The 57,671-nt window shown below is 38.8% G+C and carries 54 protein-coding genes (1 of these 54 running past the window's edge); 2 read left to right on the top strand and 52 right to left on the bottom strand.

Annotated elements, in window-relative coordinates:
- The 20 genes from CVS95_RS07460 to lpxB all read right to left on the bottom strand — a co-directional run.
- Positions 1-624, bottom strand: partial view of a CHAD domain-containing protein gene (locus CVS95_RS07460; RefSeq protein ID WP_234400046.1) — the beginning only. Its footprint begins 783 nt before the window's first position; 624 of the gene's 1,407 nt are visible here — the first part of the coding sequence; it begins with the start codon at positions 622-624; the stop codon falls past the left edge of the window.
- Positions 625-762: 138 nt separating this feature from the next.
- Positions 763-1,173: a Fur family transcriptional regulator gene (locus CVS95_RS07455; RefSeq protein ID WP_054197019.1), complete on the bottom strand. Its 411-nt coding sequence runs from the start codon at positions 1,171-1,173 to the stop codon at positions 763-765.
- A gap of 72 nt (positions 1,174-1,245) precedes the next feature.
- A complete protein-coding gene (gene dxs, locus CVS95_RS07450; RefSeq protein WP_107696141.1) occupies positions 1,246-3,072 on the bottom strand; it encodes a 1-deoxy-D-xylulose-5-phosphate synthase in 1,827 nt (608 codons plus the stop codon).
- Positions 3,065-3,928, bottom strand: a complete 864-nt coding sequence (fliH, locus tag CVS95_RS07445) for a flagellar assembly protein FliH (protein WP_107696140.1) — start codon at positions 3,926-3,928, stop codon at positions 3,065-3,067. The genes dxs and fliH overlap by 8 nt, the downstream gene beginning before the upstream one ends.
- Positions 3,925-4,956 (bottom strand): flagellar motor switch protein FliG, encoded by a 1,032-nt coding sequence (fliG, locus tag CVS95_RS07440; protein WP_021091747.1) that lies wholly within the window; start codon positions 4,954-4,956, stop codon positions 3,925-3,927. Before fliG ends, fliH begins: the two co-directional genes overlap by 4 nt.
- Positions 4,956-6,653 carry a flagellar basal-body MS-ring/collar protein FliF gene (gene fliF, locus CVS95_RS07435; protein ID WP_107696139.1) on the bottom strand — a complete coding sequence of 566 codons (1,698 nt, stop codon included), beginning with the start codon at positions 6,651-6,653 and terminating at the stop codon, positions 4,956-4,958. Before fliF ends, fliG begins: the two co-directional genes overlap by 1 nt.
- A gap of 4 nt (positions 6,654-6,657) precedes the next feature.
- Positions 6,658-7,755: a histidinol-phosphate transaminase gene (gene hisC / locus CVS95_RS07430; RefSeq protein ID WP_107696138.1), complete on the bottom strand. Its 1,098-nt coding sequence runs from the start codon at positions 7,753-7,755 to the stop codon at positions 6,658-6,660.
- Complete coding sequence (gene pheA / locus CVS95_RS07425; protein ID WP_107696137.1) at positions 7,755-8,834, bottom strand: prephenate dehydratase; 1,080 nt, start codon at positions 8,832-8,834, stop codon at positions 7,755-7,757. The genes hisC and pheA overlap by 1 nt, the downstream gene beginning before the upstream one ends.
- Positions 8,818-10,041, bottom strand: a complete 1,224-nt coding sequence (gene lysA / locus CVS95_RS07420) for a diaminopimelate decarboxylase (RefSeq protein ID WP_107696136.1) — start codon at positions 10,039-10,041, stop codon at positions 8,818-8,820. The genes pheA and lysA overlap by 17 nt, the downstream gene beginning before the upstream one ends.
- A 55-nt stretch (positions 10,042-10,096) precedes the next feature.
- A complete protein-coding gene (locus tag CVS95_RS07415) occupies positions 10,097-11,161 on the bottom strand; it encodes an LptF/LptG family permease (RefSeq protein ID WP_107696135.1) in 1,065 nt (354 codons plus the stop codon).
- Complete coding sequence (pth, locus tag CVS95_RS07410) at positions 11,158-11,706, bottom strand: aminoacyl-tRNA hydrolase (protein ID WP_107696134.1); 549 nt, start codon at positions 11,704-11,706, stop codon at positions 11,158-11,160. Before pth ends, CVS95_RS07415 begins: the two co-directional genes overlap by 4 nt.
- An 11-nt stretch (positions 11,707-11,717) precedes the next feature.
- Positions 11,718-12,254, bottom strand: coding sequence for a 50S ribosomal protein L25/general stress protein Ctc (locus CVS95_RS07405; RefSeq protein ID WP_021091684.1), 537 nt, complete (start codon positions 12,252-12,254; stop codon positions 11,718-11,720).
- A 118-nt stretch (positions 12,255-12,372) separates the two neighbouring features.
- Positions 12,373-13,365 carry a transaldolase gene (locus CVS95_RS07400; protein WP_107696133.1) on the bottom strand — a complete coding sequence of 331 codons (993 nt, stop codon included), beginning with the start codon at positions 13,363-13,365 and terminating at the stop codon, positions 12,373-12,375.
- 6 nt (positions 13,366-13,371) lie between these two features.
- Positions 13,372-13,998 carry a phosphoserine phosphatase SerB gene (gene serB, locus CVS95_RS07395; protein WP_107696132.1) on the bottom strand — a complete coding sequence of 209 codons (627 nt, stop codon included), beginning with the start codon at positions 13,996-13,998 and terminating at the stop codon, positions 13,372-13,374.
- Positions 13,999-14,006: 8 nt separating this feature from the next.
- A complete protein-coding gene (locus CVS95_RS07390) occupies positions 14,007-14,504 on the bottom strand; it encodes a chemotaxis protein CheW (protein WP_085658145.1) in 498 nt (165 codons plus the stop codon).
- A 9-nt stretch (positions 14,505-14,513) separates the two neighbouring features.
- Complete coding sequence (locus CVS95_RS07385) at positions 14,514-16,868, bottom strand: chemotaxis protein CheW (protein WP_107696131.1); 2,355 nt, start codon at positions 16,866-16,868, stop codon at positions 14,514-14,516.
- 8 nt (positions 16,869-16,876) lie between these two features.
- On the bottom strand, positions 16,877-17,830 hold the full coding sequence (locus CVS95_RS07380; RefSeq protein ID WP_021091802.1) for a chemotaxis protein: 954 nt from the start codon (positions 17,828-17,830) through the stop codon (positions 16,877-16,879).
- Positions 17,830-18,621, bottom strand: a complete 792-nt coding sequence (locus CVS95_RS07375; protein ID WP_107696130.1) for a UDP-2,3-diacylglucosamine diphosphatase — start codon at positions 18,619-18,621, stop codon at positions 17,830-17,832. Before CVS95_RS07375 ends, CVS95_RS07380 begins: the two co-directional genes overlap by 1 nt.
- A 63-nt stretch (positions 18,622-18,684) precedes the next feature.
- Positions 18,685-19,170: a transcription elongation factor GreA gene (greA, locus tag CVS95_RS07370; protein WP_072594430.1), complete on the bottom strand. Its 486-nt coding sequence runs from the start codon at positions 19,168-19,170 to the stop codon at positions 18,685-18,687.
- A 3-nt stretch (positions 19,171-19,173) separates the two neighbouring features.
- On the bottom strand, positions 19,174-20,208 hold the full coding sequence (gene lpxB, locus CVS95_RS07365; RefSeq protein WP_107696129.1) for a lipid-A-disaccharide synthase: 1,035 nt from the start codon (positions 20,206-20,208) through the stop codon (positions 19,174-19,176).
- A gap of 102 nt (positions 20,209-20,310) precedes the next feature.
- Here lpxB and surE point away from each other — a divergent pair, with 102 nt between their 5' ends.
- Complete coding sequence (gene surE, locus CVS95_RS07360) at positions 20,311-21,087, top strand: 5'/3'-nucleotidase SurE (RefSeq protein ID WP_107696128.1); 777 nt, start codon at positions 20,311-20,313, stop codon at positions 21,085-21,087.
- On the top strand, positions 21,077-21,727 hold the full coding sequence (locus tag CVS95_RS07355; RefSeq protein ID WP_107696127.1) for a ThiF family adenylyltransferase: 651 nt from the start codon (positions 21,077-21,079) through the stop codon (positions 21,725-21,727). Before surE ends, CVS95_RS07355 begins: the two co-directional genes overlap by 11 nt.
- Before the next feature lie 757 nt (positions 21,728-22,484).
- Here the strand turns inward: CVS95_RS07355 and CVS95_RS07350 are convergent.
- The 32 genes from CVS95_RS07350 to CVS95_RS07195 form a co-directional block, all read right to left on the bottom strand.
- Entirely contained in the window at positions 22,485-23,999 is a 1,515-nt protein-coding gene (locus tag CVS95_RS07350; protein WP_107696126.1) for a 2-isopropylmalate synthase, read from the bottom strand.
- 144 nt (positions 24,000-24,143) lie between these two features.
- Entirely contained in the window at positions 24,144-24,875 is a 732-nt protein-coding gene (gene pssA, locus CVS95_RS07345) for a CDP-diacylglycerol--serine O-phosphatidyltransferase (RefSeq protein WP_072594435.1), read from the bottom strand.
- Positions 24,868-25,494 (bottom strand): phosphatidylserine decarboxylase, encoded by a 627-nt coding sequence (locus tag CVS95_RS07340; protein ID WP_103624653.1) that lies wholly within the window; start codon positions 25,492-25,494, stop codon positions 24,868-24,870. The genes pssA and CVS95_RS07340 overlap by 8 nt, the downstream gene beginning before the upstream one ends.
- Before the next feature lie 2 nt (positions 25,495-25,496).
- Entirely contained in the window at positions 25,497-27,422 is a 1,926-nt protein-coding gene (gene ftsH, locus CVS95_RS07335) for an ATP-dependent zinc metalloprotease FtsH (protein WP_021091790.1), read from the bottom strand.
- Positions 27,415-28,248 carry a 50S ribosomal protein L11 methyltransferase gene (locus CVS95_RS07330; protein WP_103648339.1) on the bottom strand — a complete coding sequence of 278 codons (834 nt, stop codon included), beginning with the start codon at positions 28,246-28,248 and terminating at the stop codon, positions 27,415-27,417. Before CVS95_RS07330 ends, ftsH begins: the two co-directional genes overlap by 8 nt.
- Complete coding sequence (locus CVS95_RS07325) at positions 28,248-28,613, bottom strand: chemotaxis response regulator CheY (RefSeq protein WP_002939933.1); 366 nt, start codon at positions 28,611-28,613, stop codon at positions 28,248-28,250. The genes CVS95_RS07330 and CVS95_RS07325 overlap by 1 nt, the downstream gene beginning before the upstream one ends.
- A 63-nt stretch (positions 28,614-28,676) precedes the next feature.
- Positions 28,677-29,387: a 1-(5-phosphoribosyl)-5-[(5-phosphoribosylamino)methylideneamino]imidazole-4-carboxamide isomerase gene (gene hisA / locus CVS95_RS07320; RefSeq protein ID WP_087577559.1), complete on the bottom strand. Its 711-nt coding sequence runs from the start codon at positions 29,385-29,387 to the stop codon at positions 28,677-28,679.
- On the bottom strand, positions 29,387-29,998 hold the full coding sequence (gene hisH, locus CVS95_RS07315) for an imidazole glycerol phosphate synthase subunit HisH (RefSeq protein ID WP_103648340.1): 612 nt from the start codon (positions 29,996-29,998) through the stop codon (positions 29,387-29,389). Before hisH ends, hisA begins: the two co-directional genes overlap by 1 nt.
- Positions 29,995-30,891 carry a PDC sensor domain-containing protein gene (locus CVS95_RS07310; RefSeq protein ID WP_103560684.1) on the bottom strand — a complete coding sequence of 299 codons (897 nt, stop codon included), beginning with the start codon at positions 30,889-30,891 and terminating at the stop codon, positions 29,995-29,997. The genes hisH and CVS95_RS07310 overlap by 4 nt, the downstream gene beginning before the upstream one ends.
- A gap of 2 nt (positions 30,892-30,893) precedes the next feature.
- Complete coding sequence (gene pglF, locus CVS95_RS07305) at positions 30,894-32,678, bottom strand: UDP-N-acetylglucosamine 4,6-dehydratase (configuration-retaining) (RefSeq protein WP_107696125.1); 1,785 nt, start codon at positions 32,676-32,678, stop codon at positions 30,894-30,896.
- On the bottom strand, positions 32,679-33,770 hold the full coding sequence (gene pglE / locus CVS95_RS07300; RefSeq protein WP_107696124.1) for a UDP-N-acetylbacillosamine transaminase: 1,092 nt from the start codon (positions 33,768-33,770) through the stop codon (positions 32,679-32,681). It abuts the gene before it with no gap.
- 48 nt (positions 33,771-33,818) lie between these two features.
- Complete coding sequence (pglD, locus tag CVS95_RS07295; protein ID WP_107696123.1) at positions 33,819-34,409, bottom strand: UDP-N-acetylbacillosamine N-acetyltransferase; 591 nt, start codon at positions 34,407-34,409, stop codon at positions 33,819-33,821.
- Complete coding sequence (gene pglC / locus CVS95_RS07290) at positions 34,396-35,001, bottom strand: undecaprenyl phosphate N,N'-diacetylbacillosamine 1-phosphate transferase (RefSeq protein ID WP_107696122.1); 606 nt, start codon at positions 34,999-35,001, stop codon at positions 34,396-34,398. Before pglC ends, pglD begins: the two co-directional genes overlap by 14 nt.
- A complete protein-coding gene (gene pglA, locus CVS95_RS07285; protein ID WP_107696121.1) occupies positions 34,994-36,109 on the bottom strand; it encodes a N,N'-diacetylbacillosaminyl-diphospho-undecaprenol alpha-1,3-N-acetylgalactosaminyltransferase in 1,116 nt (371 codons plus the stop codon). Before pglA ends, pglC begins: the two co-directional genes overlap by 8 nt.
- Positions 36,110-36,111: 2 nt before the next feature.
- Positions 36,112-38,211, bottom strand: a complete 2,100-nt coding sequence (locus CVS95_RS07280; RefSeq protein WP_107696120.1) for an STT3 domain-containing protein — start codon at positions 38,209-38,211, stop codon at positions 36,112-36,114.
- Positions 38,204-39,328: a glycosyltransferase gene (locus CVS95_RS07275; RefSeq protein ID WP_107696119.1), complete on the bottom strand. Its 1,125-nt coding sequence runs from the start codon at positions 39,326-39,328 to the stop codon at positions 38,204-38,206. Before CVS95_RS07275 ends, CVS95_RS07280 begins: the two co-directional genes overlap by 8 nt.
- Entirely contained in the window at positions 39,325-40,368 is a 1,044-nt protein-coding gene (locus tag CVS95_RS07270; protein ID WP_107696118.1) for a glycosyltransferase, read from the bottom strand. Before CVS95_RS07270 ends, CVS95_RS07275 begins: the two co-directional genes overlap by 4 nt.
- Positions 40,365-41,423: a glycosyltransferase gene (locus tag CVS95_RS07265; RefSeq protein WP_107696117.1), complete on the bottom strand. Its 1,059-nt coding sequence runs from the start codon at positions 41,421-41,423 to the stop codon at positions 40,365-40,367. Before CVS95_RS07265 ends, CVS95_RS07270 begins: the two co-directional genes overlap by 4 nt.
- On the bottom strand, positions 41,420-42,352 hold the full coding sequence (locus CVS95_RS07260; protein ID WP_107696116.1) for a glycosyltransferase family 2 protein: 933 nt from the start codon (positions 42,350-42,352) through the stop codon (positions 41,420-41,422). Before CVS95_RS07260 ends, CVS95_RS07265 begins: the two co-directional genes overlap by 4 nt.
- Entirely contained in the window at positions 42,353-43,114 is a 762-nt protein-coding gene (locus CVS95_RS07255) for a glycosyltransferase family 25 protein (protein WP_107696115.1), read from the bottom strand.
- A complete protein-coding gene (locus CVS95_RS07250; RefSeq protein WP_107696114.1) occupies positions 43,115-44,632 on the bottom strand; it encodes an MATE family efflux transporter in 1,518 nt (505 codons plus the stop codon).
- Entirely contained in the window at positions 44,632-46,758 is a 2,127-nt protein-coding gene (locus CVS95_RS07245; protein WP_107696113.1) for an STT3 domain-containing protein, read from the bottom strand. The genes CVS95_RS07250 and CVS95_RS07245 overlap by 1 nt, the downstream gene beginning before the upstream one ends.
- 8 nt (positions 46,759-46,766) lie before the next feature.
- Positions 46,767-47,999 (bottom strand): nucleotide sugar dehydrogenase, encoded by a 1,233-nt coding sequence (locus tag CVS95_RS07240; protein ID WP_087577543.1) that lies wholly within the window; start codon positions 47,997-47,999, stop codon positions 46,767-46,769.
- On the bottom strand, positions 47,996-48,436 hold the full coding sequence (locus tag CVS95_RS07235) for an ecotin family protein (RefSeq protein WP_107696112.1): 441 nt from the start codon (positions 48,434-48,436) through the stop codon (positions 47,996-47,998). Before CVS95_RS07235 ends, CVS95_RS07240 begins: the two co-directional genes overlap by 4 nt.
- Positions 48,433-49,755, bottom strand: coding sequence for a UDP-glucose dehydrogenase family protein (locus tag CVS95_RS07230; protein ID WP_107696111.1), 1,323 nt, complete (start codon positions 49,753-49,755; stop codon positions 48,433-48,435). The genes CVS95_RS07235 and CVS95_RS07230 overlap by 4 nt, the downstream gene beginning before the upstream one ends.
- Before the next feature lie 8 nt (positions 49,756-49,763).
- Entirely contained in the window at positions 49,764-50,747 is a 984-nt protein-coding gene (gene galE / locus CVS95_RS07225; RefSeq protein ID WP_107696110.1) for a UDP-glucose 4-epimerase GalE, read from the bottom strand.
- 80 nt (positions 50,748-50,827) lie between these two features.
- A complete protein-coding gene (locus tag CVS95_RS07220) occupies positions 50,828-51,676 on the bottom strand; it encodes a DNA ligase (protein ID WP_107696199.1) in 849 nt (282 codons plus the stop codon).
- Positions 51,676-52,254 carry a DNA-3-methyladenine glycosylase I gene (locus CVS95_RS07215; protein WP_107696109.1) on the bottom strand — a complete coding sequence of 193 codons (579 nt, stop codon included), beginning with the start codon at positions 52,252-52,254 and terminating at the stop codon, positions 51,676-51,678. The genes CVS95_RS07220 and CVS95_RS07215 overlap by 1 nt, the downstream gene beginning before the upstream one ends.
- 9 nt (positions 52,255-52,263) lie before the next feature.
- Complete coding sequence (locus CVS95_RS07210) at positions 52,264-53,322, bottom strand: NAD-dependent epimerase (protein WP_107696108.1); 1,059 nt, start codon at positions 53,320-53,322, stop codon at positions 52,264-52,266.
- Between the two features lie 45 nt (positions 53,323-53,367).
- Positions 53,368-54,045, bottom strand: a complete 678-nt coding sequence (locus tag CVS95_RS07205; protein ID WP_107696198.1) for a DUF4272 domain-containing protein — start codon at positions 54,043-54,045, stop codon at positions 53,368-53,370.
- A gap of 38 nt (positions 54,046-54,083) precedes the next feature.
- Complete coding sequence (locus tag CVS95_RS07200; RefSeq protein ID WP_107696107.1) at positions 54,084-55,430, bottom strand: FAD-dependent oxidoreductase; 1,347 nt, start codon at positions 55,428-55,430, stop codon at positions 54,084-54,086.
- A gap of 127 nt (positions 55,431-55,557) precedes the next feature.
- On the bottom strand, positions 55,558-57,567 hold the full coding sequence (locus CVS95_RS07195) for a TonB-dependent receptor domain-containing protein (RefSeq protein WP_107696106.1): 2,010 nt from the start codon (positions 57,565-57,567) through the stop codon (positions 55,558-55,560).
- Between the last annotated feature and the right edge of the window lie 104 nt (positions 57,568-57,671).

The following is a 57,671-nucleotide window of genomic DNA, read 5'->3' as shown; positions in this document are numbered from 1 at the left end:
CCTTTTTATTACTTTAAAAATACTAACAAAAAGGACTCTTAATGCCTCTCCGCTTTTTAGATTTACAGCAAAATTTGGCAGAATTTCTTTTTCTTTTATGATCTTATAGGCTCTTTTGTAGTCGATTTGTTCATTTTCATTAGCATGGATGGCAAGAAATTTGTTTTTATATCTTTTATCGCAAGTTACGTCACTTAGGCAAAAATTTTCTAAAAATGGTGGCAGCTTGAAAAAGACGGCTTCATTTTCATCGCTAAATTCGATCTCAAATGTACAAAGCCCGTTTAGTTCATTTTTAAAAATATCAATATTGCAAGGATTGTTATTTAGTTTAAAAGTGTATCTATCTTTTAAGATGACGCTACCGATGCGGTTTTTAAGAGCCTTTTTAAACTCCGCTTTTTCACAAAATTCTTCATTTTCTTCTCTGATTAGATCTTTGCCAATCTTTACAGTTTTTATAAATTTATCCTCTTCACTTCGAAAGCGGACCTCTTCATTTTGCGTTATCTTGGTATAAAATTGAGAAATTTCAAGATGCTTAAAGACTACTCTAGCTTCTTTTAAAAAATCTAGAATTTGAGAATTTTTGAGTAAAAATTTACGCTCTATCTCCAAACTCACATTTTTCTCCAAAATTTTTTGTTCATTTTAGCAAGTTAGTGCTTAAAACAATGAGAAGAATGCTAAATTTAGGCTTATTTTAAAAGTATTTTTATAAGAAAAAGATGGAATTTATGTTGCTAAATAGCAACATAAATTTTATTTACAGTGTTTACAGCTTTTTACACTAGCTACGATATTTAGACGCTCTATTATATTTCCGATCTTCTTTTCTAGTGCCTCTTGATATTTGCCAAGCTCAGCATCATCGTAGCTCACGTCCTCGACGCTTCCACAGCTTTCACAGACAACATGAATATGTGGATATTCGTAGATATCGTATCTAGCCTTTTGATTGACGATATTTACTTCAACTACGAGACCTTCGTCTTTTAAAGTATTTAAATTTTTATAAACCGTTGCTAGAGAAACCGATGGGCTCTCCTTTAAAATTTCATCATAAAGCTCATCAATCGTTGGATGCGTGTGGCGATCAAGAATTCTTAAAACGCTAAGGCGTTGTGGCGTGACTTTTAGCCCAGATTGCTTTAATAATGATACGTATTGCATAATGCTTTTCCTTGTTTTTATTTTGGCTTATGCTAGCAAAAATAATATTAAACGTTACTTTATTAAATGATATTAATTATTCTCTAGTAAATTTTTGGTAATCTGCTCAGCACTTATACCAAGATGCTTTTCAACCTCAGCAGTTGAACCATGGGGGATAAATTTATCTTCATACTCAAAGCTAATGACACTTATATTTGAAATTTTATTTTCTTGTAAAAATGCACTTACTATCTCACCAATACCGCCTCTTTTAGCACTATCGCTAAAGATGTACCACTTTTTAGTGCGTTTTGCAAGATCTAATAAAAGCCCACTATCAAGCGGCTTTGCAAAGACAAGATCAACCAATATCACATCAAGCTTGCCAGTTAGTAAATTTCTGACCAAATTTGCCTTGCCAACGCCGTTACCGTAGCCTAAAAATACAATATCACTATTTGCATCAGCTAAAATTTCACCCTTGCCAAACTCAAGTGGCTGAGCTTCAAACTCATCTCTTAAGATAAACGCTCCGCGCGGATATCTAAATGCGCTAACACCCTTGTAAGAGTAGGCAAATTCCATAACATTTTTCATACTCTCTTCGCATCTTGGGGCAAAAAGAACCATGTTTGGCACAGCGTTTAAAAAGCTAATATCAAACGCACCCTGATGCGTTTCGCCATCTTCGCCAACAATACCCGCTCTATCCATCGCAAAGGTGATGTTTAAATTTAAAATAGAAGCATCGTGAATGACTTGATCATAGGCTCTTTGCATAAATGTCGAGTATATCGCAACAAATGGCTTAAAACCCTCTTTTGCCATGGCTGACATAGAGGTAACTGCGTGCTGCTCAGCTATCGCTACGTCCCAAAAACGATCCGGGAATTCTTGTATAAGTGCGTCCATGCCAGTGCCTGTTGGCATCGCAGCCGTCACACCAACGATATCGCTATGCTCTCTTGCCATTTTTAAAAGCTGTTCACTAAAGATTGCAGTGGCTGACTTGTTTGACTGTCTTTTTATAAATTCGCCACTTTTTAGATCAAATGGCCCAACTCCGTGCCAATTCTCATAGCACCCCTCAGCAAATTCATATCCTTTGCCCTTTAGCGTCTGTACATGCACTATGACTGGTTTTTTCATATTTTTGGCAGTTTCAAATGTACTAAGAAGCGCTGAAAGGTCATGTCCATCAACTGGGCCTATATACTCGAGTCCAAGCTCTTCGAAAAACATGCCAGGAGTGATGAGTCTAATGCCCTCTTCGATACGTCTAGCCATGTATGCAGCTGAATCTGGCATATAGCTTAGAAATTTCTCAACCCTACCCTTAAATTTTTGATAAAACTGACCCGCCATCATCTGGCTTAGGTACTTGCTAAGCGCGCCTATAGGCTTGCTTATACTCATCTCGTTGTCGTTTAGGATGATGACGCAAGGATATTTTCTGTCCCCTAGCTCATTTAGCGCCTCGTACGCCATGCCACCACTTAGTGAGCCATCGCCTATGACAGCCACTGGGATACGATCTTCGTTTTTAAGTTTTATCGCCTTTGCAGCACCAACTGCTAGCGATATGGATGTCGAGCTATGCCCTGCTACAAAGTAGTCAAATTTACTCTCGCTTGGCTTTGTATAGCCGCTGATACCATTAAATTTTCTAAGCGTATCAAAGCTCTCCCAGCGTCCAGTTAGTAGTTTGTGTGCGTAGCTTTGGTGGCTTACATCGTAAATAAATGGGTCTTTTGTCACATCAAAAATTTTATGCATCGCTACAATGATCTCGACTGCACCGATGTTTGAGCTAAGATGACCGCCATTTTTGCTAACAGTGGCTAAAATTTTATCCCTGATGTCATGACAAAGTGCGTTTAGTTCATCAACATCTAAACTTTTAACGTCTTTATTCATTATTTACCAGCATTTTTAGTTTTTCTAGCCTTGTTTGCATAGTCGCATCGATATTGCCACCATCACTTATAATAACCACACCACCTTTACTTATAGCATCATCAGCGCTTATTTTGACGTGTTCATTCTTGCTAAATTGCTCTTTTATATATTCGCTATCCTCAGGATTTACGCGAATTTCTATATTTTTAACATTACTTAGCTCTTTTATAAGAGAGCTTGCTAGATGATGAGCGATCTGATTTGAAGAGGTTGAAATTTCTTTATCGATTACTTCTTTTGCGATTTTTATAGCAGTTTGCCCAAGCTCTTCTTCGATCTTCTTTAAAAACTCATCAAATTTAACGTACTGCTCATCTAGCTTTGCAGCCGAAGCGCTAAATCTAGCCTCAAGCTCATTTATCCTTGCTTCATTTGCCGCATTTGCTTGGGCGATACCTTCATTTTTACCATCCTCTTTTGCACGAGAAATTTCAACCTCAAGGCGCTTAGCAAATTCACTCTCTTGATTTTCTATTTGCATTTGAAGTTTGATGATGTTGCTGCTTAGCTCATCTGTTTTTTTAAGCAGTTCTTCGACAAAGCTCGACTCGCCTGCTTGCTGTATTTGTGGACTTTGAGCCTGAGGAGCAAAGTGGTTTTGTGAGTTTGTCTGCGTTTGGTGGCTAGCTTGAGGAATGAAATTTTCACCCTTTTGCCCAAAATTTTGCTCGCTTAGCTCTTCACTAAGATTATTTTCTTCTATCAATACAGGAGCACTATCTGTGGCTCGCTCTCCGACTCCAAGCACCTTAAATCTATAATTTTCTATAAAGTGAGCCGGAGAAGTCTCACTGGTTATTACGCTGCTTTTCATTCTATCATCTCATCTGCTTCGCCGACTTGGAATACACCTTGATCAGCTAGAGTTTGCACTGTCTCTACTATGCGTCTTTGAGCCTCTTCAACATCTTTTACACGCACCGCACCAAGATATTGCATCTCCTCTTTAAAAGCTTCTGCTGCACGCTGAGACATATTTGATAAAAATTTATCCTTTATGCCGTCGCTTGAGCCCTTAAATGCGACCATAAGGTCTTTTTTGTCGACATTTTTAAGAATTTCTCTAATCGCAGTTGCGTTAAGGTTGATAATATCTTCAAATGTAAACATAAGCTCTTTAATCGTTGTTGCAAGCTTATCATCGCTTTGCTCAATACGCTCAATCGTGCTTTTACTAGCTTTTTGCCCAAGTCTATTAAGCACTTCTGCCACAGCTCTTGGACCGCCAACTTCGACTTTATAAGATGTAAGACTTTCGAGTTTACCCTCAAGTACGGTTGAAACACGCTTAATTACCGATGGGCTAATATCACCAAGATTTGCCATTCTAATAACGACTTCGCTTCTTAACTCATCTGAGAAAAAGCTAAGCGTTTCAGCAGCACTTGTTGAGTCCATGTGAGCTAGTATTAGCGCTATGGTTTGAGGGTGCTCTTTTATGATAAAGTCTGCAAGCTGTTGTGGTTTTATCTTATCAAGATAGCCAAAGCTTTTTGAGTTTTCCATGCTTTTTGCAAGCTTGTCTAAAATTTTCTGAGCAGCCTCTGGACCAAATGTGCGGTAAAGAATTTCTTTTGCGTACTCTAAACCACCACTTCTCATATATTGATTTGACTGCATTAGCGCGTAAAATTCTTCTAGTACGGCACTTGCGACTTGTTTGTCTATGTTTTTTGCGGTTGCGATATAGCCTGAAATTTCAGTGATGACATCAACATCCATGTGAGAAAATATAAGAGCAGTTGCCTCTTCGCCAAGCTGGATCAGCAAAATAGCAATCTTTTCAGGCATCGATAGATCGTCATAAATCATTTTTTGCTTATCATTTAGCTTTATTGACATCAAATTTCCTTACGCATATTAAAGTCGCTGTCATTTTTTACCATATCTTGAAGTAGCATTGCTATCTCTTCATTTCTTTCTGTGATGACCGCTCTCATTTTCTCAAGTAAAACATCATATTTTAGTTCATCTTCATTAAACTCGCCACTAAGTCCTAGTTGCTCTTCGACCTTTTTGCGAGCAGCTTTAAATTTCTCAAGCGTATCTTCAGCATCTACCTCAATATCTTCAAGGCCATCTTGAACTTGCTCCTCTTCTTCTTTTGTCTCTTCAAGCATCTTTTGCATAAATGGCACAATGACTTTTTTGTAGAAGATGTAGAGCAACAATGCTGCAAAAATATATTTTAGTAGCGGCATAAATGGCACTACATAGTTATTCACAAAGCCATCCATCTTCTCGCTAGTGCTTATATCTTTACCGGTTTTAAACTCAAAGTTATCTAAGCTTACTTCATCGCCTCTATTTTGGTTATAGCCGATTGATTGTTTGATTAAATTTGTGATTGACTCTCTTTGCTCTTTGGTAAGTGGGGCAAATTCAAGCTCGCCAGTTGGCTTGCCGTCGCTATCTTTTTTACTCTGATAAAGCCCGTCTATAACGACAGCTGCACTCACTCTATTTATGCTAGCAAACTGTCCTTTAATGCTTGTTACTTTCTTTGAAATTTCATAGTTTGTCTGCTGTGAGCTTTTGTTGTACTGCTCTTTTAAAGTGCTATCATCAAGGCCTTGGACAGGGCCAATGTTGCTAACTGCACCTGGGACGCCACCAACTTCATTTGGTGCTGAGCCTTGGCGCTTTTCCTCGATATTGCTTTCGCTTCTTACGACGTTATTTGGGTCATAAACCTCGCTTTTTGTATCTTTTTTATCAAAGTCAAAGTCGATATTTACCTTTGCTACGACCTTGTCCGCACCGCCCACGATAGGAGCTAGCACATTTACGATCTTTTGCTCGTAATTATTTTCAAACTCGCGCTTATAGCGGATCTGCTGAGCTATAGCATCACTATCAAACTCACCGTCTTCATCGCCAAGTGCGACGCCATCTTGATTGACGATCCTTACATTTTCTGTGCTTAAGTTTGTAACAGAGGCAGCGACAAGGTTTTTAATACCAAAAATTTGCTTTGCGTTTAGGCTAACGCCTGGCTTTAGCTCAACAACGATAGACGCTGTTGGAAGTGCTTGACGCTCAGTAAAAACACTCTCTTTTGGTATGGCTATTCTTACGGTTGCTTTTTGGATAGAAGAGAGACTCTCGATCGTTCTAGCTAGCTCGCCCTCAAGCGCTCTTTGAAATTTTACTCTCTGCTCGGCATCAGTCGCACCAAATTCTTGCTTATCAAAAATTTCAAAGCCGATTTTGCTCTCTTTTGGTATTCCAAGCGTTGCAACAGCGATGCGCTCTTTATAAACATCACTCGTTGGTACAAGGATAGTGCCTTCGTTTGCTAATTTATATTTAATGCCATCTTTGTTTAGCTGATCAAGTATTAAGGCAGAATCATTTGGGCTAATATTTTCAAAAAGGACGCTGTAGCCTGCAAAATTTTCATTTTTGCTTTTATAAAGTGTTAAAAATACCAAAAATGCCACGACCAAGACGATCGAGCTAGCTGCGACGATCTTTTGTTTTAGTGAAAGCTTTTGATAAATTTGACTTATTTGATGAAGTAATGCCTTAAAATCCATATCCCTACTTTAAAATTTGCTTTAACTCTTCAAAAACTCTATCGTTTTGCCATGCCTGTCCGATGGTGATTCTCACCGCATTTAAGGCGTAGCTTTTTAAATCTCGTAAAATTATACCTTTTTTTAGCATCTTTTCGCATATCTGGCTTGATTTTGGCTCGCTAAATTTAAATGTGATGAAATTTGTGTAGCTTGGGATAAACTCAATGCCATTTTGCTTTGCAAATTCCTCATATCTCCTCATTTGCTCGAAGTTATTTTGCATGGTTTGCTGAACAAACTCATCATCTCCAAGTGCTACTATCGCAGCTCTTAGACTTGGAGTTGTGATATTAAATGGGGCTCTTAGTTTTGAGAGAGCGCCTATGATCTCTTCATTTGCCACGCCGTATCCAACGCGCATGCCACCAAGTGCGTAGGCTTTTGAGAAAGTGCCGAGATAGATGGCATTTTTAAATTTTACCACCTCGCTTGGCTTTATCTCTTTTTTGCTATCTTTAAATTTAGCAAATTCGTTGTAAGCACAATCAAGCACAACAAGCGTATTTTCATCAACGCTTTTTATAAATTTAAAGACCTCATCTGCGTCCAAACACTCGCCAAGTGGATTATTCGGCAAACAAAGAAAGATTATTGAAATTTCATCTTTATGTGCATTATAAATTTCTAAAAACTCACTCAAATTATGCTCCACACTCTTTGTGCGGTAAATTTTAGCCCCTGTTTGTTTTGCATAAATTTCATACATCGCAAACGTCACACCAGCCATCAAAACGCCACTTTGTTTGTTTGCCTTTGCGTGAAGTGCGTACTCTATGATCTGATCGCTTCCAGAGCCGATGATTAAATTTTTGCTAGTTACGCCAAAATTCTTAGCCAGTCCTTCTTTTAGCTCAAAGTAGCTATCGTCTGGATAGAGATGTGCGTTTTTAGCGACCTCTTTTAGTGCCTCTTCTACGCGTTTGCTCGTGCCAAAAGGATTTTCATTACTCGCTAGCTTTATCACATCTTTTGCCTCGATGCCAAACTCTCTAACTACAAGTTCGATCGGCTTTCCAGCCTCGTAATTAACTAAATCATCTAAAAAGTCATTAAATTTCATTACTCATCTCCGTTTAAATAACTTCCTAACCAGCTTATCTCAGCACCGCTCTCTTTTGCTAATTCAAAGGCATTTTGTACCTTCTCATCGTCGATATGCCCTTCAAAATCAAGATAAAACATTGACTTAAATTCGCGCTGTTTGATAGGACGTGACTCAAGTTTTGTGATATTGATATTTTCATTTTTAAATATAGAAAGCAGATCAGCAAGGCGTCCTGGACTGTGGTCAGTCTTTGCAAGGATCGAAGTTTTCGAGTTTTCAACTCTTGCGTTTTTAAAATCGCTTAAAATCAAAAATCTCGTTCTATTTGCCATATTGTCTTCAATCGTCTCATAAACGATCGGCACGTTATAAATTTTTGCTGCGATCTTTGAGCAAATGGCGGCTGAGTTTCTATCCATTGATGCCATATATGCAGCTGCTGCAGTTGATTTTGCTGGAACAAATTCAATTTCGTTTAGCATATGATCTTCTAAAAATTTACGACATTGATTATACCCTTGCGGATGTGAATAAATTCGCTTTATCTCTTTTAAATTTTCATTTATGCTAACAAAGCTATGATGGATATCCACATAAAGCTCAGCAACTATTTTTATATCACTGAATTTACTCAAACAATCAAGCGTAGCGCCAACAGCGCCTTCGGTGTTGTTTTCAATAGGCACAACGCCGTATTTTGCCTCTTTTTGAGCTAGCTTTGTAAAAACCGCCTCGATGGTCGCAAGTGGCAAATATGAACTCATCGCACCAAATCTACTTTGCGCCGCTTGATGCGTATAAGTGCCTTCAGGCCCTAGATATACGATCTTTTGAGGCATTTCTAAATTTCTACTTACAGCAAAAATTTCAAGATAAATGGCCTCGATCGCAGCTTTATTTAAAGCTTTATCTTTGCTAAGGCTAGTTAAGCGGTTTATGATAGCTCGCTCTCGCTCAGGACGATATATAGGCGTCCCAGTCGTTTGCTTTAGCTTGCCGATCTGCTCAACTAAAATCATCCTTTCATTTAGTTTATTTAAGATGAGATCATCGATCGCATCGATCTCTTTTCTAAGCTCATTTAGCTCTTGCATCAGCGCTCTCCAAAAATTCTCTCTCAAGTGCCACAACATCTTCAAAGCTCTCACGTCTTCTTATAAGTCTATCCTTGCCATCAAACACGCAAACTTCAGCGGCTCTATTTCTTGTGTTGTAGTTTGAACTCATGCTAAATCCATAAGCCCCAGCCCCTTTAACCACGATGATATCGCCACTATCGCACTCTGGTAGCTCTATATCTTTTGCTAAAAAATCGCCACTTTCACAAACTGGACCAACCACGTCGCATGGGCCTAAATTTTTATCCTTGCCACAAACAAAAATTTCATGATGAGCACCATAAAGGCTTGGTCTAATAAGATCATTCATCGCACCATCAGTTATGACAAATCTCTTTTTGCCATTAAATTTTTCATATAAAACGCTTGCGACAAAATAGCCAGCATTACCTACGATAAAGCGCCCTGGCTCACATACGACAGTCACATCTTGACCTTTTAGTGCAGCTAAAATTCCTTGAGCATAGTCGTATAAATTTATCTCTTTTTCATCGTTATAAATGATGCCAAGTCCGCCGCCAACGTCAAAAAATTTGATATCTATCTCAAGCGCTCTTAGCTCTCTTAAAAGCTCGCTAACGATATTTGCGGCATCGATTATCGGGCTAAGTGATGTTAGCTGAGAGCCGATGTGAAAATGTATACCAGTTGGCTCAAGAGAGCCTGAAGCTTTAGCGTGAATGTACATTCTTTTGGCTGTTTCGGCATCAACGCCAAATTTATTTTCATTTAGCCCTGTTGAGATATATGGGTGAGTTTTCGCATCAACACCAGGATTTACCCTAATGCTAATTCTTGCTTTTAAGTTTAGCCCTTTTGCGATCTCTTCAAGCCTTAAAAGTTCAGCGAAACTCTCGACATTTATGAGCAAAATTTCATTTTTCAAAGCCTCTTTTAACTCTTCATCGCTTTTGCCAACGCCACTAAAAATGATCTGATATCTCTTTGCACCTGCTAAAAGTGCTCTTTTTACTTCGCCAATACTAACACAATCAAATCCAGCTCCAAGATCAGCTAGAAATTTTAAAACACTTAAATTTGAGTTTGCTTTCACTGCATAACAAATGAGAGATTTTCTAGCAAAAAATGCATTCTTTAGTGCTTCATAGCGGTTTTTTATGTGGTTAAAATCATAAATGTAAAGTGGGGTTTTGTATCTACGTGCAAGCTCTTTAAAATCCATAAAATAGCCTTTATTAAAATGGCTTGATTTTACAAAAAGCTTGCCAAAATTTGGCTTAACGATGCGATTTTATGAGATAAATGGCGTATGCAAAAAGTAAAATAACTGGCAAAACTATGCCGATTTCTGGCAAGATCACAGAAGTTTGTGCAAATTTTGCAAGAATAAAGAGCAGTCCCCAAACGACAAGAGTTATCACAACAAAAATAAAAGTAGAAAGCGCAAGATTAAAAAACCTACCAGTTACAGGCAAATGATAGTAAAAAATGAGCAACAAAAATGGTGCAAAAAATGGTGCAATAGCAAGGTTGTAAAAAGCTGTTTTTGCGCTATCAAGGCCGATACCTTCATTCATAAATGTCTTTATAAAATTTATCGCATCTGGGATATTAAATTTTGAGTTTTCAACACTAGCAGCGCTTTCAATACTCTTTGGTTTAAAGCCCTTTAGTGCATCTAAACTCTCGCTTTGTATTTTATTAAAACCAGCCTCACCAAGCTCTAAAATTTGTGGCAAAAGAGTTTGATTAACATCTTTTAAAATCCACTCATTGTCTTTAAAATTAGCGTGATTTGCAAATGTAGTTGAGAGTAAATTTGTGCCATTTATCTCAAAAATTCTAACATCATTTGCTATTTGATTAACAGAATTTAGCTCCTTTATGTAGATAAATTTGCCTTCAAATTTTAAAAATGAATCATTTGTGCTTTTTGAGAAAGCCGTATTTTTAGCGATACTTTTTTGATAGTCGTGCGCATAGGCAAATGGAGTAAAATTTAAGCCAACATAAAAAATAGTTACAAAAAGTGCAATAAAAAATGGTGGAAAAATTAAGCTATTTTTACTAATACCAAGCGCATAAAAACTGATTAGCTCGTTTGATCTGACCATATTTACATGTAAAATAATGAGTGCAAAAATAAGCGAAAGTGGCAAAACATAACCAATAGCGCTAAGTGATGTAAGCCCAACATAAAGGAGCTGAAGGTTAGCAGATGGTGGCAGATCTTTTAAATTTGTAAGTAGATCAATGCCTACATAAAATAGTTCAAGTGCTAAAAATACGACAAGAAAAGATTTTATATAGACCCAGCCAACGTATCTGGCGTATAGTTTCATTTGATAAGACCTTTTTTTATCGTAAATTTTTGCGAAATTTCATTGATGTCACTCTTTAGTAGCTCACAAACTGCATTTTTTGTGTAGGCTAAAATTTCATCTAAAGCCTTTTTCTCCTCATCACTAAACTCTCCAAGAACAAAATTTTTAGCATCACCAAGGTGCCCAATGCCAACACGCACCCTTTCGTAGTCATTGCCGATTAGGGCGTCGATCGATTTTATGCCGTTATGGCCGCCGCTACTGCCGCCTTTTTTAAATTTAACTGCACCAAAACTAAGGTCAAGATCATCGTGTATTACGATTATTCTATCTGGTTTATAAAAGTCTTTTACTGCTTTTACACTTTGTCCCGAGAGGTTCATAAAAGTTGTTGGTTTTAGCAAGATAATGTCATTGAATTTAAAAACTTCGCCTTGAAATTTAGCTGAGCTAACATCTTTGTAATTTGAGTCTTTTAGGAGATCTATAAGCATAAAGCCTATATTATGTCTAGTATTTTCATATTTGGAGCCAGGATTTCCCAGCCCCGCTATTAGTGTCACAAAAGCCCTTTTTATTTAGCTTTAATAACTCCAAGTACCGCAACACGGTCAGCGTCTACAATAGTAACGCCTTTAGGAGCTGTGATGTCACGAACCAAAATAGTATCGTCGATGTCAAGTTTACTTACATCAACGTCAAATGAATTTGGTAAATTTTCAGCTGTACATTTTACGCAAAGACGTCTTTTTGATTGGATCAAAACGCCCTTATTTTTAAGACCAATAGGTGTTCCAACTGGCTTAACTGGGATCATATATTTTGATAAAACGCCTGGAAGTGCTACTTTTAGATCTACGTGTTTAAGATCACTTGTAACAACATCTCTTTGGTAATCAACAATAACGACATTATAAACTTTTCCGCCTACTTTTACATCAAAAGCAAGGCTCTCTTTTTTGCGTGCTTCTTTAATAAAATCATTTACTTTAAAAGCAGCTGCAACATTCTCTAATCCCTTGCCATAAATGTTGGCGATTAGATAACCATCTCTTCTCAAAGCCTTCGCAGACTTCTTACCGATACTCTCTCTAACGATTCCTTCTAACATCGTTTTCCTTTCATAAAAAAATAGGTGCTGATTTTATCCAATGCTTTATAAATTTCACATAAAGCTTATTTAAGAATGATCGCTTCTGCTGTTTGTGTATTAGCTTGGGCTTCTTTGTTTAAAGTGATTTCATAATATCATCAAATGCTGATACAAACTGCTTTAAACCATCGCTTAATAAATCTTTATAAACGACATTTATATCTATCTCGTTATTTTTTATAATCTGGAAAAAGCTTGAGATATTTTCTTTACTAGGCACATTTTTTGCCTCTGCTTTTTCTTTTATAAATTCTTTTATAGTTTCGATAGGTGCTGTATTTATAGAATTTTTATACATTAGCTCTCTAACGTAATAATCCCCTCTTAAACTACCGCCTTTTACGCCTGTGCTTGCAAAAAGCGTTCTTATATTTTCTAGTCCAAAATCTTCAATCAGGTGGTATATATTCGCAGCATTCATTATGCCGACTTGTCCAGTTGGCAAGCTCTTTACAGCCATAACTTCATCAAGCTTTCTATCAAATCTACTTACAAAAACACTTATCACACCTTTTGGCATAGTAGTATCTATAAAGCGACTTGCATAAGCCTTACTGCCTTCTTTAAATGCTTCAAGGCAGTTTTTAGCCTGATCTGGCGAGAATATAAGCGTAGCATTTACACTAATTCCCCTTGCCATAAGCGCGCTCATCGCCTCATAACCATCTTTTGTAGCTGGAATTTTTATCATAACATTTGGCATTGATATTAGATTATAAAGCCTGATACCTTCTTCTATCGTTGCGGCTGTATCGTCACTTAAATTTGGATCAACCTCAATGCTTACAAAGCCATCATCGCCATTTGCATAATTTTTTAACATTTTACATGCGGCGATTTTTATATCTTGAGTAGCCAAAATTTCATAAAGATCTTTTGGATGGCGTTTATTGCTAGTTTCTATGATCTTTTTATAAGCAGGTGAAGCAAACGCTGTTTTAAAAATAGCTGGGTTGCTTGTAGCACCGTTTATAATATTATTTTTCAATAAAGAGTTAAATTCGCTTTGTAAAAAATTTCTCTCTATAAAATCACACCAAAGAGAGAATTTAGCTTCGTTGTCATACATTAATTTCTACCTTATAAATTTTAAAATTTCACGCAAGTCTTTAACATCAACACAATGTGTCGCTTCTTTTTTTAAGATATCTTTTGCACAAAATGCAATGCTAAGGTCGCACTTTCTAAACATCGATATGTCATTGGCCCCGTCCCCAACACACATTATCTCGTCCTTGCCTAAATTTAATAGTCCACACAAGCGGTCAATCATATCTCCCTTTGAACTACTAAACATCATCTCTCCGCCGACTTCGCCTGTTAAAATTCCATCTTTGTGATGCAAGATATTTGCAAAACTTGCATCAAAATTAAGTTTTTTTTGCATTACATCGGTTGCATTGTGAAATCCACCGCTAAAAACCACGACTTTGATACCTTTTTGCTTTAAAGCTTCTATTAGCTCGCTAGCTCCTGGCATTATGGGTAAATTTTTGCAAATTTCATTTACTTTTAAAAGTGGCAATCCTTTTAAAAATTTTACTCTTTTTGTAAGACTTTCAAAAAAATCAAGCTCACCGTTCATCGAACGCTTAGTTATATTAGCTACTTCTTTGCTAGCATTATTAGCGGCGGCGAGAATATCTATTGTCTCGCCGTCCATTATTGTAGAGTCAAAATCAAAAACACAAAGTTTTATCAAGCTATACCCTAAAAATCACGTTTCAAAAGACTTTCGACCTTCAAGATCGTAAGGATATTTTGATCGCGCTTACCAATACCATAAATCATGCCTTTGTCTTTTACTAAAGTCTCTGGTGGCGGATCGATCCTATTACGGTCTATTCTGATAGCCTCCGTCAAGCGGTCTATCACAAAGCCAGCGATATTATCCGCATCTTTCATAACGATATATCTTGTGCTTGGGCTTTGCTTTGTGACATTTAGTGAAAAACGCTTACGCAAATCAATAAGCGGAATAACATTTCCACGTAGGTTAAATACGCCAAGAACATAATCAGGTACACTAGGAACACGTGTATATTCAATAGGTTTGATTATCTCTTGGATATTTAAAATAGGTATTGCGTACTCTTCCTCACCGACAACAAATCCTACTAGCTGAACTATATCCTCATTATTTTTTAACTCAGGACCATTTATTTGCTGTTTTTGTTTGCTTAAAACTTGATTTAGTTTATTGTTCATCCCTTACCCCTAAGCTAATTTTATATTCTTTCTAACAACATTTTCTAAGTACTCGGCTGAATATGGTTTTGTAATATACTCAGTCATTCCAACTTCTACGCCACGCAATCTATCTGTTTTTGAAGTCCTTGATGTAACAGCAATAAGTGGTAAATTTCTGTACTTAGAGTATTTTCTAATTTCGCCAGCTAGTGTATATCCATCCATTCTTGGCATCTCAATATCTATCAAAATCGCATCAAAAGAGTGCTCTCCGGATTTTACGATATTTAATGCCTCAACACCGTTTGTGGCTTCTATTATCGTTACCCCAGTTGGTTCAAGCGCTTTTTGCATGATAGTTCTATCCATTTTTGAGTCATCAACTATCAAGACTTTATAATCGCTTGGTTTTTCCTTTGCTTTTGTGCTATCTTCTATTTCGGCTCTAATATCTACCTTAATATCTTTTGCCATCTCCATCATAGCACCAACATCGATAATCAATGTCACACGGCCATCACCTCTAATAGTAGCACCAGCAATACCTGGGATATTTTGTAAATAATCACCCATTGATTTAATAACAATCTCTTCTTGCCCAACCAAAGTATCGACAATGATGCCTAGTTTTGCTTCAGCAACACCGATTATTACGACATAGGTTTGCTCTCCACCATCAAAAGCTTTTTCTACACCAAATACGTCAGAAAGTCTAACAAGAGATAAGACTTCATCTCTTAGCCTTAGTACATTTTTGCCATCGATCGTGTAGATATCATCAATCGGCACACGAACAGTTTCAAGAACACTAGCAAGTGGAATAGCGTAAAATTCTTCTTGTGTTCCAACAAGTAGTGACTGAATAATCGCAAGTGTAAGTGGAATTTTAAGCTTCATAACTGTACCTTTTCCAACTTCACTTTCAATATCAATGATACCATTTAGCTTTTCAATATTTGTCTTAACAACGTCCATACCAACACCGCGACCAGATACGTTTGTGACCTTTGCCGCAGTTGAAAAACCTGGTCTAAAGATAAGTCCAAATGCCTCTTTCTCACTCATCGCATCAGCTTCGCGCTCAGTGATGATGCCTTTTTCTATCGATTTAGATTTAAGCATGTCAGCATCTAAACCCTTACCATCATCAACTATCTCAACAACGATGTGATTGCCTTCATTGTAAGCTTTTAGCTGAACAAGGCCTTTCTCTGGCTTACCTGCTGCCTTTCTTGTCTCAGGATCCTCGATGCCGTGATCGCATGAATTTCTGATGATGTGAACTAGTGGATCGCCGATCTCTTCTACGATTGACTTATCAAGCTCAGTCTCCTCACCTGAAATTTCAAGATCGATTTGCTTACCAAGATCGCGGCTAAGATCGCGTATCATACGTGGGAATTTATTAAAGACTTTTGCTATTGGAAGCATTCTTGTCTTCATAACCGCAAGCTGAATATCAGTCGTAACTAGACTTAGGCTTGAAACCACCTGGTTTAGCTCTTCAAGGAATTTCTCACCCTCATATCTCTCTTCCACGTCATCATAAATTTTTAATAAGCGGTTTTTACCAAGAACAAGCTCACCAATTAGGTTCATTAAGTGGTCAAGTCTTTTTACCTCAACACGTATAGTTTGTTCCTGAGCCACTGCACCACTACTTGCCGCTGGGACCTTCTTATCTCCGTCTTTTTCTTTGCTCTCTGCTTTTGCAGCTGGAGCTGAAGTACTACTTGCAGCCGGGGCTATCTCACTAGGAGATTTTGGAGCTATACCTTTTGAAGCACGCCTTGCTTGGTCTTCTGCTTTTCTAACCTTTAAGAGTCTTTCTATCTCTGCTTCAACTTCTGAATCACTTAGCTTTGAAAGCTCAGCATCACTTATCTCTGGTGCTTCTTCGGCAGGCGCGGCTGGCTCTGGCTCTTTTACTGGTTCTGGTGTTGGCTCAGCTACTGGCGTGGCAGGAGCTTCAGGAGCTGCTGCTGGGGCCTCACCTTCAGAAATTTGAGTAAGTCTTGCGCAAATATTTTTAATATCAATACCAGCAGCTGTATCATTTCCATGATCTCTAATACTGCTTAACAAACCTTTCATCATATCAACTGACTCAAGAACTACGTCCATGATGTCTGGAGTGATCTTTAGTTCGCCTTTTCTAGCTTTATTTAAAACATCCTCCATATGGTGAGTAAGCTCTGTTAAAACATCAAAATTTAAAAAGCTTGAGCTACCTTTTACTGTGTGAGCAACACGGAAAATTCTATTTAATAATTCCAAATCTTCAGGGTTTGACTCAAGCTCAACAAGGTCGTGATCTATCTGCTCAATAAGTTCGAAAGCTTCTATTAAAAAGTCTTCCATTATTTCTTTCATATCATCCATGTTTCACCTCATTTTGCAGATTTAGAATGTGCTTCAATAACTTTTAGCACTTCTTGATAAAATATGCTCGCATCAAATTTTGTAAGATACGCCGCACCACCAGCTTCTTTGCTCTTGATTTCACTAAAATCATTACTCAATGAGGAGTTAAATACTATTGGTACTTCTTTAAATCTTTCATCATTTTTAAGAGTTGAAGCAAAGCGGTAGCCATCCATCTGTGGCATTTCGATATCACTTAAGATAACCCTAAGCTCTCTTGATAAGTTATCTCCGTATCTTTGATAAAGCTCTTCCATTCTCTCCAAGCCCTCAACGCCGTTTTTAGCCTCAACCACGCTAAGTCCCATCTTCTCAAGTGCGTCTTTTACTAGTTTTCTAGCAGTTGAACTATCATCTAAAACTAAAGCAGCACCTTTTAATTTTTGATCGTCTGTTACATCAAATTCGATCTTTGGCGAGTAAATTCCAAGCTCTTCAACAATGCTTTCAAGATCAAGAATAAGCAAAACTTCATCATTTTCTATTCTTGTTACGCCTGTTATTTTGCCTTTGTCTAAAGCGCCAGAACCTGAAGCAAAATTTGCAGGCTCGATATCTTTCCAGCTTATACGCCTGATCCTTTTTGCCTCATGGACGATAAAACCGATCAAAATACCACTAAACTCAGCAATAATAACACGTGGCTTTATAACTACGCCTTCAGTTGGCTCGATAATATTCATCCATCTTGCCAAATTTATGACAGGGATCACCACGCCCCTTAAATCAAAAATTCCCTCGATATACTCAGGAACGCCTGGAAGCTCTGTAAGATTTGGCATCTTAATGATCTCCCGCACCTTTGCGACATTGACTCCGTATATTCCTTCATATACTTTGTTTTCGGTCTTTTTAAAGATACGAAAATCAACAAGTTCCATCTCGTTTGAGTCCGTTTTTAGTACGTTATCTCCAAACATCAATGTCCTTTCAAACTCATTTTGAGCAAATTTAATTTTTGCTGGGCGTATTCTACAACAAAATAACTTTGCTCACATGCAAAACAAGGTAAATTTATATAAAACTTATCGTAAATGTTAAATTGCTCGCCTTGATGATAGTGTCCTTCTATCACAGTGCCGGCCTCATATCCTTGTAAATGCTTGCTCATTAGCTCCTTAAAATTAGGAATTTTATAGTCTAAATTTTTCTTGGTAAGCCTAGCTAGTATCGTTTTTGATATTTTAAAATTTAAAAATTTATCCAAAGTATTCATAAATTTTAAAAACCATTTTACACGTAAAAATCTAAGTGCGTATTTATCTATAAAAGGTAAAAATATATCACCATGTGCGATCTGGACGCGCTCTTCATTGATCGTCTTAAAATTTGCTGGCTGATCGTAAATATCATAAACCCTAACTCTTTTATAACGCAGCATCTCACGCCCATCCCAAATTTCTCTTGTTTTATTAAATAAATTTGAAAGTCTAAAGTCGTGGTTGCCCTCGAAGTAAAAAATTTCTACCTTTTGTGAAATTTTATTTATAAGGCTTAAGTGCTCGGCGTAAAATTCTCTTGTATATTCGCCTTCACCAGTTAAAAAATCAAACATATCGCCAAGCAAGAAAATCTGTGGCGGCTCTTTGATCTCCCCGCTATCAATGGCTCTTAAAAATTTTAAAAAGCCATTTCGGTTTACGTTTTCATGGGCATCTGCTAAAAAGATCGCACCTTCTTTTATAACGGGGGCATATAGATATTCACTCAAATTTTGCCTTAATTAAAAATTAGCAGAGCCAAAAAGCAATTTCTGGCTCTTTGCCTTATCTTTTTAGTCAAATTTTATAGGCTTATAGCAAATTTTTACAATCTCAACGTCGCTTCTACCTTTTGGTAAATTTAGCACCACTTCATCGCCCTCGGCCTTGCCCAAAAGCTGCTTTGCAAGAGGTGAGTTTATCGAGATATAGCCTTTATCAATGTCACTTTCACTAATGCCAACTATCGTATATGTATGCTCTATTTCGGTTTCCTCGTCCATTATCGTCACACTTGAGCCAAACCTAACTCTATCGTGCTCGTAGCTACTTGGATCGATCACTTCTGCGTTTGCTAGAAGCGCGCTAAGCTCAGCGATCCTAGCGTCTATAAAGGCTTGTTTCTCTTTTGCTGCGTGATACTCAGCATTTTCTTTTAGGTCACCGTGACTTCTTGCGATATCTATCTCAGTTACGATTTGAGGGCGTTGCACCAGCCTTAAATCCTTTAACTCAGCTTCTATCTTCTCATATCCATGCATTGTCATTGGTTCACTCATTTTTTACTCCATATTCTTTAAAATTTTTACTACGTTTTTGCTGCTGCCATGCCCTAAATAAGCCCTTAGCTCATCGCAACCTTTTAAAAATTTCTGCCTATCGCAGCTCTCATAAGCTTTAAATAAATTTTCAGCCGTTGAAAACTCTTGGATAAATTCCTCATGAAGTGGCTCTTTGCCCATGAAGTCAAACATTATATTTGCAAGTCCTGCGTGCTTGATCTTTACAAATTTTCTAGCGATGAAAACGTCTATCGCTTTTGCCTTATATGCTAGCACAAACGGCGTACCAATGAGCGCTGCTTCAAGCGTAGCAGTGCCAGAGCAAACAAAGGCAAAGTCACTCTCATACAAAGCTTCAGGCGTGTTTGAGACGATATCAAAATCGCTCACATCGCCATAAATTTCATCCACTTTATCAAGTAAAAATGGCGGCACGACAAGTAGCCTCTTGAGCTCTATCTTTTTAGCAAGCTCCCTATAAACTGGCATCAGTCTTGAAATCTCTGACCTTCTTGATCCCGGCAAAAACGCCACTTTGCCACTACTGCTTAAGCTAGTTTTTTTAAGCTTTATCTCATCCATCAAAGGATGTCCCACGTAGGTCGATCGGCTATAAAATTTCGCATCAAATGGCAAGATCGAAGCTAGGTTGTCACAATACCTCTCAACCACGCTCACTCTTTTTGGCTTCCACGCCCAAACTTGAGGCAAGATGTAGTATGTCACGGCTGCTTTTGTACCAGCCTCTTTTATCGCCTTTGCAAGTGGCAGATTAAAAGCTGGGCTGTCTATTAGTAGCACGGCATCAGCCTCTTTTGCCATCTGGCTCATCACTTTTATCGCCTTTTTTGCTTTGAAAATGAGCGGCAAAACCTCAACAAAGCCCATCGCTGAAAACTCGCTACTTTTCATATATGGTGTGCCAAGCTCTTCGCTAAAAATTCCCATAAGCTCAAATTCACCCTCGAAATTTTTCAAAATTTCTTTTAAATGCAAATTTGCCGATGGCTCAAGAGCGGAGACTAAAATTTTCATTTACACACTTTCATCAGGTCTTTTTTTAGGGGCATTATACGCAAAAATTCTTTAAAATTTTAAGAAAGCTGTGATAAAATTCAAGCCTTTAAAGGATAAAATTTGAAAGAAATTTTGATAACAAATGATGATGGATTTGAAGCGACTGGGCTGCTTGCCTTAAAAGAAGCTTTAAGCGAGCTAGATAGCGTAAATGTCACTATCGTAGCTCCAAGCTCTGAAAAATCAGCCTGCGCTCACTCTTTGACGCTCACAAGGCCACTTAGATTTATAAAACTTGATGATAACTTTTTTAAACTCGATGACGCAACGCCAAGTGATTGCGTCTATCTCGCACTTCACGCACTTTATAACAAAAAACCAGACCTTGTAATAAGCGGTATAAACCACGGAGCAAATTTAGGCGAGGATATCACCTACTCTGGCACGTGTGGAGCGGCGATGGAGGGGGTTTTGCAAGGCATTAGAAGCATCGCTTTTTCACAGTTTTATGCAAACAACTCACTAAATGAACTTGGCTTTGAGCTAGCAAGAGAGGTGGTGAAATTTATCGTACCAAAGGTGCTAGAGGGTGAAATTTCGCTAAATCAAAGAGAATTTCTAAATGTAAATATCCCGGCTGTAACTAGCAAAAATTTTAAAGGCTACTCCATCGTACCAGCTGGCAAACGCACCTATGCTACGCATGCTACGCTTAATCGCAACCCAAGAGGAATTGAGTACTACTGGCTTGGAAACGCAGCACTTGACTACGAGGGTGGCGAGCCAAGTGACATCAGCAAGGTAAATGAGGGCTTTGCCACGATAACGCCCATAAAACTAAATATGACTTCGTATGAAAGTTTGGAGGGCTTAAAAGGGAAATTTGATGCAAAATGATAGATTTACAAGGATAAGATGGCTCTTTGGCGAGGATGGTTTTAGCAAGCTTCAAAGCGCAAAAGTGCTAGTTTGTGGAGCTGGTGGTGTGGGCGGAATGTGCGTGGATGCGCTTGCTAGAAGCGGGGTTGGGCACATCACTTTAATCGATAAAGACATCTTTGATGTGACAAATCAAAACCGCCAAATTTATAGCGAAAACGTTGGCGGCATAAAGGTGGAGGAATTTGCCAAAATTTATCCTTGTATCACGCCTATTCAAGCACTGATCACGCCAGAATTTATTGCTGGATTTGACTTTAGTAAATTTGACGTAGTGATCGATGCGATCGATGATATCACTGCTAAGATCGCCCTTGCAAATGCGGTAGATCCTAGCAAATTTATAGCCTCGATGGGTGGGGCAAAAAGGGTTGATCCAACCAAGATAAAGGTGGCTAGCGTGTGGAAAACCTCGGTCGATCCGCTAGCTAGAAAATATAGATATGAGCTCAAAAAATCAGGCTTTAGCGGTAAATTTGATGTGGTCTTTTCGACAGAAGAGCCGCTTTGCAAGCCACTTGGAAGCTTCATGGGTGTTACTGCTTGCTTTGGACTAAATTTAGCTTCACTGGCTGTTAAAAAGATAGTTGGGCAGTAAGTCAAAAATTTATTCTCCAAGCAAAATTTCAAATTAGAGCTGACATTTTGTGGATATAAATTTAGTAGTCTGCCAAGGCGAGTATGTAATATTTTAAAATTTACAAAATGGTTTGATTAAATTTGCAATTTTTTTATTCAAAAGGGAGGTAAGGGGACTTAATTTTTACTTCTCAGGCTCACAACTGCGTGGCAGACACGAAGTCCATCCCCTTATCCCCCTCCTTTTTTTAAAAAATCCCCCAAACCCTTCGCACTGCATACAGTTAAAAACTCCATTAAATTTTAAAATTTATGAGCGAGCATATCACGGCTCTAAATTTAGTGGCGAATGTTTATGAGCCCTAAAATTAGTAAGTTACTAAGGTGAGTGAGTAAGATTTTAAAATTTGTAAAAATAGATTTTTTAGAAATTAAACGTTTTGTTTTTTGCCAAGGGGGGAAGAGGCTTAAATTACGACGTCGCCCCCTTCCCCTTAACAATCCCCTAACCCCGACAACGTTAGAAGTGGCAAGCAATTGTGCTAACGCACTGTATGCAGTTTATTTTAGAAATGTTTGTTAAATTTCAAATTTAGAGCTGGCATATCTCGCCTCTAAATTTAGTAAGTTGCTAAGGCGAGTGAGTAAGATTTTAAAATTTGCAAAGATAGTAAAAATTCTATTTTTTAAATAAAGGCTTTGAATTTTAAAAATTTATATATTTTTTGGATTAAATTTAAAATAGCCGGCTACAAATTTAGCAGCCAGCTAAAATTTTAGTTTTTATGTATGCGAAGGTAGCTATTTAGTGCGCCAACATAGGCTTTAGCGCTTGCCATCATAGTATCTATGTCAAGTCCATGGCCTATTACAGCCGTTTTGCCCTCAAACTCGACCTTTACATCAACCTTAGCAAGTGCGTCTTTACCTTGGGAAACAGATGCCACTTTATAGTCTTTTAGTGTGCCACTAATGCCGCTAATACGATCAACTACCTTAAATATCGCATCAGCGGTACCATTTCCTAGAGCTGAGTCACTGATGATCTCATCATTGTGTTTTATACTAATTGAAGCACTCGCAAGGCTTCCGCCGCTACTTTGAAGAAGAGCCGTGATCTCATAAGCTTGTGGAATTTTTGTAATCTCTTCAGCCACAAGAGCTCTAATATCATCATCAAATATCTCTTTTTTCTTATCAGCTAGCTCTTTAAATTTTTCAAAAGCCTTATTAAGAGCATCGCTATCAAGGTCAAATCCAAGGCTAGCAAGCTTATCTTTAAACGCATGGCGACCACTATGCTTACCTAAAACAAGAGAATTTTGCTCAAGGCCTATGCTCTCAGCGCTAATTATCTCATAGGTCTCTTTATGCTTTAGCACGCCGTCTTGATGTATACCGCTTTCATGAGCAAATGCATTTTTACCAACGATAGCTTTGTTTGGTTGAGGCTCAATGCCTATAATACTAGCAATCAGTCTTGAAGTTGGATAAATTTCTTTTGAGATAATGTCTGTATAAAGTGGGGCAAAGACGTCTTGGCGGGTTTTGATAGCCATCACGATCTCTTCAAGCGCAGCATTTCCAGCACGCTCACCTATGCCATTTATTGTACCTTCAACCTGCCTTGCACCAGCTTTTATAGCCGCTAACGAGTTTGCCGTAGCCATACCTAAGTCATTGTGATTATGCACAGAGATTATCGCTCTATCGCCTACAAATTTTACTATTTCACTAATGCGAGCAGTTATCTCTTCAGGATATAAATAACCAACTGTATCAGGGATATTTAAAGTTTTTGCACCCGCATTTATGGCAGCATCACAAATTTCTTTTAAAAAGCTCATTTCACTTCTACAAGCGTCCTCGCAGCTAAACTCCACATCATCGCAAAAGGTTTTTGCGTATTTTATAGACTCGACTGCACGTTTTATTACTTCATCTGGGCTCATTTTTAGCTTGTACTCCATATGAATTGGACTTGTCGCTATAAATGTATGAATTCTCTTATTTTTAGCTGGAGCCAATGCCTCGCCAGCTGCCTTGATATCACGTTCAACTGCACGTGCAAGAGAGCAAACCGTGATATTTGAGGCTTGCTTTGCTATTTGGTTTACCGCATCAAAATCCCCTGGGCTTGCTGCTGCAAATCCAGCCTCCATAACATCCACGCCAAGCCTTTCAAGCTGAAGTGCGATCTGTAGTTTTTCGGCTGTATTCATCGATGCACCAGGGCTTTGCTCGCCATCTCTTAAAGTTGTATCAAAGATTATAATTTTATTCTTATCCATTTTTATCCTTTTTTATTTTTATATTTAAATTTTAAATTTGATTAGTTAAGTAAAGAGAAATTTGCTACCTAAGTAGCAGCAGTAGAGAGTTTTTGATTTCGATTTTTGGTAAAAATTTACGTGATTTTATGACGCCATTTTCACTCATTCGCTCTCCTTTTTTTTGGAATTTTTACTAAACATTATAGTGGCCCTTACTATGCCATAAAGCATATAGACGCTCATAACCAAAGTCGCACTTTCAAATGGATATAGATAAAGCATCGAAAATGCAACTACAAGAGCTACTAAAATTCTTATCACATGGGTTTGTTTTAAATTTATTTTTTTAAAGCTCGGATAGCGAATGTTGCTAACCATTAAAGCTGCCAAAGTAGCTTCAAGTAGCATCAAGCACCACTCAAATCCTTCCAAAAAAGTATAGTCAATATAAATACCAACCCAAAGTACGCTCACAATAGCTGCTGATGGAATAGGAAGTCCGATAAAAACATTTGGCTCATATGTGCCAGTAGTGACATTGAAGCGAGCAAGCCTGATAGCTCCAAAAACCACAAACATAGCAGCTATAAGTGCCCCAAATCTACCAAAATTTTTACCAATAGTCAAATAAAATAAAATCGCTGGTGCTACACCAAAAGCAACAAGATCTGCAAGACTATCAAACTCTACTCCAAATTTACTAGTTGTCTTTGTAAGTCTAGCCACACGTCCATCAAGTCCATCTAAAATAAGCGATAAGATTATATAAATAATGGCTTTAAAATAGTTACCTTGAATAGATGAAATAATACTAATAACACCCAGAAAAGCACTAGCTGCTGTAAATAAATTTGGCAAGATATACATTAGTTGCATCTTTTGTATGTTATTCATCTCTTTTTCCCTCTTCAAAATATCCCAAAAGTGAAGCAGCCTTTACGCTTTCTCCGACGCTTACACATATTTTAGTATCTCTTGGTAGGTATAAAATCACCTCACCACTTCCTAAAAAACCAAATTTTCTAGATGCTTTCAGGCTAGTAACATTTGAAATTTCTAAACTTCGACTTAAAGCTCCAGCTATAATTTTCATAACAAATTTTATATTTTCTTTTTCAAAGCGAATAATAGCTCTTTCATTTAAAAATTCTGAAATTTTCATAGCCTGGCATAAGAATAAGCCATGTCTTTTGCGTATTTCAGCTACTTTTACATCACTTACAGCCCTTAATGTACCAACATCAAAAAAAGATTTTTTTATGACGATCTTAGCTACTTCATTATTATCAAAATTTGAAGCACTAATCTCTTTGATCTTGCCATCAATCGGCGATAGTAAAGCCAATTTATCATCAGAAAATGGCTCCCTCTCAGGATCTCTAAAAAAATAAAGTCCCAAAAAAAGTAAAATAGCAAAAAGTAGTGGCAATATCCCAAATAGCAAAGATAAAACAAATAAAATTAGAAAAAATAATATAAATTTATATCCTGCTTTAGCGATATAGCCACTCATTTTTATTCCTCTTTTTTACTCTTTTCGTCTTCTTCGGTCTCTACAAGTCTGCTCTCTAGACTATTTTCGATCTCATAGTTTTTAATGATCTCTCTAACTCTTTTTCCTTCGATTGTTTCTTCTTCATAAAGTGCTGATACCATATTTTCAATAGCACCTTTATAAATTTCAAGCAAACCAAGCACAGCTGTGTATCTTTCATGAAGAAGCGTTTTTACAAACTCATCAACCTTTTCAGCCATCTTATCACTGTAATCTTTGATACTTTGACCGCCATTTAAAAACGTAGCACGTTGTTTTTCAAGCACCATAAGACCAGCAACATCACTCATACCATACATACTAACCATAGCTTTTATGATATCAGTCGCACGCTCTAGGTCGTTGCTAGCTCCGGTTGAAATTTCTTTAATAAATACCTCTTCAGCTGCTCTACCAGCCAAAAGTACATCTACTTCTGCTATCAATTCATGCTTTTGCATCATAAATTTATTCTCTTCAGGCGTGTTTAGAGTATAGCCAAGTGCCGCAAGACCACGTGGCACGACTGAGACTTTTGTTACCCTTTTTGCACCTTTTGTTAGTTCAGCTATCAAGGCATGACCGCACTCATGATAAGTGACGATTCTTTTTTCTTTTGGATTTACGCGGCGAGACTTTTTCTCAAGTCCAGCGATCGATCTCTCGACAGCCTCCACAAGATCAGCCTGCTCGACAAAGGTCTTTGACTTACGCCCTGCAAGAAGTGCTGCCTCATTTATGATATTTTCAAGATCAGCACCTGCTAAACCAGTAGTAAGCCTTGCGATATCTTCGATATTTACATCTTTGCCAATCTTTACATCTTTCATGTGAACTTTTAAAATGTCGCAGCGTCCTTTAAAATCAGGCTTATCAACAAGCACTTGCCTATCAAATCTACCTGGCCTTAAAAGCGCAGCATCTAAAACTTCAGGTCTATTTGTAGCTGCTATAACGATGACTGGCGACTTATCCGCATCAAAGCCGTCCATCTCAGAAAGAAGCTGATTTAGCGTTTGCTCTCGCTCGTCGTTGCCACCCATCGGACCAGAATTTCTACTTTTACCGATCGCATCAATCTCATCTATAAAAACGATCGCTGGAGCCTCTTTTTTAGCATTTTCAAAAAGATCTCTAACTCTGCTTGCGCCAACACCGACAAACATCTCAATAAAGCTTGATGCTGACATAGAGAAAAATGGCACACTTGCCTCGCCTGCAACTGCTCTTGCAAGAAGTGTTTTACCTGTGCCTGGAGGGCCAACTAGCAAAATTCCTTTTGGAATTTTTGCCCCAAGTCTTAGATATTTATCAGGACTTTTTAGATAATCAACTATCTCTTGAACCTCTTCTTTTGCCTCTTCGACACCTGCAACATCATCAAATTTTACTTTTGGCTTTTCAGAATTTATAAGCTTTTTTGCACTTCCTATGCCAAGTATGCCACCGCCAATGTTCTTTTGCATACGACTAGCGATAAACATCCAAATAGCAAAAAATATAAATACCGGGATGATCCATGAAAATATAAGATCACCAAACCAGTTGTTTTCGCTATAAACGCTATAGGTTATGCCATTTTGCTCAAGTATGCCAATGAGCGTTGGATCATTTATGCGTTTTGCAAGATAGATAGTTTTGTCACTGCCTATGCCTTTTATGGTAGTTTCTGAGATAGCAACCTCATTTAGCTGCTTATTTTTTAACATATCTTTAAACTCAGAATAAGCTACCATTTTACTCTGGGCATTACTATTTAGCCCAAAAGAGCCGCCAAGTCCATCTCCACTAAAGCTTCTAAAAGCTAAAACTATAACTATTGCAAAAATGGCAAAAATGAAAATAGGATTTTTATTAAAAAAACCGTTATTGTTACCATTATTTTGGTTATTATTTTGGTTATTCATCTATTTCCTTATAAACAAAGCTACTCCAATCGTTACTTTGTTTTATCTCAATTAGCTCCGAATCCTTAAATGTATCTTTAATCCTATCTTCGTATTTGTTTAAAATTCCTGACAATACCAAGTAGCCGCCTTTTTTAAGCGATTTTTTTAAGTCATTTGAGAGCATAAAAATGACATCAGCGATGATATTTGCTACGACAATGTCATATTTTTGCTCTAAATTCGCGATAGAGCCTGTCCAAATTTTATTAAATTTAACCTCATTCAACTCGGCGTTGCTAAGTGAGCTTTGTGTGGCTTGCTCGTCTGTATCACAAGCATCGACCTTACAGCCAAGCTTTGCTAAGGCTATGCTTAATATCCCGCTTCCACAACCTACATCTAAAGCAGTATTGCCACTTTTTACATATTTTTGTAAAAGTTGCAAACAAGAATTTGTGCTTTCATGGTGCCCTGAGCCAAAGGCTAGAGCTGGGTCGATTATGATATTTGTTACGCCATTAAGTGGCTCTTCCCAGCTAGGTCTAACATAAATTTTATCAACCAAAATAGGCTTAACTGCCTTTTTATATTCACCTAGCCAGTCTTTATTTTCTTTTAAATTAAGAGAAATTTTTAAATCATTTGAAATTTTACGAACACTAGAGAGTCCTTTTGCATACTCTTCAATACCCCAAGCTATATCTTTTAGATCATACTCTTCCCTGATGATGATCTCGTGATCTAGCTCTTCAACACAGGTAACTCCAAAAGAGAAAACTAGCTCTAAAATTTCATCATAAAAATTTGATGTTTTTATGCTTAATTCGTAAAATTTATCTTTCATTAACCAAGAACGTCTTCAAGCTTCTCTTTTAAAACTTGTGGCGTAAAAGGTTTAACGATGTAGTTATTAACACCTGCTTTTAAAGCTGTTATAACTTCGGCTTTTCCGCCCTCTGTTGTTACCATTATGATAGGCATATCAACATACTTCTGCTCTGCTCTTACCTTTTTAACAAGCTCAAGACCGTTCATCTCAGGCATATTCCAGTCAGTAATAAGAACTTCAATACCTTCATTTTGAGTTAAGATATTCCAAGCCTCAAGACCGTGCTCAGCCTCAAGAATTTCTTGATGTCCTAACCTTTGTAAAGTATTTTTTATGATTCTTCTCATTGTTGAACTGTCATCTACAACCAAAATCTTCACATAATATCCTTTTAGTAAAAATTGCCCTATTCTAGCTAATTTAAATTTATAAAAGCTTTAACGCTATCTAAGTAGTTTAAAGGCCTCTTTTAGGTCAAGCAAGCCCTCATAGTAGGCTTTCCCAACTATTACGCCACTAATCTCATTTGTGGCTTTTAGCATCAAAATATCATTTATATCACTCACGCCACCACTTGCTATTGTCTCAAGCTTGCTATTTCTAGCTATTTGTAAGCTAAACTCAACATTGACTCCGCCAAGCATTCCATCCTTGTTAATATCGGTACAAATCACAGCTTCCACGCCAACATCTGCAAATTTTCTTGCAAGATCGACTGCTTTTATATTTGAGATCTCGCCCCAACCTTGCACGGCCACGTAGCCATCTTTTGCGTCAATGCCAACTACAACTCTATAAATTTCAGCCATTTTTGCTGTAAATTCTGGATCTCTAAGAGCAACTGAGCCAAGGATCACTCTGCTAACTCCTAAATCTAAATAGCGTTTTATTCGATCTTCATCTCTTATGCCACCACCCACTTGGACACTTAAATTTGTAGCCTTTGTAATTTTTTCAATTGTTTTAAAATTTATCGTCTCTCCAGCAAATGCACCGTCTAAATCAACCACATGAAGCCATTTTGCGCCATAATCTTCAAATTTCTTAGCAAGTTCACTTGGCTCGTTGCTATAAATTTTTGCACTTTGCATAAGACCTTTGCTAAGTCTAACTGCTTGCCCCTCTTTTAAATCAATCGCTGGAAAAATTTCCATCACAACCTCGCAAAATTCTCTAAAATTTTAAGTCCAGCTTCATGACTTTTTTCTGGATGAGGCTGAAAGCCAAAGACATTTTCATACCAAACCGCACTTGTAAATTCATATCCATAAGTTGTCTTTGCCAGTGCAAATTTATCATCACAAACCACATGATAGCTATGTACAAAATATAAATACTCAAGCCTTTTTAGTCCTAAATTTAATGGGCTATTTTGCTTAAATTCCAAAGCATTCCAACCAATGTGGGGTATCTTTAATGGTTTATCGAAATTAGCTTCATTAAATTTTACGACCTCACCAGGCAAAAGAGAAAGTCCCTTATGCTCACCAAACTCGAAGCTTCGCTCAAATAAAAGCTGCATGCCAAGACAAATACCAATAAATGCTTTGCCGCTTTTTACGGCTTCTCTTACAGCTTCGTCCATGCCGTTATTTTTTAGCTTTGTCATCGCCTCACCAAAAGCTCCAACGCCTGGCAAAACGATGTGAGAGTACTCTTTTAAACTATCAGGCTCACTTACTAAAACGCACTCATGTCCAAGAAATTTAAAAGCATTTATTACGCTTTTGATATTGCCCGCACCATAATCAATAATAGCGATCATCTGTTCTCTTGTCTTTTTACGCTGAAAAGATAAAAGCTAAGTGCCGCCATCAGCATCGCCACACCGCCTATTAGATAGATAGCATTTATAATATTTTCAGGTGCAGTGATAGCAAATTTAAAGACTAGCATAAGCGCCTCGATTGCAAGTGCGATGATAATTGAGCCGATAAATCTCACCATCGTCTTATAAATAACGCTATTTTCCTCGTGATTTTTACCTAACACCTCTTCTTCAAATATCGTCTTAACAAGGTCAAAAATGGCGAGGGCTAGCGTTAAAATGATAGTTGATTCAAAAATTTCTTCGACATTTATATGCTCGATGCTCTTTGAGATAAAGCTCTTTACACCGTGCCAAAACAAAAATGCGCAGATCATAAAAAGCGATGCACAAAAAAGTGTATAAATAGTCTTTAAAAATCTACCAAAATGCTCCTCAACAAAGCCGCTATCAACCATATTTAGGATATTTTCTAGGCTTATGTCGATGCAGGCGATAAATTTAAGCTCATTTTTTTCATTATAGATAGGCACGCTTGCCGTGACGCATAAACCTCCATTTAGGCTTGATGGATATGGATCGCTTAAAACGCATCTTTTCTCACGCACTGCAGTGTAGTAGTAGGCTTTATTTGCGCGGTTTTCGCCCTTTGGAATTTTATACTTCTCATTTAGGCTGATCGAGTCTTCAATCTGCACGCCATTTTCGTCTAAGATATACAATGCGTCAAAATTTTCTATCTCGTGGCTGATCTTATCAAAGCCAGCTTTTATGTTCTCTAAACAAACTCCGGGCAGTCTATTTGGCAAATTTCTACTAAATAAATAACAAATATACGCCCTTGCCTTATATCTCGTGTCACTAAATCTCTTAATATCTTTTATAACCAAATTTAACCTTTTAAATTTAATGCGTGATTGAACTCAGGAACGATCTTTTTAAGCGCAGGTGCGATCTCGCTGTCATCTTCTAGCTCCAAAAGCTCATTGATCTGCGAATTTAAAAGCGTCAAATCATATGGCTGTGAATGCGTCACAAAGATCGATTCATACTTAGTTTGAACGTCATCTTTGTTGATAAGCAGCTCCTCATAAAGCTTCTCGCCAGGTCTAAGCCCTACAAATTCGATACCCAGATGCTCTTTGTTTGAAAGAAGCAGCATCTTTTTAGCCAGATCGACAATCTTGATTGGCTCGCCCATATCAAGCACAAAAAGCTCGCCACCTTCTGCAATAGAGGCAGCTTGAAGTACCAGCTGGCACGCCTCAGATGTGAGCATAAAATATCTTGTAATCTCTGGGTGAGTAACACTTAGTGGCTTGTTTGCGGCGATTTGTGCTTTAAATTTAGGTATGACAGATCCGCTTGAGCCAAGGACGTTACCAAAGCGCACGCAAACTATTTCGCATACACCTGCCTCGTTTGAATTTAGTGCATAAAGCTCGCAAACGCGCTTAGTTGTGCCCATTATGTTTGTTGGGCGCACAGCCTTGTCTGATGAGATCATGACAAATTTCTTAGCACCATATTTTTTAGAAAGATCGACTGCATTTTTTGTACCAAGGATGTTGTTTTCAACTGCTGAGCGAGGATTTAGCTCGCAAAGTGGCACGTGTTTGTAGGCTGCAGCATGGATGACTATCTCTGGTCTAAATTCTTCAAAAACCTCTTCAAAGTCTTTTAAATTTGTGATATTTACAAGCTTGCTAACAGTTCTTTTATCTCTTGTATCTTCGCCTATTTTATAAAGATTAAACTCGCTGTGCTCAACCATTACAAGCTCACTTACACCAAATTTTAAACACTGCTTACAAATTTCACTTCCTATACTGCCGCCAGCTCCAGTGACAAGTACTCTTTTATCTTTTAAGAAATTTGAAATAGCCTCTGGATTAAGGTCTTTTGGCTTTCTAGCGAGCAAATCTTCGATCGAAATATCCTTGATCGGCTCATTTTCGATAAGCGAAAAGAGCTTCATATCTCTTATGCCATATCCAGTTAGCTCATCAACTAAAGCTTGAAGCTCGTCTTGATCAAGTGCTAGTGCGATGATAGCAGTCTTTGCGTCGTAGTCTTTTATAAGGATTGGTATATCTTTTTTATCTTGAACTAAAAATCCATCACAATAAGTGCCAACAAGATCACTCCTGCCATCTACCACTCCAACCGCGTAGTAGTCAAGATAGCCCTGCTTTAAGCCACGCAAGACGTGAAGCGCTTTTGACGTTGCGCCTATAACGATACAAGGCTCACCTTTGTGAGGTTTGTTTGAAAAGTCAAGCACCATGCGTTTTGAAATTCTTAAAAGCCCAACAAGTAAGCATGAAATAAGAAGATCAATGAAAATAACGCTTCTTGGATATGGATTTAAAAAATCTTGAATGATAAAAAAAATGATCGTAAATAAAACCGCTGAGCAAACGTGAGCTAGGAAAATTTTTCTTGCTTCGTTTAATCCAAAAAATCTCCACGGTACCTTGTAAATTTTAAACATCCACATAAAAAAGAGCTTAAATACGATCAAAAATCCAGCCGTTACAAAAAGCCCTTGCACGTAGATATCTGGGATGTCGGCATTAAATCTTAAAAGATAAGCCACATATATCGAAAAGATAAATATAAAAACATCGCCAAGAAGGAAAAATACGAGCCTTTTTAACTTTGTTGCATGAAACATTTAAGCATTTTCCTTGACTATTTTGATCACTCTTGCTTGCGTCTCCTCGCTCATATCGCTGCCACTTGGCAAGCAAATTCCTCTTGAAAATAGATCTTCGCTATATCCATTGATAAAACTTAACGCACCATTAAATACAGGCTGTAAATGCATAGGCTTCCAAAGTGGACGACTCTCGATGTTTTCATCAGCTAGTGCTTTTATAACTTTTAAATGTGCATCTTTTTTAGCAAAAACTCCAGTTGTGAGCCATCTGTTGCCACGAGAATTTGGCAGTTCTGGCATAAATTCTAAAACATCGCCAAGCTCTTTTTCATAAATTTCAAAGACTTTTCTCTTTTGTTCAACCCTTTTTTCCAAAACTTCCATCTGTGCCACGCCAATAGCGCCTAGGACGTTGCTTAAGCGGTAGTTATAGCCATAGTCTTTGTGCTCGTAGTGAAGCAATGGCTCTCTTGCTTGCGTGCTGTAAAATCTAGCTTTTTCTACAAATTCCTTGTCACCAACTAGCATACCGCCACCTGAAGTGGTGATTATTTTATTGCCATTAAAACTATATGCACCCATCACACCAAATGTGCCAAGTGCCTTACCGCCGTAAAATCCGCCAAGTGCTTCAGCTGCATCTTCAACTAAAGCGATACCCTCGTTTTGGCAAATTTCACAAATTTCTTTCATCTTTGAAGCTTGGCCGTAAAGATGAGTGACGACTAATGCCTTTGGCTTTTTAGGTAAATTTGAGATCGCTTTTTTAAGTAGTTCTGGGCTTAAATTCCAGCTCTCATCGCAGTCTATGAATGCTGGAGTTGCTTTTTCATAAAGTATAGGCGAGACTGAAGCCATGAAAGTAAAGCTAGAAGCCAGCACTAAGTCACCCTCTTTTACGCCAAGGACGCGAAGTGCTAGGTGTAGCGCAGCCGTTCCAGCACTTAATGCAAGAGCATCTTTTGCTCCGGTGTAGCTTTTTATACTTTCTTCAAATTTATTAACATACTCGCCAAGTGGCGCTATATAGTTGCTTTCAAAAACTTTTTTTATATATTCCTGCTCTTTTCCGCTCATATTTGGTGGAGATAAAAAAACCCTATCCATTTCATCCCTTTCGTGATTTTTTGGCGATTTTAGCACTTATTTTTAAATTTATATCTTAGCGCGCTCGCATGCAGGTACGCCGTAAGCCTTTGTGCCATCTTTTATATCTCTAACAACTACGCTTCCAGCACCGATGATGCAGTTTTTGCCAATACTTATACCTTGAATGATGCTTGAGCCGATACCTATGTGCGTAAATTCGCCCACGCTAACATTTCCAGCAAGGGCTGCATTTGGGCTGATGTGAGCAAATTTATCTATCACGCACTCATGCTCTATCACCGTGCCAGAGTTTATGATAGCACCCTCTTTTATGCAAGCTTTTGCGTTTATAACGGCATTTGGCATGACAACTACGCCTTTTTCTATCACAGCACTTTCGCTCACAACCGCGCTTTTATGGATCAAATTTACTATCTCAAAGCCAGCAGCCTCTACTTTTTGGCTGATCTTTTGCCTTGTTTTATTGTCGCCAATAGCTATTATGATGTCGGCTTTTTCAAGCTCTGGGCTAAATTTACGCTCACTAGCGTCATCTAAAAAAACTATCTCATAATAGCCGTTGCTTCTAGCAATATCAGCTACTACAAGGCCATGCCCACTTGCTCCGTAGATATAAATTTTCTTAGTTTTTGCCATTAAATTTCTCCGTCGTCGCCTGTCCCTCTTTGCTGACACCACTTCGTTTTAGCACCTTTTCAATGGTCATTAAAGCGATCTTTACATCAAGCAGAAAGCTTAAATTTTTAGCGTAATAGACGTCGTACTCAAATTTTTTCTCCCAACTTATGGCGTTTCTGCCATTTACCTGCGCTAGCCCTGTGATACCAGGGCGCACGTCGTGGCGGTGTTTTTGCGTTTCGTTATAGATGGGTAGATACTCAACTAAAAGCGGCCTTGGTCCGATGAAACTCATATCGCCTTTTAGCACATTAAAAAGCTGTGGCAACTCATCAAGGCTAAGAGAGCGGATTAGCTTGCCAAATTTACCAAGACGCTGCTCATCTGGTAAGAGCTCGCCATTTGCGTCACGCTCGTCGCTCATCGTCTTAAATTTATAAATTTTAAAAATTTTCTCATTAAGACCTGGTCTTGCCTGCGTAAAAATGACATCACGACTTACCTTAAAATAGATAAAAATCGCCGTTGCTATGATGATAGGCGATGTTAAGATGAGCAAAAACAAAGCCCCCAAAATATCAATCACCCTCTTTAAAAAATTTCTATACATCTATAAATTTCCTATAAATTTCTATATATCTTTTTGCGATTTGCTTCTCGTCAAACTCACTGACTGCCCAGTCCCTGCCATTTGCTCCAAGCTTAGCGCAAAGTGCTTCGTCATCAAGCAAAATTTTTATCTTACTAGCAAGATCGCTTGCGTCTTTTACCTTGCATAAAAGCCCGTTGTAGCAATCTTTTACAGCTTCATTGCAGCCTGTCACGTCACTTGCAACGACTGCTTTAGCCATGCTCATCGCTTCTAAAACCGTTCTTGGAAAGCCCTCTTTATAGCTTGGCAAAGCCAGTAAGTAAGAAGCTTTTAAAAGCTGTGGTATGTCGTTTCTAGCGCCAAGATATCGCACCTTGCCACCTTTTAAAAAGCTCTCGTCTGCGGTTGATTTATTACCAGCAAAGCCCTCGCCAACAAAGACAAATTCGCAGTTTTTGTAGCCATTTAAAATTTCTGCCGCTTCGTAAAATTCACGAACGCCCTTGTGCCACATGGCTCTTGCGATCATGAGAACCACCTTTTTTTCACCAAGGTCCGCTGCCTGCGTGATAGCTGGGTCAAATTTAGCAGTATCGACGCCGACACTTTTTATGCGATACACCTTGCTTTTATCTATCAAATTTCTAGAGATCAGATAGTCTGGATCTGCGTCATTTACGAAGATGCAAGCATCAGCTTTTGCAAAAGAGAGCTTATAAAGGCTCTCCATGACAAAACGTACGGCCTTTGTCTTAATATCATCATCGATATAAAAGCTACCAAGGCCTTCAACCAAATTTATCACGTGCTTTATGCCAGCGTTTTTAGCGGCAAATGTGCCAAAGACATTTGACTTGTGAGCGCCAGTTTGAAGCAGGTCTAAATTTAGCTCGCCTAAAATTTGAGATAGTTTTTTTGAGTTATTTATCACGGTTAGCGGATTTAGGCTCGCCTTGTCAAGCTCGTATGTAACAGCGTGAAAGCTTTTAGCAAGCTCATCAGTAAAATTTCCCTTTGGAGCGATAGCAAAAACCTCATGCCCCATATCTTTTAAAGCCTGCATAATAGGGCGTCTAAAAAAGTGTATGCTCATATCAGCGTGGCTTAAAAACCCTATCCTTGCCATTTTTACCTCTTTAGTTTATAAATTTTTGCCGCCCCATCAAGTATGACTGGCTCAAAGACCTTTGGATCGTACCTTTCAAGCACAAAAAGCTGGATGTATGCGCTATTTAAAATACTTTCATCAAGGATGATAAACCTGCCATAATCTCTCATAAAAATGACAGAAATATTTGAGCTTTCGTTATTTTTATACTCTTTGACATTTAGCTTGCCAGCCTCGTTATAATCAGTCTCTATGAAAGATTTAAGAGGCAAGATGTTGCCATCATAGATTAAATTTGTGACATCGCTTGTGAGCGTAAAACCACCATTTAGTCTAATGCCATTTTCATTTTGAGAGATCGCTCTTGTGACGATAAAAAGGCCGTTGTTTAAATTTTTACCGCTTTTTAGATCGATCTTGCTAAATTGCAAAATGGTCGGAAAAATACCAAGCATCCTATCTGGCAAGTAGTAGTAAATATCCCTTGTCTTTGCTGGTAAGCTAAAATTTGCCTCTTTTATATCACTAAAAAACTGATCAATACTTGTGTTTCTCTCTTTTAAAATTTGAGCCAAGTTGCCGTTAAATCGCTCTTTAAAATTTCTCTCTGTATACTCAACATCAAGCCTTGCCATATTTGCTGAGCTCACCTCATCGCTTCCAAGCGCAAAACTCACGGCAAAATTTTCACGTCCAAGGTGCTTTCCGCCGTCAATGAGCGTCTTAACATCGCTGTAATATCTGATCGGATATCCATAGTCCCACCACGCAACCACGTAGTCCTCGCGTCCTGCGATACCTTTTAGCTTATTTAAAATTTCAACCTCTTTGTGCACAAAAACCGGCTCAGCTTTGTAACCATAAATATGAATGAGCGCTGGAGTAAGAGCAAGCACGGTTATAAAAGCTCTCGCAAGATTTAGCACCGCTCCTTTTAGCTTTAAATTTGAAAGTATAAACTCCACCAAATAGCCAAATCCAAGTGCCATGATAGGCACAGCATAAATAGTAAATCTAAGTCCGCTTTTAAAGGCTAAAAAGCCAAGAGCTAGCATGCCAAGCGAGACGGCAAATGAGCGGTATTTAAAGCAAAAAAGAGCAACGCCAGCAAGCGAGATCAAAAATGTGATGACATTTGCGCTGATCCTCTCGCAAAATAGCGTAAAATCAACGATGCTTGACTCTTGGATAGTTTGATTGACATTAAAAAAGTGAAAACTCATGCCTCCAACTTCAGGAGCATCTCTAAAGACGTAAAATTTAAGCTGAAAGATTATCGGATTTAGTCCGCCACGAATTACAAAAACAATAAAAACAACTGCCAAAATACCAAGAGCAAATTTTAAATTCATCACCTCTTTTTTAAAAAGACAAAACGCATAAATAGCGATGATAGCGATAAATTTAAGCGTTAGATCAAGATTTGAAATGGCAAGTAAAAGCAGCGAAATTTCAAGGTAAAAAAGAGGATTTTTCCTATCAAAAATGAGCGTGTAAAGTAAAAATAGCCCAGTTAAAATGCTAATAAGCGAAAACGCACTCGCATACCACCACATATAAATAAGCACACTCAAAGGTGCGATTATTAGGCTCTTTGTATCCTTTTTCTCAAGCACCCTAACAAGTCCCCAAACGACAAAGACGCTAAGTGGGATGATGAGCATATCAGTATCGTAGTAGCCTGCCATAGTACGGTTGTAGTAGCTATTTGCGACGACGGCAAGAAGTGCGGCGATAAAGCCAGCAAATTTTAGCTTATACTCATTTGCGATTAAGATAACTGGCACAGCGACAAGCGATGAGAAAAATACGCTCATATAAATCATCGCCGTCTCAAGCTTGACGCCCAGAAATTTCACGATCCAGTAAGTAAGCGTCGAGAGCGGATAGCCGTAGTAGCTAAGATCGTTTTCTTGGTGAAAGCCAGCCAGCATATCCCTTGCGCCCTCGGCAAATGCGTATCCGTCGTTTGTGCTGATCATTAGCTCGTTGTTCCAGAAAAATACCGGATACTCGCTCGCCCAAAAGACCCAGTAAAGCCTACAAATCACGCTAAAAAAAACTGCGACAAATATCATCAAGTATAAAGAGTAATTTTTAAAAAATAAATTTCTATTCATTAGGATTTTCCAAAAAATTTATAAGCTCGCTCGCTATATTTTCACTATCAAAAAATTTAGCCCGATTATACGCAACATTTTCAAAATTTTGCCTTATCTTTGGCTCGTTAAGCACCTTTATCATCGCCTCTTTCATCGCATTTTCATCATCAACTGGCACTAAGATGCCAAACTCGCTCTCGCCCAAAAGCTCCTTTGCACCGCTTTTATGCTCGGTTGAGATGATAGTTTTTTCGCATGCTAGTGCCTCCAAAAGGACATTTGAAAAGCCCTCAAAACGCGAAGCGCAAAGTAAGCAAGAGGCATTTTTTATATGTTTAAATGGATTTTTATCAGTGCCAAGAAGCTTTACTCGCCCAGTAATGCCAAGCTTGTCTATCAAATTTTGCAGCTCGTCTTTTAAAGGCCCTTTCCCTAAAATGCCAAGCGTTGCACGAGGGTCGTTGATAGATGCGATTATTTTTATTAGCATGGCTTGATTTTTACCACTATCAAGGCGGCCGATGTTTATGAAAAATGGCCTAAAATCGCCATCAAGCGGCTCATCTTTTAGTAAATTTATAGTTTTTAGATCAAGGGCGTTATAAAGCACCTTTGTCTTAGCCTCACTCATGCCAAAATTTCTCACCAGATCCTCTTTGTTGCCAGCTGCATTTGCGAGGATTAGATCAGCCTTTTTATAAAGATGAGTGAGCAAAAATTTATTAACCCTACCGCTTAGATCGTTTTTATATAAGATAGACGGACAGCTTCGCTCGCTGATAACCAGCCTAGCCTTTAGCCCTAAAATTATAGCAAGCCCAGCAATATAACAAGGGCGGTTCATAAGCACAAACTGCGTGTCGATACCTAAGTTTTGACAAAGTTTTTTATACTTAAAGGCAAGCATTGGCATTGCCAAAAAGAGCCTTGCAAGCTTCTTTAGCCCGCTCTCATAAGGATCGCTGTTTTCTATAAAGTGGATCTGCACCTCGCTTGGGATCTCATAGGCAATGACCTTGCTCATTAAGATGAGATGAACTTCATAACGTTTAATCAAAAATGGCAGTAAATTTGCCACATTTCGCTCAGCCCCACCAGGCCCCATCGAGTATAAAAAAACGGCTAATTTTTTCACTTGCTAACAACCTTTTTTATAAATTCTCGCCACTGCTTGATGATATTTTCTTTGCTAAATAAATTTGCATTTTCGCTGGCGTTTTTTGCTAGTTTTTGCCTTAAATTTTCATCTTTTAAAAGCATCTCAAGCTTATCTTTTAAATCATTTGCGTCGCCATTTTTAAAGATAAGCCCGTCCGTGCCGTCATTTATAAGCTCTCTTGCACCCACGGTGTCGCTACTTAACCTAGCGCAGTTAAAAGCACCTGACTCGATTAACACGTTTGAAAGCCCCTCGCTTCTTGAGCTAAGAACAAAAATTTTTGCCTCGCTATAAAGCTTTGTGACGTCGCTAATATGACCTAGAAATTTTACGTTAAGCCCCAAATTTGAAGCTATTTGCTTTAGCTGCACTTCTTGCCTGCCACTGCCTGCGATCTTTATCTCCCAGCCATCAAGCAAGCCCTTACTCACCTTGCTAAGCGCCTCAAAATAGAGATCATAGCCCTTTACCGCCTCCAGCCTTGCCACGCTTAAGATGACGTTTTGCTTCTCGCAAATTTTAGGCACATCGATAAAAAGTGGGTTGTGGATGACCTCGCGTTTTTTGGCAAATTTATAGTAGTCGTAGTCACTTTTACTTAGCACGCTTAAGCCATCTACAAAGCGGTAGGCAAGGTCACGCATAGCGCTTGCGATTTTGCTTTTTAGGTAGCTATGCTCGTGATGCTCGGTTGCTATTAGTTTGCTCTTTAGCCTCAAATTTGCCAGCACGCAAGCGACGTTTGTCCAGTCGATAAAGCTAATTATGAGATCAGCCCTTTGCTCTTTAAAAAGCGCTCTAAGGGCGAGAATTTTTTTAAATTTTAAAGCGAGCCCTGAGCCAGTGACGCTAAGATTTATGATATTTATCTTTTCACTAAATTTATAAAGTCCAAGATCCTCTTCAAGCAGGGCGATAGTGATCTCATTGTCCTTGCTAAGCTCATTTGCAAGCACGTTTAGCACGCGCTCAGCTCCGCCATTTCTAAGTGCGGCGATGACAAAAAGAATTTTCACTTCACACCTCCAAGCCTTAAAAGCTCCAGCCATTTTTTATAAATTTGCTCCACGCTAAACTCATCAAGTCTAGCTCTTGCATTTTTGGCAAATTCGCCCATCTTTGCCTCATCTTGCAGCAAATTTGCAAGCTTTTCGCTCATCTGCGTAGCGTCATTTATCTCGCAAAGCAAGCCATCAAAGCCATCTTTTATAAGCTCTTTTGCCCCGCTAGTTCTTGTCGCAACACGCACGCAGTCATAGTTTATCGCCTCTATCAAGGTGTTTCCAAGACCCTCGAAATTTGAGCAAGATAGTAGCACCTTTGCCCTTTTATAAAGCGAGGCGATGTCGCTTACGTTGCCCAAAAACTCTACCTCAGCGCCTAAATTTTTAGCTAAATTTTCTAAATTTGCTCTCTCGCCACCATCTCCAGCGACAGCAAATTTATAGCCACTTTGCTTTAAGTTTGCAGCCACTCTTACAAACATTTCGCAGTTTTTTATCTTATTTAGCCTGCCAACAAAGATGACTAAATTTTCTTTAGTAAAGCTCTCATTTTGCACCTCTTCAAAGAGTGGGTTGTAAATTTTCATCACATTTTTGCAAAATTTTGAGTAATATCCTAGATCCTCGTCGCTTAAGACGCTAAGTGCGTTTGCAAATGGATAGCTTATGCGTCTTAGCACCTTAAAAATGGCTCTTTTTGGCGCAAGATAGTTTGTGTGCTCACTTATGATTATGGGCGTTTTTAGCCCAGCTGAGCTAAAGAGAACCAAGGTATTTACGGCATCTAAAAAGGATATCACAGCGTCAAATTTGCCCTCTCGTATGAGTGCTCTTAAAGCAAGCACCTTTGAAACTCTCTTTTTTAAATTTCCAACAAAGCCAAGCTCATCAGCCCCAACGCCTAAATTTATGAGCTTCACGCCACTTGCCAGCTCGTAAAATGGCTCATCTTTGTCAAATTTAACAAGGCTTACATCATGATCCACGCTAAATCTTGATGCGATCACCGCGCAAACCCGCTCCGCACCGCCACTTCTAAGCGTTGATGTGACAAATAATATCTTCATACGCCAAACCTTTGTTTTATCTTTACTCTAAGCTTTGAAAGTGCTGGTAAAATGCCACTTGGAAGCGGGCTAAGCAGTAAAAAAATAAACGCTTCTTTGCTAAATTTAATGCTAAGACTTTTAAAGATACACCTTAGCATAAGGCCATATTCGCCTGCTATTTTGGCGTAGTAAGCGGCGTTTTTATACTGCATAGCTAGAAATTTTGGCTCATTTTTGATAGCGATGTCGTAGTGCAAATTTGCTGTTTTGATGTAAGCGTTTGCAACGTTTAACGCGTGCTTACCGGCATTTAGCGTAGCACTATCACTTCTTGCGATGCGGTAGATGTAAAGTGGCTTTTTAAGATAAAAGACATTTTTTTCAAAAAAGCGGATATAAAGCTCATTTTCGCCGCCAAAACTACTCTCATCAAACCTAAAACCGTCTATAAATTCACGCGAAAAAAGCTTAAAATACTCGCCATTTATCCGCCCACAGTGGTAATCAACCTTGCTCATCGCCCCACTCTTGCTATATGGGCTTCTACCAGCCACGACCTCGGTCATCACGCCATCTTTTTCGCAGATCGCATCTGCAAAAACGCATGAATACTCGCCACTTTTTAAAATTTCATAGCACTCCTTTATCGCCTCTGGCAAAAGCTCATCGTCATCGTCAAGCAAGCAGACAAACTCGCCTGTTGCGTTGTCAAAGCCGTTATTTTTGTTGCCATTTGGGCTCTTTTTGTGAGTGCTGTTTTTTACAAATTTGATCCTTGCGTCGTTAAAACTCTTGCAAATTTCACTCGCACTCTCGTCATCGCCGTCGTCCGTTACTACTATTTCTAAATTTTTATAGCTTTGAGCTAGAGCGCTTTTTATGGCCTTTTTTAAAAGCTCTGGACGCTTATAGGTCGCGGTTACGATGCTGATTAACGGCTCGCTCATTTAGCCCCTTTTAAAAATTCTCTCATAGCCTTGAAGCTTTTCAAGTCGTGAGAAAAGTATAAATTTAAATGTTTTTATGTATGCCTTTAAATTTGCCCTGTATCCCCTCTCAAGGCGCTCGCCCTCGATGTTTGAGCCACTAAGATCAGTTGGGTGCGCAAAAAGATCGCAAAAATACATCTGCATATCATTAACGCCTAGCAAATAGTCCCAAACATCGGTCGTGCAAAGCGCACGTTTATGAATTTCAAGCAAATTTTTGGCACTTTTTTTAGTTAGCACATAGGCCCCTGCTCTATAAATGCTTGAAAATGAGTGCACTGAGACCTGCCAAAGCGGCTTACTTAGGCTAGTATCCACCTTTTTGCCAAAGGCGCTAAACCTGCCCTCCAGCCCATCTTGCATGCCACATATGAGCACGCTGTTTTCAGGCATCTTGCTAGCTGCCAAAAAGGCCTCTTTTATCGCCTCATCATCTCCGATCACGTCATCTTCAAAGATGAGAGCAAATTTAGCCTCACTTGCCAAAAATGCCTCGTAGGCCTTCACGTGCGAGAGCGAGCAGCCGACTTCTGCTGGGCTTAAAACCTTGCCATAAGCTTTAAATGATGGCGAAATGATCTTATAGTACTCCCTCGCGTTTAGCTCCCTGCCATCAACTGCGTCTATTAGCTTAAAGCTATCATAAGAGCTAAATTTCCGCTGCAAAAGCTCGCGTCTTTTGGTATCTTTAGCCAAAGAGATCAGATAAATTTCATCCATTTAAGACCTTTTAAATTTTTTTAAAATTTTACGCCAGACTATGCCTCGCTCGAAGGCGTTAAAAAACAAAAAATATCCCAAAACATAAGCTGCGCCGGCGTATATCGCAGCAAAGATAGCAAATTTTAGCCAGTTATCTAAGCTAACAAAGTCCTTGCAGGCAAACATCGCAAGCACGCAAAGCGCAAAAACGGCTAAATTTTTAAAATAGACCCCGTAAAATGTGGTGAGCTTTACCTCTAAATTTAAAGCTGCATTTATAAGGTCAAAGCCGAGAATTCTTATGCTATAAAAAATGGCTGCAATGATGACGATGCCATAGACGCCGTAGTCACTAAATTTGAGCAGCGCGATCTGCACTATGATCGTGCTAACGCCAAGGATAGTGTTAGCAATGGCTGGTCGGCGAAGCTTATTTGTCGCGCTATCAAGGTTAAAAAGTGAAAAGACAAAGCTTATAAATACAATGGGCACTAGCGTGATCATCGAGACGCTATATATAAATTTAACCTCATCTGCGCTTTTAAAAGGTAGCCAAAGCGTGTAAAAATCAAGTCCAAAAACGACGAAAAATGCTGCCGGAGCATTCATCACAAAGGCGATCACCTTCATTGAAAATTTAGCCTCGTTTATGAGGTCCGTGATCAAATTTTTAGAGTAAAGCTCGACAAATTTTGGCGCAAAGATACCGCTAAGCTGCGCCACAAAGCTCTCAAGTATGATAGGGGCGGCCTTGGCGACTGAAAGAAGGCCAGTGGCGTTTGCATTGACAAAAATGTTGCAGATAAAAAGATCCATGCCTGTTAAAAGTATGCGATTTAGCGCATTAAAGCTATTCCAAATGCCAGAGCTTAAAAGCTCTTTGATCTTAGAAAAGTCAAATTTACTAAGGCTAAATTTTAGCTCTGGCGTGATGCGAACTGACATAAAAATGGTGCTAAAAAAGACAAAAAGGCTAGCAACGAGCGCTGAAATCGCGATATATGAGATAAATGGCTTAAAAAAGAAAAAGAGCGCCACGATGAGGACTGCTAGGACCATGCTTGAGATGGCATTTCTGATGGAAAGTAGATAGAGCTTATTTGTCACAAACGCGCAAACCGTCAAAACGCCGTTAAATAGCCCAACGCAGAAATTTATAAAGTAAAAAAGAAGGGTCATTCTCACGTCAAAGAGTAAATTTTCAGGGACGTTTAAAAAGCTTTGCAAATTTAGTATGAAAATGGAGCTAAGCACCACGACAACGGCGCAAAAGAAGATATTTACAACAAGCACTGATGAGTAGTAGGTGTTTGCAAGGCTTAGATCTTTTTTGTGCCACGCATGAGCGACAAAGCGTCCGCTGACCGAGTTTATGGCTACACTTATGACCGCTGCGTAGCTAACGATGGCGTTACTAAGGCCTACAAAGCCAAATGCCTCGTTGCCAAGGCTTTTTAAGATAAATGGCGTAAGAAAGAAATTTATGCCCATTGATACGACAAAAACGACGATCGAGCTTATTAGATTGATTAGCATTAGATTTTTAACCTGTAAATTTTTACGCCATTTGAAATGATAAATGGCTCAAAGTATCTATCATCGGCCTTTTCAAATATAAAAAGCTGCACAAAAGATGAGTTAAAAGCATTTTCATCAAGCAACAATATCCGCGCATAATCTTCTAAAAAAACCACATAAATTTTGGCGTTTTCATCTATGATTTTTTCATCTATTCGCAAATCTCTTCCGGCACCTTTTACCTTATAAAATGATTTTACGGCTATTTTCTCGCCGTTATGCATGATAAATTTTTGCTCATTTGTAGGCAAAGCATAGCCGTCTCCAAGGTCGATGCCAGCTTCGCTAACGCTATTTAATGTACTAACATGATAAAAATCCTCTTTTTGCCTTTTACCAGTTGTGACGTCGATATAGCTATATCTAAAGATATTTGGCGCGATGTCAATCATATTTGGCACAAGATAGTAATAAACCGCCTTCTTTGCCAGCGGTGGATTAAAATTTTCACTTTTAAGCTGGCTTAAAAAAGTATTTATATCGCTTGTGTTGTAGTCTTTTAAAATTTTATCTATTGGCCTTATATTTTGCTCAAGCGAGATGTCATTATATGTAACTGCTACTCTTGCAAGTCTAGCCGAAAATGCCTCATCTTTTCTCAAAGCAAGGCTAACAAAATAATTATTTTCGCCACCTTGTCTGCCAGGATCGTTTAAAGTCATAACATCAGCAAAATACCTTATAGCATATCCGTAATCCCACCATGAAAATACATAATCATCGCGCTTTGTGATCTTTTTGAGTTCATCAAGTGCTACTGCTTCATCACGGCTAATTACAGTCTTTGGCCTATATGAATAAGCAAAATCTAAATTTATAGCAAGAGCGGCTACGACAAAAACCAAAAGTGATAAATTTTTAATAGAATTTCTAAGATCAAATAAATTTAAAAAAAAATGCAAAAAATACCCAAAACCAAGCGCAACAAGTGGTGTTACGTACATAACAAATCTAACTCCACCAAAGAAAGATAGGAGTCCAAGTCCAAGCATTGGCAATGTAAGTAAGAATGGACGAAATTTCATGCAAAGTAGCAAGTATCCAATAATAGCTGCCAGCAGTATAAGAATATTTCCCGACATGAAATAGATAAAATACAAAGGACTAGCACTTTTTACTTCGCTGATGAAATTATACTCATTTATAAAGTGAAATTTATTGGTAGGCTCATCGGTATTTTTAAAAATATAATTGCTTATCTTTGAGATAATAAAATCAAACCCACCAAAATAGATAAAAATAGCTAGCATTAAAGTAAGAAAAATAGCTAAATTTCTAGCCGAGAGTAAATTTTTATATTTGCAAAAAATGACGTAAAATGAAGCCATGATGGCTGTATTAAAAATTAAAATTTTATTTGCTATTAGCGGATCTTTTGTAAAAATATTTAAGCTTACAATGCTTATAAACATAAAAAATATCGCCTGATAATTTTCCAATCTATTTCGCATAAAAATAAGCGTATAAAATAAAAAAACAAATACAATGCTTAAAATAAGTGGATATGAGCTTTGATACCACCAAAGATAGATCGCTACAAAAACCCCTGGTAGAATGATAAATTTACGCTCTCTTGTATCTATTAGTTTAATTAAAAAAAAGATAATAAAAAGTACAAATGTAACATTTAACATATCACTATCAAGATAGCCAAGTAATGTCCTTGAAAGATACCCTGGCAAGATCACGCTCATAAACGCTGCCACAGCTCCTACGTTTAAAGCCTTAAACTCATTTGATATTAAAACGACTGGAAGTGCGATAAGAGGAGCCAAAAAGGCGCTCATGTAAAACATCACGCTTTCGATCTTAAAAGGTAAAATTTTGCAAATATAAAAAACTATAGTTGAGATTGGGTGATTAAAGGGGCTAAAGTCATTTTGCTGATGAAAACCGGTCAGCATGTCTCTAGCACCCTCTGCGTAATAGTATGCGTCATTTGTCGTAAGCATAAACTCGCCATTAAAGTAAAACTCTGGCATCTCCTTTGCCCACAATACCCAGAGCATCCTGGCCGCAAATCCAAACAGATAAGCAACCAGAAATATAAGTAAAATTTTACAATTTACGCTTACTTTGTGCACTAAATTCCTTACAGCCTAGCGTCAGCCTCTGGATAGATATTTTTTATATCATAAACTAAATGGCCTTTTAAATTTAGCTTTTTAAACTCATTGTGAGCTACGGCGATCACAATGCAGTCGTAGTCATCTAGGTTATACTCTTTCACTAGATCAAAGCCGTACTCATGTTTTACCTCAGCGCTATCAGCCCAAGGATCGGTCACATCGACCTTGCAGCCAAAGTCTTTTAGCTCATCAACCACGTCTATAACGCGAGAGTTTCTTATATCTGGGCAGTTTTCTTTAAATGTCATACCAAGAACAAGCACGCGAGCTTTGTTGATAAGCACGCCTTTTCTTATCATTAGTTTTATAACCTGATCAGCTGCGTATCTGCCCATATCATCGTTGATACGGCGGCCTGCTAGGATCATTTCAGGATGATAACCTACCTCTTGAGCTTTGTGAGTTAGATAATATGGATCTACGCCGATGCAGTGACCGCCGACTAGACCTGGGCGGAAATTTAAGAAATTCCACTTAGTACCTGCAGCCTCAAGCACATCAATGGTGTTGATATGAAGCTTTTCAAAAAGCATCGCAAGCTCGTTTATAAAGGCGATATTTATATCGCGCTGAGTGTTTTCGATGACCTTTGCGGCCTCGGCTACCTTGATACTTGAAGCTTTGTGAGTGCCAGCTGTGATGATTGAGCGATAAATTTCATCGACCTTATCAGCGATCTCTGGAGTTGAGCCGCTAGTGATTTTTTTGATTTTAGTTACGGTGTGCTCTTTGTCACCTGGGTTTATACGCTCTGGAGAGTAGCCGCAGAAGAAATCTTTGTTAAATTTAAGCCCACTTTTTTCAAGAAGTGGCACGCAAATCTCCTCTGTAACGCCTGGATAAACGGTGCTTTCATACACGACGATGTCGCCTTTTTTAAGCACTTTTGCCACACTCTCAGTCGCTTTTACTACTGGAGTTAGATCAGGGCGCTTGTTTTTATCTATCGGAGTTGGGACTGTCACGATGAAGAAGTTGCAACTTCTGATGTCATCTAAATTTAGGCTAAATTTCATGCCATTATCGATCGCTTTTTTCATCTGCTCATTGCTAAGTTCAAGCGTTCTATCATAGCCACTTTTAAGCTCTTCTATACGTTTTGCATTTACATCAAAGCCTACTACTTCGTACTTTTCACTAAAAGCTGCTGCTAGTGGAAGTCCAACATATCCAAGTCCTACTACTGCTATTTTCATTTACTTTTTCCTTTCTTTTTTGCTTCTATCTTTTTTACGCGTTCGTACATTCTTATTTCCGCACTTACACCTTTTGGAGTTATGATTCTAATAGGGCTAACGCCTGGTAAAATTTTAGTGAGCTCATAATAAACCCGCCTCTTTTTCTTTGCATCCTTGCATAACATCATCGTTTGTGCTAGCTTATCACTGCCACTAAATTCGTAATAAATCCCGTGCGCATCCTCTTTTTCCTCGAGCTTTCCGCCGAGCAAAAAGGCAAAGTTGCAGTCGATTTCTATCTCTTTAAAAAATGCGACTTCGTATTTAAAATAATCAGGCGGCATCTTTGAGATAGGTAGATCGAAAATATTTTCCTCGGTTTTTGCCACGTTTTCGCCTGCCAAAAGTGTAAAAGGAAGTGCGCAAGCTACGATAAAAAGTAAAATTTTTCTCATGTCTTTACTCCGATTTGGAAATACTTAAATCCATGCTCAGCTAAAATTTTAGCGTTGTATTGGTTACGTCCGTCAAATATGACAGCGTTTTTTAGCCTCTCTTTGATCTCCATAAAATCAGGCGATCTAAACTCGCTCCACTCGGTTACAAGCACCATAGCATCGGCACCATTAAGAGCGTCATATTTATTTTTAGCGTATTTCACATCTAAATTTGGCATATATTTTTTCGCTTCTTCGCTCGCTTTTGGATCGTAAGCGACCACTTTTGCGCCAGCTTCATCTAAAAGCTTTATCAAAGTTAGCGAGCTAGCCTCTCTCATATCATCGGTATTTGGCTTAAACGCAAGCCCCCAAAGTGCGATCGTTTTGCCCTTTAGGTCGCCACCAAAGAAGTTATAAATTTTCTCAAATAGCACTCTTTTTTGAGCCTTATTTCTTGACTCGACCGCGTTTAAAAGCTCTGGCTCAAAGCCATTTTGTCTAGCCGTGTAGATAAGCGCCTCAACATCTTTTGGAAAGCAGCTGCCGCCATATCCGCAGCCTGGATAGATGAAGCTATATCCGATCCTTGAGTCGCTACCGATGCCTTTTCGTACCAAATTTACGTCCGCACCCACGCGTTCGCAGATATTTGCTATCTCGTTTATAAAGCTTATCTTTGTTGCCAGCATCGAATTTGCAGCGTATTTTGTCATCTCGGCTGACTTTACGTCCATACAAATGAGCCTGTCATGATTTTTCATAAATGGCTCATAAAGCTCTCTCATCACGCTAAAGCCCCACTCACTGCTAGCTCCGATAACTACGCGATCAGGCTTTAAAAAGTCCTCGACTGCCGCACCCTCTTTTAAAAACTCTGGGTTTGAGACGACTTCAAATTTAACTTCTACATTTCTCTTTTTAAGTTCACTCTCGATCACCTCATGCACCTTAGCTCCAGTGCCTACTGGAACGGTTGATTTATCGACTACGATTAGCGGTTTGCTTAAATTTTCTCCGATAGACTTGGCAACTGAGAGGACATATTTTAAATCTGCCTGCCCATCAGCGCCCATAGGTGTACCAACTGCGATAAATAACACATCTGCGTGCTCTAGCGCCTCTGTTATCTGCGTGCTAAATTTAAGCGAACCATTTTTGTAGCACTCACTCACGATATCAAAAAGCCCTGGCTCATATATCGGCACGATGCCGTTTTTTAGTGCCTCGATCTTTTTTTCATCGACATCGACGCAGATCACGCTGTTGCCCATTTTAGCAAAGCATGCACCACTTACTAGTCCAACATATCCGGTTCCAATTACTGCTACCCTCATGTTTATCCTTAAATTTTCTTTTCCCACTCAAGAGCGGTTTTTATGATGAGCGCTAGGTCATCTCTTTTTGGCTTCCAGCTTGTTAGCGAGCGCAGTTTGCTTGCGTTTGAGATAAGGATAGCTGGGTCGCCATCCCTTCTTGGTGCGTTTTGTACCTTGAAATTTACCTCACTTACCTTTTTTGCGGTCTCGATGACCTCTTTTACACTAAATCCTCTGCCATATCCCACGTTAAAAGTTTCGCTACCGTTTTGACCGATGTATTCCAGCGCGCTGATATGAGCGTCTGCTAGGTCGCTAACGTGGATGTAGTCCCTCACACATGTGCCATCTTTTGTTGCGTAGTCATCGCCAAAGATACCCATGCTCTCACGCTTGCCAAGTATAGTTTGCACAGCCACTTTGATAAGGTGCGTAGCATTTGGATAATTTTGACCGATAAGTCCCTCTTCGTCTGCGCCTGCTACGTTGAAGTAGCGAAGTATTGCAAATTTAAAATTTTCATTTGACGCTGCGTAGTCTTTAATGATCTGCTCGCTCATAAGCTTACTTCTGCCGTATGGATTTATCGGGTTTGTAGGCGTGGTTTCGCTAACCTCCGCCACATCTGGCTCGCCGTAAACTGCAGCAGTTGAGCTAAATATAAATTTATTTACATTGTAAGCTTTTGCGTATCTTAGCACCCTTGCAACGTTTGCGGTGTTGTTTAGATAGTATTTTAGCGGCTCACTCATACTCTCAAATACCTCGATAAACGCTGCAAAATGGATGATCGCATCAAATTTACCATTTGCGAAAATTTCACTTAGATCATCTTCTAAATTTGCGTTTATAAATTTAAAATTTCCGATTTTTTGGAGCGCCTCAAGTGCTTTTTGTGAGCCCTTGCAGAGATTATCGATGATGGTTATCTCATCATTGCCTTGCTTTAAAAGTGCTTTTACTACGTGGCTGCCGATATATCCAGCACCACCTGTTACTAAAATTTTCAAGTTTAAGCCTTTCGTAAAAAGTGGTTAATTTTATCAAAAATAGGGTAAAGCAAAAGTAAAGCAAGGCTTTCGAATAAATTTTAATCTTCTCTAACCCTTAAAAATATTGGAAATCTTGGCTTGCCTTTGGCTGTTAAATTTTGAAATTTATATGTGATGATAGAGCCTATTTTTGGGGGATTTTGGCGCTTTTCATCGCTTAGTCCTGAGCCTATTTTAAAGATAGTGCCAGATTTTGGCTCACCAGCTTTTTCTTCGTCATCTTTGCCACCAAGCGCTTTGCAGGTAAGCGAGCCAGCAAATTTTGCGTATTTGCCGCTACCTTTATTTATGGAAACCACCTCGCATTCGGCATCTTTAAATTTTTTAAATTTCAGTGCATTTTTACTTCTTTTTCGCTCGTACGGTGCATTTTGCTCACGCACCACAGCCCCTTCGCCACCTTTTAAGATAATGTCCTCTGTGAATTTTAAAAAATGAGCGTTATCTCGCATCTTTATCTGTTTTATGATGATTAAATTGTGATTTGGCTCATTTTTTAGAAATTTAGCTAAAACTTCAAGCCTATCAAGCAAGCCACCATTTGCCTCAGGCACATCAAAAATATGAAATTTTAACCTCTGCCAAGCTTTTTCATCGGGCAACTTATCCATCACTGTTGCTTGAATTTCTTCAAACTTAAGCTCTTTTGCGTAAAGCTCGCCATCAAGTGCAAATTTTGGGAAATTTTTAGTAAAACTTAGCGGTGCATTTAGCTTTTTGCCCTGTCTTGATAGTAAATTCTCTCCGTCCCAGTAGGCACGCACGCCATCAAGCTTTTCGCTAGCTAGCCAGCCTGAGATATTTTGATCTTTATACTCACTAAGGCGCAGCAAATCAAGAGAAAATGCAAAATTTATAAGGGCTAAAACCGCAAAAATTATTCTAATCAAGCTTTTGCCTTGCAAAAACAATAATTCATATGATCATCTACAACGCCCACGCTTTGCAAAAATGCATAGGTACTAACAGAGCCTAAAAATTTAAACCCTCGCTTTTTTAGCTCCTTTGCCACAAAGTCAGACATTGGCGTAGTAGTTGGCACTTGTTTGATATCTTGATAGTGATTTATAATCTGTTTGCCGTCAAATTTGGGATCAAATTTTCTTAGCAAATATCCCCACAAATAGTCATAAAAGCTGCCAAATTCTTTGGTTACAGATAAAAATGCAAGGGCGTTTGCAGAAAGCGATTTTAGTTTTAATCTGTTGCGAATCAACCTCTCATTTTGCATAAATTTCGCTATTTCGTCCTCACCGTAAAGCTTGATCTTCTCTGGATCAAAGCCATCAAACGCCTCTCTCATAGCCTCTCTTTTTTGGAGCACCCCATGCCATGAAAGTCCCGCCTGAAAGCCCTCCAGAACTATCATTTCAAAAAATTTTCTATCATCTTTTACGACTTTACCCCACTCGTTATCGTGGTAAGCTATATCAAGCTCACCTTTTGCCCATTCGCATCGCCTCATCCGCTTTCCTTAAATTTTAACTCCGTAAAACTCGCAATACCACTCGACAAATTTAGCCACGCCGTCATTTACTTTTGTATTTGGCTTGTAGTCAAAGTCAGCTACCAAATCGCTCACATCAGCAAATGTCGCTGGCACATCGCCTGCTTGAAGTGGGAGGAAATTTTTCTTGATCTCGCGGCCGATCTTTATCTCAACCGCCTTTATGTAATCCATTAGCTCAACTGGGCTGTTGTTGCCGATATTATAGACCTTAAACGGCGCTTTTGAAGTGGCAGGATCTGGGTGCTTTGCATCCCAAGCTGGATTTGGCTTAGCAGGGTTGTCGATGCACTTGATGATACCCTTTACGATGTCATCCACATAGGTAAAGTCGCGCTTCATCTTGCCGTAGTTGAAGACGTCAATGGTTTTATCTTTAAGCGCTGCGTCAACAAACAAAAATAGCGCCATATCAGGGCGCCCCCATGGTCCATAAACCGTAAAAAAGCGAAGTCCAGTCGTTGGCACGTTAAATAGGTGGCTATAAGTGTGCGCCATCATCTCGTTGCTCTTTTTAGTCGCAGCATAGAGGCTTATAGGGTGATTGACCGCCTCGTGCGTAGAAAATGGCATGTTCTCATTTAATCCATAAACCGAGCTTGAGCTTGCATAGACTAAATTTTTGATCTCATTGTGGCGGCAGCACTCTAGGATATTCATAAAGCCTGTGATGTTGCTATCGATGTAGGCTTTTGGGTTTATGAGCGAGTAGCGAACGCCTGCTTGTGCGGCTAAATTTACAACTACGTCAAATTTTTCTTTAGAAAAAAGCTCTTTCATAGTCTTTTCATCAGCGAGGTCAGCTTTTATAAATTTTAAATTCGGATGCGTTTTTGAGGTGATAAGTTTGCCATAGTCTATCTCGCTCACGTCAAAACCAGCCGTTTTTAGGCGAGCAAGCTTTAAATTTACGTCGTAATAGTCATTTATCACGTCATATCCAACGACCTCATCGCCACGTGCTATAAGGGCATTTGCAAGGTGAAATCCTATAAATCCAGCTGTTCCAGTTACTAAAATTTTCATATTTTTCCTTTCATTTTTGGCTTATTTTAGTGCAAAAATGTAAATTTACGTATTTAGATCAGGGTAGTCCCAAGCGTTAAATTCAGCTCTTAAGTCGTCATTTTCTTGCCCTTTGCAACATAACCACTCAAGCCCTGCACGTCTTTCCATAACGACCTCTTCGTCAAGTCCAACAAGCTTTTTGCCATTTATCCTTGCGTCCACACACGCCCAGTGATAGCGATAAACTAGGTCAAGTTTGCTTAAAATTTCATCCAAACTGCGCGGTTTTGAGCGGTTTTTGAGCCCACCCTCTCTAAAGACATTCATCACAAACTCGCAGTCGCAAATTTTATCCATTATACCTATATCTTCAGCAATGCCAAGTGCCCAAAGCAAGATCCAAAGCGACTCATATTTCCAGCCCATATTTACGGCCAAATTTATATCAGCCCTTCCCTCTACGACCTCTTTTTCTTTTACACTTAGGTCATTATAAAAATCGCCCAAAAAGTCTTTAGCCCAAGCTATCTCATCTTCACTTAGGTGGCCATTGTCGCGGATAGTGCAAGCACACATAATGGCCGTAAATGAGCAAACCGCACGAGCAATGATCTCATCAACGCTTCTTGGCGTAACTTCACTATTGTCATACCTTAGTGGCAGACTCTCAAGGACAGCCACGCCCTCTTTTTTTAAAATTTTTATACTCTCATCTTTTCTTTGTTGCGCTGTTTTTGGCATATCCGTACCTTTTTTAAAAATATCAAACACTCCCATTTTTACCCAAAAAACTCAGCGTTAAATTTCTCTTCGTTAAAATTTTTACCTAAAAATTTACAGGCTTCGATCATATCAGTTCTTGCTATTTCAAAGCAACTAGTAGCCCCAGGGCTTGGAGTCATGTTAAAGCTTATACCCTCGCCTGTGCTTATCTTGCCTTCGCCAAGCTCAAGGCACTTTTTATTGCGGTCGATAACTTGTGGTCTTACGCCACCAAAATTTACAGCATAGCTCAGATCGTTTTCACTTAGGCTTGGCACGATCTTTCTAGCGTCTTTTACAAATTCTTTTTTATTGATAAATGGCACTTCAAATAAGAAATTTCTTAAAATATAAGATCTGATGTCGCTATCTTTTAAGAGATTTGCAAAGACTTCAAAGACATTTTTATCAAATTTTAGGCATTTACAAAAGTCAAAAAAGCTTGAACAGCCGTGGTATCTCTCTAGTTTTGGTATGACTAGAGCCGTTGGTCCAAAGCGAGTGTTGCCATTAGCTAGGATATCTGGATCGCCGTGAAGCGCGGCAAATGGTAGCTTATCGTTTTGCACCATATAGACTTTGCCGTTTAGTAAGCGTTTTTTTGCGAAATAAAAGCTTCCAGCAACGGGCAGTGTGCTAAGATGAAGCCCATAACCCATTTTGTGAGCCAAAAATAGCGAATGTCCTCCAGCATCTACTACAACGTAGTTTGCGGTGATCACCTCGCCATCATTTATCTTTATGTGAAATGTATCACCCGCCTTTTTTATATCAGTTACTTCTGAGTTTAGGCTGATCTCATAGCCATCTCCGCCTAAATTTAGCGCATTTTGCACGAGCGAATTTGCCACGCCGCCAAAGTCCATCGTCGTAAATTGCCCATTTTGCGTGCCAATGGCGATGATGTTTTCTGGGCGCTCATTGCCATTTGCGTCAAAAACGACGTTTGGCTCGATCTGCTTTAGCTTCTCTTTGTCATAAATTTCAAGATAAGCAAACAGCTCTTTAAAGCTCTCATATCGCTCCTTGATGCGCTCTACTTCGGCATCTCCGATGGCTAGCGTCATCTTTTGATGAGCGAACATATATTTGCCCTCTAGGTTGTATTTTAGAGCGTATTTTACTGGCATATTTGCCACTTGCGAGACCTTTTTTGCCTTTTCTAGCGTGTAGTTTGTCTCGATATCACCGCAGTGGATGGTCTGCGAGTTGCCTTTACCGCTTGAATTTAGCGTCGCTACGCCGTCATATTTTTCTAAAAGTGCTACCTTTTTTATATCGCTAAATGCAGCCAACTCGTAAAAGAGCGCCGTCCCACTAATGCCTGCTCCGACAATTACCACTTCAAAGTGCTTCTGCCTCATTTTTTCTCCCAAAAAGTTTAGTCGCCAAAATGATACTATATTAATTTTAAAACAAACAGCATGGTGAAAAAAGCTAGAATTTTTATATAAAAGAGAAATTTGGCAAGGCTTTCACCTTGCCTTGAAGTTAAAATTTATAAGATACGTTTACCTTAAAATTTCTACCTGGTTCCCAGTCTACATAGTCTGGATTGCCTGTATAATCAGCCATTCTTTGAGACTGCGAAGCATAAGTTTTATTAAAGAGGTTGTAAATTCCAGCATTTATCTCTAGCCCTTTAAATTTACCGCTACTTGGCGTATAGCTAGCATAGATGTCGCTAACTGCATAGCTTGGTATCTTTGCATTTTCACTATCGCCAGCTGATATGGTATTTTTTGAAGCGAAGTAGATTAGGTTGTAGCCTATTAGCGTATCGATGCTAGAAAATGCGTACTCTGCATTAAATGTATATTTATCGCCCTGATCGCGGTAACCAATGATATTTGAGGTATAGTAGCCACCGCTTGCCTTAGCGACCCTATCTTTGTATTTTACATTTTGATGAGTGTAGCTAGCAGCTAGGCTTAGTGCGTCTAAATTTAGCCTTGCAAGTAGCTCGACGCCACTTATATCAGCTCCACCAGCGTTTATACGTCTGGATATAGTTATTTCATTTGGCGGCGTTCCAGTCACATAAGAGCCATTATCTACGATTAAGTTTTTATATTTTGTCATGAAGTATTTTGCAGAGAGGCTATATGAGCTAGCTTCATTTATGTCGCCATGATATTTAAGACCAGTTTCATAGCTATTACCAGTCGTTGCTTTTAGATCTTTATTTGCTTCAAAATTTTTTGCTCTACTAGCATACATAGACTCCATGACATCAGGCCCTCTAAAGACTCTTGCATAGCTTGCAAAAGCGTTAAGGCCTTTAATAATTTCATAATCAAGTGCTATTGCCGGGGTAAATTCGTTAAATTTGTAAGTGTAGCTCTTTACATTTCCGGCTCTACCATCGTAGCTTTTTAGCTCGTGATGGGTGTATCTGATGCCTGGAGTAACGGTTAGTGAGCTAAAATTTAGCGCATCTTCTGCGTAGATAGAGTAGTTATTTACCTTTTCAGGGTAGTGGTTGTTTGGCTTATTAAAATTTTTACTTTGGTAAAACTCAGCGCCGTATCTAAGCGTCTGTGTCAAAGCACCACTCTCGACTACACTTTTAGCCTTTGCGTTTATGCCGTTTGTTTTTACGCCTAAAATTTTTAAGACCGGGTCATCTTTTTTATGCTCGGTATTGTATACCGTTACATCTAAATTTAGAAGATCACTTGGTTTATACTCGTATTTTAGCGTTGTAGTATCACGTTCATATTTTCGGTTATCAACAGGAAATTGACCAGTATACCAGCTGCCAAACTCGGCTCTCATTGGATACATGCCTTTAAATTCATTATGTTCTCTTGAGATAGAAATTCTATGTGCATCAAGGAAGCTATAACCAAGCTTTAAAAGATAGCTAAGATCGTTGCCATCGCCGCCTATCTTTCTTTTGTTGCCGCTTTTGCCGTAGTCGTAGCCCTTGTGATTAATAGCAGCTATAAAATCAAGCCCTTCAACTGGTGCAGTAAAGAGCATAAGGCCTTGAGAAAATTCGCTGTTATTTGAGGCGTATCCTGTCTTTATCTTTGCGCCTATAATCTCACCATCATTAAGCAAGTCCTTTGCATCGACCGTTTTAAAGGCGACTGAACCGCCAAGCGCACCCGAGCCATTTACCACTGATCTTGAGCCAACCTCGACATCGACTGCTTTTATAAGATCTGGATCGATCAGCAAGTCAGCGTTGTGGTGAAATGTATTTCCGTTTTGCTTCGCGCCGTCTATCGTGATATTTAGACCGCGGTCGCTAACGCCCCTCATATAAATTTTTTGGTTCATGCCGTTTGTGCCGCCTACATAAATGCCAGGAATATCTCTCATCACGTCTTTTACTAGGCTAGCGTTTCTGGTTGAAATTTTGATGTCATCAACGCCGTATCCACCACTGCTACTTGTTACCTCAACTCCACTTAATACGCTCTCGTCTGCCCCGTTTGCACAAACTGCTATGCTTGCTGCAAGAGAGAGTTTAAATAAGCTTTTAAATCTCATATTTTCTCCTAATTTGGTTATTTTTTCTCTTATACACTACTGATGCTGCCTGCCACATCTTACTGGTGAGTCTCTGAGTGTGCTTGTCCATGAAAACCAACAGA

The organism is Campylobacter concisus, assembly GCF_003048905.1.
Taxonomy (GTDB): Bacteria; Campylobacterota; Campylobacteria; order Campylobacterales; family Campylobacteraceae; genus Campylobacter_A; species Campylobacter_A concisus_V.
This window is presented reverse-complemented; position numbering and strand designations above follow the sequence as displayed.

Excerpts from the sequence above, each read along its gene's own strand:
- CVS95_RS07350 (WP_107696126.1), bottom strand. The coding sequence starts at position 23,999 with ATGGATAAGAATAAAATTATAATCTTTGATACAACTTTAAGAGATGGC.
- CVS95_RS07355 (WP_107696127.1), top strand. The coding sequence starts at position 21,077 with ATGCAAAATGATAGATTTACAAGGATAAGATGGCTCTTTGGCGAGGAT.
- fliH (WP_107696140.1), bottom strand. The coding sequence starts at position 3,928 with ATGAAAAGCAGCGTAATAACCAGTGAGACTTCTCCGGCTCACTTTATA.
- pglF (WP_107696125.1), bottom strand. The coding sequence starts at position 32,678 with ATGTTTCATGCAACAAAGTTAAAAAGGCTCGTATTTTTCCTTCTTGGC.
- CVS95_RS07195 (WP_107696106.1), bottom strand. The coding sequence starts at position 57,567 with ATGAGATTTAAAAGCTTATTTAAACTCTCTCTTGCAGCAAGCATAGCA.
- CVS95_RS07240 (WP_087577543.1), bottom strand. The coding sequence starts at position 47,999 with ATGAAAATAGCAGTAGTAGGACTTGGATATGTTGGACTTCCACTAGCA.
- CVS95_RS07405 (WP_021091684.1), bottom strand. The coding sequence starts at position 12,254 with ATGTTAGAAGGAATCGTTAGAGAGAGTATCGGTAAGAAGTCTGCGAAG.
- pglE (WP_107696124.1), bottom strand. The coding sequence starts at position 33,770 with ATGGATAGGGTTTTTTTATCTCCACCAAATATGAGCGGAAAAGAGCAG.
- CVS95_RS07340 (WP_103624653.1), bottom strand. The coding sequence starts at position 25,494 with ATGAGTGGCTATATCGCTAAAGCAGGATATAAATTTATATTATTTTTT.
- CVS95_RS07265 (WP_107696117.1), bottom strand. The coding sequence starts at position 41,423 with ATGAAGATATTATTTGTCACATCAACGCTTAGAAGTGGCGGTGCGGAG.
- CVS95_RS07330 (WP_103648339.1), bottom strand. The coding sequence starts at position 28,248 with ATGAAAGATAAATTTTACGAATTAAGCATAAAAACATCAAATTTTTAT.
- CVS95_RS07415 (WP_107696135.1), bottom strand. The coding sequence starts at position 11,161 with ATGAAACTATACGCCAGATACGTTGGCTGGGTCTATATAAAATCTTTT.
- lysA (WP_107696136.1), bottom strand. The coding sequence starts at position 10,041 with ATGGATTTTAAAGAGCTTGCACGTAGATACAAAACCCCACTTTACATT.
- CVS95_RS07255 (WP_107696115.1), bottom strand. The coding sequence starts at position 43,114 with ATGGATGAAATTTATCTGATCTCTTTGGCTAAAGATACCAAAAGACGC.
- ftsH (WP_021091790.1), bottom strand. The coding sequence starts at position 27,422 with ATGAATAACCAAAATAATAACCAAAATAATGGTAACAATAACGGTTTT.
- CVS95_RS07200 (WP_107696107.1), bottom strand. The coding sequence starts at position 55,430 with ATGAGGCAGAAGCACTTTGAAGTGGTAATTGTCGGAGCAGGCATTAGT.
- CVS95_RS07250 (WP_107696114.1), bottom strand. The coding sequence starts at position 44,632 with ATGCTAATCAATCTAATAAGCTCGATCGTCGTTTTTGTCGTATCAATG.
- hisA (WP_087577559.1), bottom strand. The coding sequence starts at position 29,387 with ATGGAAATTTTTCCAGCGATTGATTTAAAAGAGGGGCAAGCAGTTAGA.
- CVS95_RS07205 (WP_107696198.1), bottom strand. The coding sequence starts at position 54,045 with ATGCCAAAAACAGCGCAACAAAGAAAAGATGAGAGTATAAAAATTTTA.
- hisC (WP_107696138.1), bottom strand. The coding sequence starts at position 7,755 with ATGAAATTTAATGACTTTTTAGATGATTTAGTTAATTACGAGGCTGGA.
- CVS95_RS07380 (WP_021091802.1), bottom strand. The coding sequence starts at position 17,830 with ATGTTTGGAGATAACGTACTAAAAACGGACTCAAACGAGATGGAACTT.
- CVS95_RS07390 (WP_085658145.1), bottom strand. The coding sequence starts at position 14,504 with ATGAACAATAAACTAAATCAAGTTTTAAGCAAACAAAAACAGCAAATA.
- greA (WP_072594430.1), bottom strand. The coding sequence starts at position 19,170 with ATGAGTGAACCAATGACAATGCATGGATATGAGAAGATAGAAGCTGAG.
- CVS95_RS07385 (WP_107696131.1), bottom strand. The coding sequence starts at position 16,868 with ATGGATGATATGAAAGAAATAATGGAAGACTTTTTAATAGAAGCTTTC.
- CVS95_RS07260 (WP_107696116.1), bottom strand. The coding sequence starts at position 42,352 with ATGAGCGAGCCGTTAATCAGCATCGTAACCGCGACCTATAAGCGTCCA.
- pheA (WP_107696137.1), bottom strand. The coding sequence starts at position 8,834 with ATGCAAGAGCTAAATGAGCTTAGAAAAGAGATCGATGCGATCGATGAT.
- pglD (WP_107696123.1), bottom strand. The coding sequence starts at position 34,409 with ATGGCAAAAACTAAGAAAATTTATATCTACGGAGCAAGTGGGCATGGC.
- lpxB (WP_107696129.1), bottom strand. The coding sequence starts at position 20,208 with ATGAAAATTTTAGTCTCCGCTCTTGAGCCATCGGCAAATTTGCATTTA.
- hisH (WP_103648340.1), bottom strand. The coding sequence starts at position 29,998 with ATGATCGCTATTATTGATTATGGTGCGGGCAATATCAAAAGCGTAATA.
- pglC (WP_107696122.1), bottom strand. The coding sequence starts at position 35,001 with ATGTATAGAAATTTTTTAAAGAGGGTGATTGATATTTTGGGGGCTTTG.
- CVS95_RS07230 (WP_107696111.1), bottom strand. The coding sequence starts at position 49,755 with ATGAGGGTAGCAGTAATTGGAACCGGATATGTTGGACTAGTAAGTGGT.
- CVS95_RS07400 (WP_107696133.1), bottom strand. The coding sequence starts at position 13,365 with ATGTATGACAACGAAGCTAAATTCTCTCTTTGGTGTGATTTTATAGAG.
- CVS95_RS07215 (WP_107696109.1), bottom strand. The coding sequence starts at position 52,254 with ATGAGGCGATGCGAATGGGCAAAAGGTGAGCTTGATATAGCTTACCAC.
- pssA (WP_072594435.1), bottom strand. The coding sequence starts at position 24,875 with ATGAATAACATACAAAAGATGCAACTAATGTATATCTTGCCAAATTTA.
- CVS95_RS07235 (WP_107696112.1), bottom strand. The coding sequence starts at position 48,436 with ATGAGAAAAATTTTACTTTTTATCGTAGCTTGCGCACTTCCTTTTACA.
- CVS95_RS07280 (WP_107696120.1), bottom strand. The coding sequence starts at position 38,211 with ATGAATAGAAATTTATTTTTTAAAAATTACTCTTTATACTTGATGATA.
- CVS95_RS07210 (WP_107696108.1), bottom strand. The coding sequence starts at position 53,322 with ATGAAAATTTTAGTAACTGGAACAGCTGGATTTATAGGATTTCACCTT.
- fliF (WP_107696139.1), bottom strand. The coding sequence starts at position 6,653 with ATGGATTTTAAGGCATTACTTCATCAAATAAGTCAAATTTATCAAAAG.
- pglA (WP_107696121.1), bottom strand. The coding sequence starts at position 36,109 with ATGGCAAGGATAGGGTTTTTAAGCCACGCTGATATGAGCATACACTTT.
- fliG (WP_021091747.1), bottom strand. The coding sequence starts at position 4,956 with ATGTCAATAAAGCTAAATGATAAGCAAAAAATGATTTATGACGATCTA.
- CVS95_RS07455 (WP_054197019.1), bottom strand. The coding sequence starts at position 1,173 with ATGCAATACGTATCATTATTAAAGCAATCTGGGCTAAAAGTCACGCCA.
- dxs (WP_107696141.1), bottom strand. The coding sequence starts at position 3,072 with ATGAATAAAGACGTTAAAAGTTTAGATGTTGATGAACTAAACGCACTT.